The sequence below is a fragment of the Desulfurobacterium indicum genome (genome assembly GCF_001968985.1).
In the GTDB taxonomy this organism is placed as follows: domain Bacteria; phylum Aquificota; class Aquificia; order Desulfurobacteriales; family Desulfurobacteriaceae; genus Desulfurobacterium_A; species Desulfurobacterium_A indicum.
Map to the genome: position 1 here is coordinate 1 of NZ_MOEN01000014.1, position 42,179 is coordinate 42,179.

A 42,179-nucleotide genomic window follows, 5' to 3' on the forward strand; every position below is an offset into this window, starting at 1 on the left:
TGAGGCTAAGGAAGAACTTCAGGATATGTTCTCCAGGAGGTACTCCTAATGGTTTACACAAAATTATTGACACAACCTTACCGTCTTGAACATTCGCAATAGTACCATCAGAGAAAGCGCCGCTTACGGTATTATAAGAGGATGGGACAACACTACAACTACAGGTAAAGACTACACAGATGCATCTTACGGAAATACTTTCTACAACAACACATTGGGCGATCAATCACCAGCAAGATAACAATATTAACGAGGAAGGGATTATTTCCCTTTCCTCATTTTTACAGGAACGTAATCGCAAACAGGATCTTCCTGCATGTAGTCGTTGTACTTCCAGTAAGCCCTCACTCTACAACCGTTACATATTTTAAGGTACTCACAGCTTCCACATCTTCCTTTAAACTCATCAATCTTTCTCATATCCTGCATGATTTTTGATTCAAACCAAGCCTTACTAAAAGGAACATCAAAAACGTTTATGTCAGAAATTGGAAAATAACTACACGGTTTTAGCCAGCCGTGACAGTCTATCAACGCTATTGACTGACCAGCGACACAACCCTTCCCCCCACCGGTTCCAAAAACGAGATTTCTTCTTTTTAAGTCAAGACCGTCTCTTTTTGCATTCTGTCTAAAAATTCGGTAGTAGTGAGGTGCACAGGTAGGCCTAACCAAAATTGTGTTGTCACCTTTTAAAATTAAATCTTTCTCAAGCTCATAGTGCCAGTTTAACCAGTAATTTGCTTCTTCTGCATCAAGAAGCTCTGCGTTTGCATCTTCACCTCTTCCGACAGGAAGAACCAAAAACATGTACCATGCTCTTGCCCCAAGCTCTCTGGCTTTTTTATAAACATTTGGAATATCAAAAGCATTTCTCTTAGTAAAAGAGGAATTTATGAGAAACGGAATACCATGCTTCTTCAAATACTCAACAGCATTTAAAACTCCCTCAAAAGCTCCCGGTTGTTTTCTGAAGTCATCGTGAATCTCTGCAGTAGACCCGTCAAGAGAAAGAGAAACTATTTTTATGCCTGTTTTCTTCATCTCACGACAAACTTCATCATCAACAAGAACACCATTTGTAGCTATGCACATTCTAAAACCTTTCTCCGTCCCATAAGCTGCAATATCAAAAAGATCATCTCTCAAAAGAGGTTCTCCACCAGTAAGAACAATAGTAGGATTGGAAATAGTAGCTATATCATCTATCAATTTCCTGGCTTCTTCAAAGGTAAATTCACCCTGCTCCGATTCTATAGTAGAAGAAGAACGACAATGGATACAATTAAGGTTACATCTTCTCGTTACTTCCCATGCAATCCATTTAGGTAAAAACTTTTGCTCCATAATCTTCCCCGAACGAAAATTTAGTTTACAAAGAATAAGTGTAGTGTAAATCTTACTATTTAAATCCCGGCTTTCAAAGAAATGCCAACACATAAATTAGTGCTTCAAAAAGTCGTTAAATTTTTTATTTTTGTATTCCACTACTAAGCCTAAAAGCACTATATTAAAAATATACAGAATACAAAATTTTATTTTAAAGTTTAACGTTACACAAAAAAGAGGGTTTTAGCCATATGGTTATGCATAATAGCTATATAAAAAGAGACAAAAATGTTACAACAGCAAATTTTTTTTGTTAAAATAAGTGCAGAATATATTCTTATTAAACCTAAAAGGAGGAAAATATGGCACGAGGAAGAAAGCCGGGAAAGAGAACTAACAAAACTGTAAAGGTATCTCTTCCAAAAAAGACTTACTACATTCTCTACGGAATTGCTGGTAACAACGAAATGAAGCTCAACAAGCTCATTAAAACCATTATTGAAGAAAGATTGGACAATTCAACTATTTCCGATCTTTCCAAACTTCTTGAAACTGGCAAGAAAGAAAAAGAAGAAGCAAAAGAAACAGAAGAGTAATACTGTCTTTATTATGAAAGTATGTTGCAAATACACTTTTAAAGTGGGCTTTAAAGCCCACTTTCTCATGTTCAAGCATGAACTACTTAAATATGTCTTCTATACCAGCAGTTGAAAGAAAAGCCCTGGCTTTATGAATCGTTTCCCTATATTCTTTTTCCGGATCAGAATCCCAAACAATACCTGCCCCAACCTGAAGAAAAGCCCTACTTTCTTTCAAAAGCAAAGTTCTTATAACAATGTTGAAATCAAGATCACCAGAAAATGAAAAATAGCCAACAGACCCTGTATAAAGGGCCCTGCGTGTAGGTTCCAACTCTTCAATAATCTCCATTGTTCTTACCTTCGGAGCTCCGGTAATAGTTCCACCAGGAAAAAGAGCCTTAACAATCTCAATCGGATGCACATCTTTTCTCACTTCAGCTTTTATATTAGAAACTATATGCATAACATGAGAGTAAACTTCTCTTACCATAAGCTCATCAACAATAACTGTTCCATATTTCCCTATTTTTCCCATATCATTCCTTTCAAGATCCACAAGCATAATATGCTCCGCCCGCTCTTTCTCCGACAGAAAAAGTTCACGGGAAAGAAACTGATCTTCTGTCTCATCTTTTCCTCGACGCCTGGTCCCGGCGATAGGTCTTGTTTCAATAGTTAAACCCGATTTCCTAACAAGCCTCTCCGGAGAACAGGAAACAGCCTTAAAACCATCCATATCCAGATAAAAAGCAAAAGGCGATGGATTAACACTACGAAGCTTATGATAAAAAGCTACCGGAGAGCCACGCATTATAAAATTTAATCTTTGAGAAAAATTAACCTGAAAGCTATCCCCCGAAGCTATAAAATCCTTAATCTTCGTAACTGCAGAAAAAAACTGTTCTTTCGTCATATTAAAAGATAAAAATTCAAGGTCAAAGTCACAAAAGGCACCCAAAAAAGGAACCGTTCCAAAATTAAATTTTTCACCGAAAACACTTATTTCTTTTTTTAGATTATCAAAAACTATTGTGGTTTTCGGAAGAAAAAAAGAGATATCTGGCATACCTATATCATCTACAGCATATTCCGGTAATTTCTCTATATAACGAGCGGCATCATAAGAAAAATAGCCAAAAATACCAAAATGTGTATCAGCATAAAGCTCTTTTAATTTATCATAAAATTCCTTAAGAGAGGAAAAAGCATCATCAACAAGATTTTTAACAACAAATTTCTCCTGTTCACCTATGCAAATGAAAGAAAAATGCCCTTTCTTATCATCTACCATGGCTGAATCAAGAAATAGTTTAACAGGATAACCTTGCCGCTTTAATGATAAAAACAAAATGTTCGGTTCCACCCAGAATGTTAGCTTCTCCAAGGGTTAAACCTCCAATATTCTGTATAAACCTCAGAAATTTTATGATATTATTTCTTTCTATCAACTGTATAAGGTTTTGGGCGCAAATTCAGGAGGCAGAAAAATGAAATTGTCAGGTGCGGAAATACTTCTTGAAGCCCTCCAGCTTGAGGGAGTTGAATACATATTTGGTTATCCAGGAGGAGCTGTCCTTGACATTTACGACAGACTCTCCTACACACCTTTAAAACACATACTTACGAGACACGAGCAGGGAGCAGCACATGCCGCGGACGGATATGCAAGGACAACCGGTAAAATCGGTGTATGCTTTGCAACCTCCGGCCCAGGAGCAACTAATCTCGTAACAGGACTTGCCACAGCACAGATAGACTCAGTTCCTGTAGTTGCTTTCACCGGGAACGTTCCCACATTTATGATAGGAAATGATGCTTTCCAGGAAGTTGATACGGTAGGAATAACAAGACCTATAACTAAGCACAATTTCCTGGTCAAGGATGTTAATCAACTTGCAGACACTGTGAAAAAAGCCTTTTACATAGCAAAATCAGGAAGGCCTGGTGTTGTGTTGGTTGATCTTCCTAAAGACGTTATGAGAAGCGTAGCCGATTTCTTTGAACAAGAATACAAATCCCCCGTGCAGATAAGAAGCTACAAACCTGTTAAAAAAGGTCATCCAGGACAGATAAAAAGAGCTGCAAAAGCGATAGCCTCCGCAAAAAGGCCTGTTCTTTACGTCGGCGGTGGCGTAATAAAAGCAGGTGCTTCAGATCTAATAGTTAAACTTGCCGAACTATGCACAATACCTGTAACAACAACTCTTATGGGACTTGGAGCTATTCCAGGAACACATCCATACTTCCTGGGAATGCTCGGAATGCATGGAACTTACGCAGCTAATATGGCAGTAACAGAATGTGACCTACTTATAGCGGTAGGGGCAAGGTTTGATGACAGAGTTACCGGTAAAGTATCTGAATTCGCGCCTAATGCAAAAGTTATTCATATAGATGTTGATAGTGCAGAAATTGGGAAGGTAAAACCTGCTGATATTCCAATAGTTGGTGATGCAAAACTTGTCCTGGAAGAGCTTCTTCCGGAAGTTGAAAAGCAGGTTATGAAAAACAGAGAAGTCTTTCAGGAAAGAGACAGGTGGATGGATCTCATCCAGCACTGGAAAGTAAAATATCCTCTCTACTACGAACCAAGTGATGTCGTAATTAAACCTCAATTTGTCATAGAAAAGATATACGAAATCACAAAAGGCGAAGCCATAATAGCGACAGATGTTGGACAACATCAAATGTGGGCTGCACAATATTATAAATTCAAGTACCCTAAGCAACTTGTTACTTCAGGTGGACTTGGAACAATGGGGTTCGGTGTTCCAGCAGCAATAGGAGCACAGATAGGAAATCCTGATAAAACTGTTTTCTGCATTTCCGGAGACGGAAGTTTCCAGATGAACATGCAAGAAATAGTAACTGCCGCGAATTACAATGTTCCCGTCAAAATTGCAATCCTTAACAACCAGTTTTTAGGAATGGTTCGCCAGTGGCAGGGCATTTTCTACGATAGAAATTATTCTCAAGTTGACATAGCATTCCAACCTGACTTTGTAAAACTGGCAGAAAGCATGGGTGCTGTCGGACTAAGGGCAGAAAAACCTGAAGACGTAGAGAAAGTTCTAAAAGCAGCAATGGAAATAAATGATAGGCCGGTTGTAATAGATTTTGTTGTAAACAGAGAGGAAGATGTATTCCCTATGGTACCACCAGGTGCTGCAATTAACGAAATGATACTTCCCAACTACGGGAAAAAACTCAAAAAAGCTGTTAGTTAAGAGGTAACCATGCGTGGAGATGACAGAAAACACATAATAAGCGTGCTTGTTGAAAACCACCCGGGAGCTCTTGCAAGGATAGTGGAACTTTTCAGCGCAAGAGGCTATAACATAGAAAGTCTAAACGTGGGGCAAACGGAAGATCCAACAATTTCGAGATTAACAATGGTAGCCCAGGGGGACGAACACACAATAGAGCAAATAGTAAAACAATTAAGAAGACTTGTAGATGTTTTTAAAGTGAGAGATTTAACAGATAAGAAAAAGCTGGACAGAGAACTACTAATTGTCAGACTCAGTGCCGACACCTCAGAAAAGAAAAATGAATTGATGAGAATAGCAAGCGTTTTTGGGGCTCAAATAGTTGATATATCACAGGACACATATACTCTCGAACTGACAGGTGATGAAGACCAAATAGACGCATTCATAGAACTGATAAAACCGATGGGCATCAAAGAAATGGCAAGGACAGGCAGAGTAGCAATGGTAAGAGCCCTTCACGGTGAAACTTTCAGCTAAAACTTTAAAATACCTTAAACTCAGGAGGTAAACTATGGCAAAAGTATATTATGAGCAGGACGCATCACTTGCGCCGCTTGAAGGTAAAACAGTTGCTATTTTAGGTTACGGAAGTCAGGGACACGCCCATGCCCTTAACCTTAGAGATAGCGGTATAAATGTTGTAATAGGATTAAGGCCAGGGAAATCAGCTGAAAAAGCTAAAGCAGACGGTTTTGAAGTGCTCACACCTGCAGAGGCTTCAAAAAAAGCTGACGTAATCATGTTCCTTCTTCCTGATCCTGTTCAGAAAAAAGTTTATGAAGAAGCTGTTAAACCAAACCTTAAAGCCGGAATGGCACTTGCATTTGCCCATGGATTTAACATCCACTTCAACCAGATTGTTCCACCAGAAGACGTAGACGTATTCATGGTAGCACCAAAAGGACCTGGACACCTCGTAAGATGGACATATCAGGAAGGTGCCGGTGTTCCTGCTCTTGTAGCAATACATCAGGACGCGACAGGTAAAGCTATGGACGTAGCTCTTGCATACGCAAAAGGAATCGGTGCAACGAGAGCAGGCGTAATTGAAACAACATTCAAAGAAGAAACTGAAACCGATCTGTTTGGTGAGCAGGCTGTTCTCTGCGGCGGAACAGCAGCTCTTATCAAGGCTGGATTTGAAACACTTGTTGAAGCAGGTTACCAGCCGGAAGTTGCTTATTTTGAATGTCTTCACGAGCTTAAACTGATTGTTGATCTCATCTATCAGCACGGCCTTGCCGGAATGAGATACTCAATCTCCGATACAGCTGAATACGGAGACTACACAAGAGGACCGAGAGTAATAACCGAAGAAACTAAAAAAGCAATGAGAAAAATCCTTGACGAAATTCAGAAAGGCGAATTTGCAAGAGAGTTTGTCCTGGAAGCTCAGGCAAATTATCCTGTTCTTAACGCTCACAGAAAGATAGAAGCAGAACATCCAATCGAAAAGGTTGGAAAAAAACTAAGAGAAATGATGCCATTCCTTAAAACACAGAAAAAGGATCTTAAATAATCTCTGACGGGCTCTGCCCGTCTCTTTTCTACCAAACGTCAATGGACATATCTTCTGTTTGAAATAAATTACTATAACTATGAAAGACAAAATCATTGTTAAAGGTGCAAGACAACATAACCTTAAAAATATAGATGTAGAAATCCCCAAAAACCAGCTGGTTGTAATAACAGGATTATCCGGTTCCGGGAAATCCTCTCTTGCTTTTGACACCCTTTATGCAGAAGGGCAGAGGAGATACGTAGAATCCTTGTCTTCTTATGCAAGGCAATTCCTACAGTTAATGGAAAAACCTGATGTTGACCTGATCGAAGGACTTTCGCCTGCAATATCTATAGAGCAAAAAACCGTTTCCAAAAATCCCCGCTCCACTGTCGGAACAACAACAGAGATACATGATTACCTCAGACTCCTTTTTGCCAGAGCAGGCACACCTTTTTGCCCCAACTGTAATATTGAAATAAGGCCTCAAACTGTAGAAGAAGTCGTTGATAAAATTCTGAAGTTTACAGGAAAACGCATACTAATCCTTTCTCCCATAATAAGAGAACAGAAAGGAGAACATAAAAATCTCCTTGAACGGCTTGAAAAGCAGGGATTCAGAAGAGTAAGAATAGACGGTAAAATCTATACAATCGACGAAGCTTTAAATCTAAAACTTGAGAAAAAAGTAAAACATACAATTGAAGTCATAGTCGACAGGATAAAAGTAAAACCGGAAGATAAAATCAGAATCGCTGATTCTGTAGAAATAGCAATAAACCTTTCCGACGGCCTCGTATTAATCGTAGACTACGATTCAAAAGAAGAAGAAATTCTAAGCACCAAAGGGGCTTGCCCGATATGTGGATTCAGTTTTAAAGAGATTTCCCCGAGGCTATTTTCGTTCAACAGCCCTCTTGGAGCATGTCCATCTTGTGGAGGCATAGGTTTTTCTCAAAAAATAGATCCCGATCTTCTTATAGACTGGGATAAACCAATTATAAATGCATTTAACATCACAGAAAGAGCAAAGTTTGAATATATAAAAGACATGGTAGCTTCAGCATGCGATTATCTTGGTATAGCCCACGATACTCCGGCTGGAGAAATAGATAAAGAGGACCTTAATTTTATACTTTATGCCGACAGAGGAATTCTTAAAGTCTATAACACCATATCATGGAGCAGAGGAAATTATAAACCCTACTATTTTGAAGGAATCATAAGACATCTTGAAAGGCGTTACATAGAAACAGAATCAAATTCACTCAGAGACTACATAGAAGAATATATGAGAGAAGTCCCCTGTAAAACATGTAAGGGGAAAAGACTAAACAGAGAAGCTCTTTCTGTAAAAATAAAAAATCTTTCAATAGCAGATGTAGAAGAAATGAGCATAAAAGAAGCTTATGAATTTTTCAATAACCTCAAATTTACAGGAAAGAAAAAAATAATAGCTGAAAGAATCCTGAAAGAGATAAAAAATCGTCTCAAGTTTCTGCTTGACGTAGGATTAGACTATCTAACTCTTGACAGACGGACAGGAACATTATCAGGCGGTGAATCACAAAGGATAAGATTAGCAACACAAATAGGTTCAAAGTTAACAGGTGTCCTTTATGTCCTCGACGAGCCCAGTATAGGACTCCACCAGAGAGACAACGACAGGCTAATAAAAACTTTAAAAGAACTGAGAGATATAGGAAATACCGTAATTGTAGTAGAACATGATATAGATACAATAAAAAATGCCGACCACGTAATAGATATGGGACCAGGAGCCGGTATTCACGGTGGTAAAATAGTAGCAGCTGGCACTCCAGAAGAAATTGAAAAAAACGAAAACTCAATAACGGGAAAATACCTAGCCGGAAAATTAAAAATACCCGTGCCGGAAAAAAGAAGAAAACCAAACGGGAAATCTTTAAGAATAATAGGTGCAGCAGAACATAATCTTAAAAACATAACAGTCGAGTTCCCCCTGGGACTATTTATCTGCGTAACCGGAGTATCAGGTTCTGGAAAGTCAACTTTAATAAATGATATCCTTTACACTGCCCTTTCAAGAGAACTCTATAAAAGCAAAACAGTTCCTGGTAAACATAAAAAAATAGAAGGCTTAGAAGAAATAGACAAAGTGATTAACGTCGACCAATCTCCCATAGGAAGAATCCCTCGCTCAAATCCGGCAACCTATATAGGCGTTTTTGACTTCATAAGAGAACTTTTTGCTGCCACACCGGAAGCAAGAGCGAGAGGATACAAGAAAGGAAGATTCTCTTTTAACGTCCCAGGCGGAAGATGCGAAGCCTGTAAAGGTGACGGAATGATAAAAGTTGAAATGCATTTTTTACCTGACGTTTACGTTACCTGCGATATCTGTGGAGGCAAAAGATATAACAGAGAAACACTCGAAATAACATACAAAGGAAAAAATATATACGATGTTCTTGAAATGAGTGTAGAAGAAGCTCTGGAATTCTTTAAACATCATGACAAAATAGTGAGAAAATTAAAAACACTATACGACGTTGGACTTTCCTACATAAAATTGGGACAGCCTGCAACAACACTATCGGGGGGCGAAGCACAGAGAGTAAAACTTGCCAAAGAACTTTCAAAAAGGTCTACGGGAAAAACACTTTACATCCTTGACGAACCTACAACCGGACTTCACATACACGACGTTAAAAAACTTATAGAAGTCCTTCAAAAATTGGTTGACAGAGGAAATACCGTAATAGTAATAGAACACAACATGGATTTTATAAAATGTGCCGACTACATAATCGATTTAGGGCCAGAAGGGGGAGATAAAGGAGGGGAAATTGTTGCAACAGGAACACCTGAAGAAATAGCAAGAACAAACACTTATACAGGTAGATATTTGAGAGATTATCTGGTATATTAATAATACTTAATATCATCATTAAATCACAACTGGAGAAATAATGGGTAACTTTAAAGAACTCCTGGAAAACTATACTTTTTCAGAGAAAGAATTTCAGGAAGTAAAAAAACTGGAACCGCTATTTTCAAATGCTTTTGTAGAAAAACTAGGAGAAAACATAAATCAGTATGTAGCAGAACACTTCTACTCTTATTCCCAGGCAGCAAAAGCAAAAAAGATAGACAAAAAAATATTTGTAGAAACTGTAAAAAAGTTTATTTATGGATTCTTTAGCAGAGAAGAAATTTCAGGAACAATAGAATCTATAGTTTCTGTTAATAAAAACTGGGACATTGAACAGTTAGAGTTTATCGAAGCGTATTTCTATTTTATAGAAAATCTCCTTACTAACTTGTATATAAGGACAAAAAACCAGTCTGATCTTCAAAAAAGCATAAAATCACTGACCAAACTTTTATTTATTATAGCCGTATATTTTCTTAAAAATTTTTGCATAAACAGAGATATTTTTAGTAAATCGATTAACATAGACCCAATGACCGGATTCCTGTCACGCTACGCAATTCAAAAAATCTACTCAAAATGTTCTAAAAGTAAAAATTTATACGCAATCTTATTCGATATAAGAAATCTATCCAATATTAATACCTACTTTGGATATGAAGTAGGAGATAGTGTAATAGTGTACTTAGCAGCATTTATAAAAAACTTTTTCATTCAGGAATTCTGTTCATGCTATCCAAACATTTTCAGACTTCAGGGAGACCAATTTATAGTATTCTTTCGAACATCGGAAAACATAAAAACAAAAGTAAAAAATTTCCTAAGAAAATTTAAAAGTAAACCGATAAAAGTTGCTTTTAACGAAAACATTCTGCCTATTGACATTCCAGTGCTGGCAACGATAATGAAAGTAGAGAATGAAGATATTTCTTCTCTCTTATGGACAATGGAAAACGCTATGAGAACCGTTAAAAAAGTAAAAAAAGACGGCTGTTTGATAATCGGTGCAGAACATAAAAAAAGATGCAAAAGAAAGAGAGAAAACGTAGAATTGGTAATAAACGCTATAAAAAAATATAGAATCTCTTTTGCCCTTCAAAAAATGGTAAATTTGAAAACTGGGAATATTTTTGCATATGAAGTTTTAACAAGAATTCAAAACGAAGAAAACAATATAGTAAATGCAGAAGTATTTATTGACGATATAAGCGTATATTCTTTAAACGAGGACCTTGATAAAATCGTCATAGAAAAAGCCTTAAACTACAAAAAAATGCAAAACATAAAAACACCTTTTTCAATAAACGTTTCCAATGCCCTATTGGAAGGAGAGATAGAATTTCTGGAAAAAATAATTAAAAAACTCAATATACCTGCTGAAGAAATAATTATAGAACTCATGGAACGACAGAATGTTGCTCTAATATCCAATCTCCATGAAAAGCTTAGTTATCTAAAAAAACTCGGTTTTAAAATTTTCATAGACGATTTCGGAGTCGATTATTCAAATTTTCATCTAATAGAAATTCTACCGATAGATGGGATAAAAATTGACGGAAGGTTTGTAAAAAATATAGATAAAGAAATAATTGACCTGGAATTTATAAAATTCATAGTCTCTCTTACAAAACAACTAAATATATCAGTTATTGCTGAATATGTTGAAAGAGAAGAAATCAAAAATATCCTTCTCAAAATATCAGATTATCCAATAATGGGGCAAGGATACCTATTTGGAAAACCAGAAATTTTAATTTAAACAGAATACTTTCTTAACCAATTGACTAAAGCGATTAATTTAAAGTGCATTATTATTGACTTTTGGAGAAATTAATGTTAAATTTAGTTGTAAATTTGTTCAACCAATATTCGCTTTTTGAAAAGTGGGGGAAAGTTTATGAAACTTCTCAGGGAGCTTTTTCAGGTATATAACTTCAGACCAGAAGATTTTAAAGAAATTCAAGAACTTAAAAAATTTTTTAATTCTGAACAAATAGCAAAAATAGGGAAAGAATTAAAAGCAGAAGTAATCGATAAATTTCCAGAATATAAAAACCTTCTAAAAAATAGGGGTGTCAACAATGAACTTTTCGCAGAAACAATTAGTGATTTTTTTAATTCAATTTTTGAAGCAGAATCACTAACTGTAACAACCTCTACAATAATAAAAACACACAAAAACTGGAACATCAAAAGCCTTGATTTTATAGAAGTTTACTTTTCGTTTTCAGAAAAAATTCTCAGTATTCTCTATGATATATCCTCAAAACATCCAGAACTTATAAAAAATATTAGAAAATTAACAAGGCTACTTTTCATAATAGCCGTTTACTTTTTACGTTCCTCCTGTAAAACAAACGCAGAACAAACAATTACAGCAGCTGATCCTATGACAGGACTACCTTCAAGATATAATATTCAAAAAATATTTCCTGAATGTGTAAACAAAGACTCTCTATTCGCTGTTGTTTTTGACATAAGAGGATTTGCAAACATAAACACATACTTTGGCTACGAGGTAGGAGATAGTGTAATAATTTATTTCGCTACATTTTTGAAAGAAACTTTTTTAGAGGAGTTCTGTAAAGGCTATCCTAACATTTTCAGACTTCAAGGGGACCAATTTTTCGTACTCATCAAAGGTACCCAGGAAAAAGTCGAAGAAAAAGTTAAACGTTTTTTAGAAAAAATAAAAGGAAAACCTATAAAAATCCCTCTCGAGGGAGACAGACATACCCTTGACATAATACTAATATCCGTAGGAACAAATGTAAATGTGTGCCAAGACATATCAAACCTGCTGTGGATACTGGAAAATTCTCTCAGAGAGTTTAAAAAAACACAAAAAGACGGATTCTTTTTCATTGATGAAACGATTAAAGAAAGATGCCAGAGAAGAAAAGAAAACGTAGCTCTCGTAATAAAAGCAATAAAAGAAAATAGAGTAACCTTTGCTTTTCAAAAGATTATAGACTTATACTCAGGAGATATTTTTGCGTATGAGGTCCTCGCAAGAATAAAAACAAAAGACGGAAAGCTCATACCTGCAGGTGTTTTTATAGATGACATCAGCTTTTACTCCCTTGACGGAGACCTTGACAAAATAGTTATAGAAGAAGCTATAAAGTACAAGGCAAAAACAGGAATGAAAGAAAGGCTTTCAATAAACATTTCAAATGCTCTACTTGAAGGAAATGTAGATCTCCTTGAAAGAGTAACAAGAGAAAATGGAGTTCCTCCCAAAGAAATAATAATAGAACTTATGGAAAGACAAAACTTAACTCTAATTTCTCACCTTAAAGAAAAAATAGCTTACTTGAAAAAACTTGGATTCAAGATATTTATAGATGATTTTGGAGTTGATTATGCAAATTTCCATCTTATAGAAACCCTGGCAATAGACGGAATAAAAATTGATGGAAGATTTGTAAGAAACATCGATAAAAAAATCCTTGACAGAGAATTTGTTGAATTTGTATTATCCGTCGCGCGCCAGCTCAAAGTGGCCGTTGTGGCAGAATACATAGAAAACCAACAAATACTCAAAATAATAAAAGACCTGGCGAAAGATTTTAACGTTCTCGGACAAGGATACTTATTTGGCAAACCGGAAGTTAAAGAATAACTTATAAACCTGATAAATGGTAAAATTTCTGCCAGCTCTTCTGGAGGTTTTCAGGTGAAGCTTAGAATAGATGGTAAAGAGCATAAAATCAAAATAGAAAAAAGGAAATATAAAAACCTAAAAGAAATGTTGAGAATTGTTGAATTCAAATATCTATTCCCCGAAAGAGTCATAAAAAGTATAGAAGTAGAAGGAAAAGCAATCCATCCAGAATACCTGGGAAGTCTCAACGACGTAACAGATATTAATATCATTACAGACTCAACAGTAAACTTTCTCAAAAACCATATAGAACTTTCCATAATAGCTCTGGATTCTGTAAACGGTGCAATAGAAATGATAATAGAAACCTTTGAAGCATCAGAAGATCTTGCTAAACTTCACATTAATTATATTGCAGATTCCGTAATGAAAACAGTAGAAATACTGGAAAAGGGAAGTGTTTTCCTGCCTATAGTTGAAGGAACTGACGAAGCTATCCTTGAAATCGAGGAAAAAATTCTCCGTTTAAATGAAATAAAAGAAGCTGACGAAATGGTAAAATTCTTAGAAAGTGACTTTATAAAGGGTGTAGAAAGGTGGAAAACATTCTTAGTAAAAATTTTATCAACCATTAATAATTCCTCTATGGAGACTCATTAATGAATCTATCCTTTATAACTGCTCCTTTTGGTTTCGTTTTGGGAACCATTATTGGAAGTTTTTTAAATGTCTGTATATACAGACTTCCGAGAGAAGAATCTATCATTTTTCCGGGCTCTCACTGTCCCAAATGTAATTCTCCGATCAAATGGTATGACAACATCCCTATAATAAGCTATCTTCTACTTAAAGGGAAATGCCGCTACTGCGGTGAGAAAATCCCCCCAATTTATCCACTTGTTGAACTTCTATCCGGCTTACTAACGGCAGGTATATTCTTCAGGTTTGGTATTTCCTTCGATTCGTTTTATTACAGCATACTTACATGGTTTTTAATAGTAATTTCTGCAATCGATATAAAAGAACTTATGGTTCCGGTAAAACCCTGCTACATTGTCATGGTTCTTGGCATACTTTTATCGCCGTTCACCCACTCAGTCAGTCTGATTGACTCTATCTTAGGAGCCTCTCTGGGAGCAGGAATAATCCTATTTATAATAGAAAGTTACTTCATTTTTAGAAATAAAGAAGGCATGGGATACGGTGATGCAAATATCATGGCAGTAATCGGTGCATTCCTGGGATGGAAAAAAGTGTTTTTCGTCATATTCTTCGCTTCCCTGATAGGAGCAATAGTTGGTATTATATTTATAATATCAGGTAAAGATAGTGAATCACCGTTGCCTTTCGGACCATTTTTGGCAATCGGTGGTTACCTTACAATATTTTTAGGGGATTTACTTCTTAAGTTTTACCTGGGAGGGTAAATGAACGAAACATACTCTATGAACACCAACTTCCAATGCGGCACAAAAACGTTCCATGTTCAAACCGAATTCTACAAATCCTCAGGTAAAGTAGTAACCAACATATTTTTCCAGGGAAACATAGTAAAAAGAATTGAAAAACTGCCAGAAACCGAAGATATATCACAGGAAATCAAGAAACAACATGAACATATATTACAAAAGCTCCAGGAAGCTCTTGAAAAACAAAAGAAACAGACAGAAAACTGCACCAAAAGCAATCACGTCCAAAACGAAGCAAAGAGCAAAAAAGCCGCTTCTTATAGTCAAGGTGAAAGGTTTATGAAAAAACGAAGCAAACCGGGGGAAGAAGTCATCAAAAAATTAATAACCAGAAAACCAGGGAAAGAAGTTATCAATAAACTTATAGAAAAAAGGCCGGGAGAAGAAGCACTCAAAAGACTTATGGAAAAGAAACCCGGAAAAGGGCTGCTTGACAAACTTATGGAAAAAAGACCGGGAGAAGAAGCAGTCAAAAAACTCATGGAAAAGAAACCTGGAAAGGAACTGTTTGAAAAACTCAAAGAAGAAAAACCAGGTAAGGAATTTATAGAGCACTTTATAGATCTGCTAAAACATTAAGCAACTTATCGGGGGAAGAGACTATAAAATCCGGAGAAAAACGAAGAAGGTTAGAAAAGGAATTAAATCCCCAGGTTACAGCTAAGCAAGTAACACAGGCTTTTTTGGCAGCCACAATATCCCTTCCTTCATCACAAACATAAACAATATCTCCGTAATTTTCCTTTAATTTAAGCAGAATCTTATACTTTTTTTTTAGAAATGCATTCGTCTCTACAAAAAGAATCTCCCCAGATAATCCGTTCTCTTCAAGAACAGATCTTACAAACTTCCTGGAGTTGGTGGTTAATATTCCACATTTAAACCCAGAAAATGATAACTGTTTTATAACTGCTAATAAACCATTGTGAATCTTGATTTTCCTTCTCTTTTTCTCTTTTTTTAGTAAATACCTTAAAACAAACACAAGAGGCAGAAATTTATACTCTGAAACGCCATAAGATAAAGCAAATTCATCCAGAGACAGTTCTTTCACAAGTTGTCTGTCGCTATTTGATATAGATTTTACTCTAAAAACCGGAGCAACTTTATTATAAACATCAATCGCTATGTCAAAAGTATCTGCAAGCGTGCCGTCAAAATCAAAAACAATCGTCTTCATAATTTTTGACTTATAAGTTTTAAAATCTCCAGAGCAACTTGCCTTTTAGAACCTTTAACCCGCTCTTCAAAATTTTCCCCGATAATCATACATTCTGTTTCATCTTCTCCAAAAACCTTCCCTTTTACATCATTGGCGACAACCATGGTAAGCCTTTTAGACTTTAGCTTTTTACGAGCATTCTCAATTAAATTTTCAGTTTCGGCAGCAAAACCGACTATACACTTTGCCAGTCTTTTAGAAGCAACCTCAGCGAGAATATCCGGTGTCCTTTCAAGCTCTAAAACAAGTTTAGAATCGCTTTTTTTTATTTTATTCTCATTTACTCTGACCGGCCTATAATCATTTATAGCTGCTGCAGAAATATAGATATCAGCTCCCTCTATATTATCCATAACTGCTTTCCTCATATCTTCCACCGTTTCAACTTCAAAATAATTAACTCCGTAAGGTTGATTCAAGCATGTTTTTCCGGAAATCAATGTTACTAAAGCCCCTGCAGCTCTGGCAATCCTGGCTAATTCATACCCCATCTTTCCGGAAGAAGGATTAGAAATAAACCTCACGGGATCAATGTACTCTCTCGTAGGACCTGCCGTAATTACGACTTTTTTATCTTTTAAAAATTTAGGAATAAAATAATCTTCAACAGCTTCAACAATTGTTTCTATCTTAGCCAGCCTTCCTTTCCCTTTTACACCGCAGGCAAGCTCACCCTCATCAGAATCTACAATTTTATAACCTCTTTTTTTGAGAAGCTCAATATTATCAACAGTCGCAGGATTTTCATACATTTTAACGTTCATAGCAGGACAAATAATACCTTTACCTATTGCAAGAGCAGAAGCAGTAACCGGATTATCTGCTATACCGTGGGCTATCTTCGCTATCGTATTTCCGGTAGCCGGTGCAACAACAAAAAGATCAACTGAAGAAGCCAAAGACGTATGCCTTATTTCAGGATTTTCTTTTGGAACAATTTCTTTATAAACAGAATGACCTGAAAGCGTTCGAAGCACCACTTCAGAAACAAATTCAAGACCGTTCGGCGTAACCGCAGTATAAACATCAGCTCCTTTTTTCTGCAACTCCCTCAAAATCTCTATAGCTTTGTAAGCAGCTATACTTCCCGTTATTCCCAAAAGTATCTTTTTACCTTCAAGTGTTCTTTCCACGCTTAGTAACTCCTTTTATAAGTGGTTTTATATCTATCTCCTGTCCCAGGTAAAGACTAAAGCCAAAGCTTGTTGTATAACTGGTAATAACAGCTGCCGTCATAGGAATAACAACATCCGCATGACTCATTTCTGTAATCATAACAATCGCAGCAAGAGGTGTCTTCGCACCGGCAGCAAGCGCCGCTCCCATACCAGCAAGAGAAAACATCACTATTTGGTCAGGAAATAGATGCCCAAACATGTTACCGACAGCCGCTCCTATCAAAAGATTGGGCAAAACAAGTCCACCGGGAATACCAAAACCCAACGTCAAACTTGTAACAAGGATAACACCGATAACTATTAAAATATCAATCCAAACAGGCAGAGGCATCTGTGCAAGTTTTGAAACAATGCCCATGTGAGCTGGAGCAGCCAATATTTCCGTATCATGAGTGGCAAAGTAAAGAGCTATAAGTATAGGAAGAGAAACTATTGTTCCTATTACAGGTCTTTTCATAGGTTCAAAAAACTTTGAAACACATGAACCTGTATGAAACATAAACGTATAAAGATAAATTATGAATGATATTGCTAACCCCATTATCACCAGATAAGGGATACTGTCAAGCGTCCAGACAGGCTCCTGAGTAAGAGCGATAAAAGCACTTTCCCCTCTAAAAAACGTAAAAGTAAGATAACTGGTAATGGCAGCAATTATCATCGGAACAAACGGAGAATAATCAAAATCATACATATTCTCAAGCTCCATAGCAAAAATAGAGCTTCCAAGAGGGGCTTTCAACAGAGCTCCCGTAAATGCACCTCCACCTATCAAACCTAAAAGGTTTTTAAACCTCTTACTGAAACCGTAGGCTTTTCCAAGCCACTCTCCGATAGCAACCCCTATGAAAAAAGAAGGCCCTTCTCTACCTGCTATAAAACCGCCGGACAGAACAAGCGTTGAAGAAATAAATTTCAACAAAACCAGTTTAACAGGAAGAAAGTATTTTGTCTTCAAATGAACAATCGCATAACCTATACCTGGTCCACCTACAATAGGATCAATAACCAGCGTATAACCAACAACCAGAGCCGTAATTATCGGATACAGAAAAAAAAGGGCATCATGGATAGAAATTAACCTGTTAATTTCCGTGATTAAAACATCCATAAAAGCAGCTATTGAACCTGTAATTATCCCAACGGTGAAAGCATAAGGAATCCAGCGCCCCAAAAAGTGAGAAATGGACAAAAGATCAAACCTCAATTTAAGGTTCACCTTGGCACAGCCTTTCAAATACTGCCACACAAGTTTCAAAAAAGCTTTATCAAATTTCATTAAAATCTCCGTCTAAAAATCGAAAAAATTTCTCACCCTTCCAAACAGCTTTTTCGCAATCTCAAGAAGTCTTCTTATTCTTTCTTCGGTAGGAGGATGAGTAGAAAACAGAGCAGCAAGTCCATCACCTTTAAAAGGATTTACAATAAACATATGAGAAGTCGCAGGCTTTACTTCTGCTTCTACAACTCTTGGAGGAATACCTTTAGCATAAAGCTCAAGCTTTCTTAAAGCACTGGCAAGAGCTTCGGGCTTACCGGAAATTTCCGCTCCCGTTTCATCGGCAATAAATTCCCGCGACCTTGAAATAGCTAATCTGATAAGTGTAGCTGCTATCGGAGCAACAATAATCATTAAAATAAGACCGATCGTTTCAGCCATCCCGTCTCTATCATCATCTCTTCCAAACCCAAAAAAGAGAGACCACTTAGCCATATCTGCAATCATAACGATAGCACTTGCCATAGTAGCAGCAACAGCAGAAATAAGTGTATCTCTGTTTTTTATATGAGCAATCTCGTGAGAAAGGACACCTTCAACTTCGTCTTTATCAAGAATTTCAAGCAACTTTGTAGTTACACAAACAACTCCGTGTTCAGGATCTCTACCGGTTGCAAAAGCATTAGGAACATCCATAGGAACAATTGCAACCTTTGGCTTAGGAATGTCAGCACTTTTGGCAAGCCTTTCAACAATCTCATGAAGCTCCGGAGCCTCTTCAGGGGACACCTCCCTGGCTCCATACATAGAAAGAACAATTTTGTCAGAAAAGAACCAGCTGGCAAAATTCATACCCATAGCTATAAAAAAGGCAAAAATCATGCCGGCAGTACCGCCTACCAATTTTCCGAAAACAAGCAAAATAGCCGAAAGTAGTGCTAAAAAGAAAACTGTCTTTACTGTATTTACCACCTTAAACCTCTCACAATCTCCCAAGTTTTTTCAAAATATCTCTCTTTTTAATTCTATAAAATATAAGCCTTCCGTGAGGACAAACCCTTTTTTCCTTACACTCCATATACAAAGCTATCAATTTTTCGAGCTCAGATGTAGAAACAAATTCAACACCTGCTTTAACAGCATTTTTACAGGCTGACGAGGCAACACTTTCCGGTTCTTTCCCCTTCAAAACATCCTCTACATCTTCACGTGAAATAATAGCAGGCAGAGATAAAATGATAAACTTCTTCCCGTCCCTTTTTACATTTACTCCCAATCTTTCAAGTTTTTTAACCATCAGATAATCATCTAAGTAAATCGGCGGACTCAATCTTTTTTCCTCAAAAAATCCTTCCCTTAACTTCTCAAGAATCATCTCATAATTAACTCTTTCATGAAGAAGATGAATATCAAAGAAATAGTAATAATTTCCATCCTCACATATTGCAACAGTCCCATCAGTACCTATTAATTTTAACCTCCCATAATTAAAACTTGCCTCTTCCTTAACTCCCTGAACAGTTTTAAATTGAGGCAGAAAATATAGATTCTTATTAAGGAGACTCTCAAGATTTCGCAAAACATTAGATAAATCCTTAAAAACAACCTTATCTTTCAAAGGTGAAATATTAAAATCAACCTCTGAAGGCGGAAACTCAATAAAAAGGATATACTCTTCTATATGATGTTTTCTAAGCAAAACCGCAATCTCTTTAGAAACAACAGGACGTCTATTGACAAAGATTTTCTTTACCCTGCCGGAAGAACCGTCAAACTTAGTTTTATAAAACAGCGTTAAAAACTCTTTTTCTTTTAACTCAAATCCTTTCCCGGTAACTCTATATATTCTCTCCATTTTAGAAGAAACAGGATAAGTGACATTATCAATTTTAAAAACAACTCCTTCATTGGCTATTGCCAGATCTTCCACGACATTTTTCATTCTCTGTTTTTCATTCCTTGAAACACTCTTTTTTCTAACTGGAACATTAAAATATAGATCCTCAACAACAACTGTCGTGCCAGAAGAGAAAGGTATCGGTTCGTAATTTTCAACAACACCACCTTTAACAACAATAACTCCACCGATCTCTTCCAGATAATAACGGCTCTTTAAAACCAATCGGGAAAAAAGAGAAATGGCATGTAAAGCTTCACCTCTAAAACCGTAAGTCCTTAGTTTCAATAGATCTTCCGAATTCTCTATCTTACTTGTAGAAAATCTCTCAACCGCAAGAGGAAGTTCCTTAAATGGAATACCTTCCCCGTCATCAATAACTTTAAAATTGAAAGGAGAATTAATCAAAACGGTTACGGTAGAAGCATTTGCATCCAGGCTATTTTCAACAAGTTCCTTGACAACTGATGAGGGCGAAACAGCTATCTGTCCCGCCGCTATCTTTGAAATAACGTTCTCATTCAAGCGCCGTATCATGTTCTTCCGCTAACTTTTTTCTCTCCTGCTCAGCAAGGAAGTTTGCTATATCAACCCGTGTAATCATACCGAGAAGATTTTTATTCTCATAATTATCAACTACAGGAGCCCTTCCTATACCGTTACTGATAAATATATTAAGAACTTCAAGAATAGACATATCTGGCAGCACACATACGGGATTACGTGTCATGATATGTTCAACCGTAACCTTAGCTCTGTCGGAAATAGGCACTTTCATTATGTCTCTACCTGTAACCATACCTATAACTTTCCCATTAACAACAACAGGAATACCTGAAATCGTATATTCTGCCATTAACCTTTCTGCCTTTAAAACAGGATCGGTCGGGGAAATTGTTATAACGTTCTTAGTCATAATGTCAGCTACCCGGTAAGTTCTGAGCAACGCACCTTTAAGTTCATCCATGTGAGCCGGAGAGTCAATTCTACTTTTAACTTGAGCAGGAAACATTGTAATATCAGTAGTAAGAAGATAAGCAACTGAAACCGCTATAAGAGAAGGAACAAGCAGATCATAACCACCTGTTATCTCAACAACAAGAATAAGTGTCGAAAGAGGAATATTTGCAGCTGCCGCAAGAGTTGCAATCATACCAACAATCATTAAAGAAGCTATATCTATATGAGAATGGGGCAAAAAGCTCAAAAAATTAGCAACATAATAGAAAGAAGCACCTGTTAAACCGCCTATAACGATACAAGGACCGAAAATACCACCAGAGCCACCAGAACCGAGAGTCAGAGAGAGTCCCAGAATGACCATAAGAACACCGGTAATTATGTGAAGGGGAGTCAGATAAGTCGTTTTCCCCAACATTATAAGTTGGATCCATCCGTAAGCACTACCAATGGCGAGAGGATTAAGCATTCCCAAAATACCTGTGAAAAAACCACCTATGGCAGGTTTTAACGCTGGATGAAGTTCAAGATTCACGAAAAAATGATGGATATTAAAAAATGCATAAACAAGCAATCTGGCAACTAAAGCTGCAAGAACTCCCATAACAAAATACGTTATAAACAGAGGAACGGATAAACCTTTAAAAGGGTGAACAGGAACCTTAAACATATGATCAAAACCCGTGAAAACACCAACAATAATATATGATGTAACAGAAGCGATAAAACCAGGGATCAAAGCTTCAACTTCAAAATCACGTCTATAAAAAAGCTCACCAGACAAAAGAGCACCAGCAAGAGGAGCCTTAAAAACACCCGCGATACCTGCGCCAAGACCAACGGCAAGAGCTATGTTTTTAGTATGATCGTCAAGTTTGAAAAGTTTACCCACAAACGAACCGACACTACCACCGATTAAAGCACTTGGACCTTCCGTTCCTGATACTCCACCTGAACCGATTGTTATAGCAGATGTAATAAGTTTAAAAACCGCAGACTTCAATCCTAAATGAAGGCGAAAGTGAAAAGCTTTAATAGCCATTTCCGTACCTTCACCTCTCGCTTCAGGAACAAGATAGGTAATAATACCTACTATTAAACCTCCGATCGCAACAGAAAGAGGAAGAAGATAAGGCCTTTCCATAACAAAATGGTAAACCGTACTTCCACCTTCCCCAGCCGGAAGAGGAGGGATGTAACCTACAATATTTCCCAGAAACAGCTCTGTTGAAAACTCTATAGCTCTAACAAAAACCACTATGAAAAGACCAGTTATTAAACCAATAACACCTGGAATAAAAAGATCCTGAAAATTTTCCTGATAAGAGATGGTGAAACGCCTCTTTATTGCCCCTAAATGAAGCACCGCACTCCTCCTAACCCCTTATTTACTTTATCCATATTAACCCAATCAATGCGCAAGAAACTATTATATACCTAAAAAGGTGATATAGGCAAAATTTAAAAACTTGAAAAAGAAACATCGCCCCCATATTTTGATACAAAATCCCATGATTTTAAAAGAGGAGAAACGTGAGAAACATTAAATTAACTATAGAATATGACGGAACAAACTATATGGGATGGCAATTTCAAAAACACGGCAGGACAATTCAGGGAACAATAATGGAAGCTCTTGAAAGAATTCTCCACCACAACGTTAATTTAAAAGGGGCAAGCCGAACCGATGCAGGAGTGCATGCTTTTGGTCAAGTTGCAACTTTTAAAACAAATAAAAAAATTCCTCTTTATAAACTACAGCGAGCCCTAAATGGTTTATTACCCCATGATATAAAAGTAATATCCACAGAAGAAGTTACTCCATCATTCGACCCAAGAAGAGAAGCAAAAGGAAAAACATACATTTATAGAATATTTAACAGAAAAATCGCTTCACCTTTCGAATACAAACGCGCATGGTTTATTCCTGAAAGCCTAGATATAGAGATATTCAAAAAAAGCCTGACATACTTTAAAGGAACTCACGATTTCACAACTTTTTCAAAATTATCAAAAGACGAAAATAGGAACCCTGTAAGAACAATTGATTCCATCACGCTACACAAAAACAACCATATAATAAAAATCGAAATAACGGGCCGCTCATTTTTAAGACACATGATAAGAATAATTGTCGCAACGGCAGTTGAGTGTGCAAAAGGAAAACTTAAACCAGAAAATATACCAGAAATGTTCAAAGCGAAAGATAGAAGAAAAGCACCGTTTCTGGCACCTGCTGAAGGTTTATATTTGATGAAAATCTACTATAAAAACTATCCTTACTCTAATGGTGAACTACCTATGAATTCTGATGATAAAATAAATGAAGTCAAAATAGAAAAGGAGCCTTATGAGAGCTAAGATATTTATAAAGGGAACAGTCCAGGGTGTCGGATTCCGCCCATTCATTTACAGACTTGCGACATCCTTAAACCTCAAAGGTTACGTCCTAAACGACACTTCCGGTGTTACGATAGAAGTTGAAGGAAATGAAAAAAACTTAATAGAATTTTTATTAAGAATAGAAAAAGAAAAACCACCTATCTCAAAGATATACAGTCTTGAGTATAAAATTTTGGAAGACGCCGGATTCGATAATTTCGAAATAAAAAAGAGCAAAGAAAGCGGGAAAATAGAAGTTTTGATTCTTCCGGATCTTGCCACATGTGAAGACTGTATAAAAGAACTGGAAGACCCTGAAAACAGACGATACCGATACCCGTTCATAAATTGCACAAACTGCGGACCAAGATTCACCATCATCGAAAAATTACCCTATGATAGAAAAAATACCACAATGAAAATCTTCAAAATGTGTCCCGAATGCGAAAAAGAGTATAACGACCCTACAAACCGCCGTTTCCACGCACAACCAAACGCATGCCCCGTATGTGGACCCCACGTCTGGCTAACAGATAAAAAAGGAACTACAATAGCAGAAAGAGAAAAAGCACTAAAACTAACTGTCAAATTACTTAAAGAAGGAAAAATCCTTGCAATAAAAGGTCTGGGGGGATTCCATCTCATTTGCGATGCTTCAAACGAAGAAACAGTAAAAGAACTAAGAAAACGGAAAAACCGTGAAGAAAAACCTTTTGCCGTAATGTTTCCCAACATTGAATCAATAAAAAAGGAGGCTTATGTTTCACCTCTTGAAGAGAGAGCGCTTTTATCTATTGAAAGACCCATTGTTATCCTAAAAAAAAGCAAAAATTATTCCCTTGCTTCGTCTGTGGCACCATCAAACAGCACGATAGGGGCATTTCTCCCATATACACCATTACACCATCTGATTTTAAACGACTTTGAAAAACCAATAATAGCAACAAGCGCAAACATTACAGATGACCCAATTGTAAAAGACAACGAAGAAGCAATCAACAGATTGACTGACATCGCAGACTTTCTGTTGTTACACAACAGACCCATCAAAAGACGTTGCGACGATTCCGTTATCAGGATTGTTGCAGAAAAACCGTCTCCTCTGAGGCGCTCAAGAGGATTCGCCCCACTACCGGTGAAGTTACCGTTTAACTTGAAAAAACCAGTGCTTGCACTGGGACCGTTTATGAAAAACACAATAGCACTGGGAATAGACAACAAAGTTTTTATATCTCAGCACATAGGAGACCTTGAAACACCACTTGCTATAGAATTTTACGAAGAAACCGTAAAAGACTTTCTATCACTATTTAACATCAATCCCGAAATAGTTGTATGCGATAAACATCCTTTGTATTATTCAACAAAATTTGGAGAAAAAAACTTCAAAGAAAAACTTTTAAAGGTTCAACACCATTTTACCCATCTTCTATCCTGTCTTGCTGAAAATGAAGTCGATCCTGAAGAGGAAGTAATCGGATTCTCTTTTGATGGAACAGGATACGGAGACGATGGAACAATCTGGGGAGGCGAAGTTTTCAGATTAAATTTTTTCCAATACAAAAGACTGTTTCACCTCAAACAATTTAGACTTCCGGGAGGCGAAAAAGCGGTCAAGGAACCTTACAGAGTAGCCATATCATTGTGCAAAAAAGCAGGCGTAAATCCCCCTCAAAATCTAACAGATGAAAAAGCAATAACCTTCATTATGAAAATGGTAGAAAAAGGCATAAACTCCCCATTAACTTCAAGTATGGGAAGGCTATTTGACGGAGTTGCGGCGTTAATAGACATAAAGAAAAAAGTCTCCTACCATGCACAGGCAGCAATACTTTTAGAACAGGAAGCACTAAAATCGAAAACAAAAGAAAAATACAGATTCAGAATAAGAGAAGGCATCATTAATTGGATATCCGTTATTAAAGAAATTTTAAGCGATGTTGAAAAAGGTATCCCCACTCCTGTTATTGCAAGGAAATTTCACAACGGTATTGCTGAAATGATAGTAAACATAGCCGAAATGGAAAGAAATAAAACCGGCATATCAAAAGTGGCTTTTTCAGGCGGCGTATTCCAGAACGGACTTTTAATAGAAACTGTCTTACCTCTTCTGGAAGAGAAAAACTTCACGGTTTACACCCATCAGATAGTTCCAACAAATGATGGCGGCATATCACTGGGACAGGTCATAGCAGGAGGGATAAAATGAAAAGATTAGAAGGCGTTTCTTCATTTATAGTTATGGATATAGTAAGAGAGGCAGGAAAGTATGAAGACACCATACATTTTGAGGTGGGACAACCAGACCTTCAACCGCCGCCTCAAGTGTGGGAAGAAGCCGAAAAAGCAATAAAGGACGGGAAAAACAGCTACATAGAAAGTCTGGGACTACTCCAGTTAAGAAAAAAAATTTCAGAGTTCTATTACAAAAAATACGGCATTAACATTTCCCCTTCAAGAATAGCAATAACTTCAGGAACTTCCGGTGCGTTTCTCGTCGCCTATTCAATTTTACTCGATTTTGGAGAAAAAATACTCCTGACGGACCCTTCATATCCGTGTTATAAAAACTTTGCAAAGGTATTAGACATAAATCCCGTGTTCGTCCCCGTTGACAAAACTACAAACTACCGGCTTACACCAGAAAAACTAAACGAAAACAGCAATGTAAAAGCAGTCCACATACCTTCTCCTTCCAACCCCATAGGAAACATTTACGACAAAGAAACGCTAAAAAACCTCATAGAAACTGCCGAAGAAAAAAAGATATGGTTTATATCAGATGAAATTTACCACGGACTTGTTTACGATAAAAAAGAACACACAGCTCTCGAATTCTCGGATAACGCCGTAGTAATAAGCGGATTTTCCAAATATTTCTGTATGCCGGGGTTCCGACTCGGATGGATAATCCTTCCAGAAAATCTCATGAGAAAAGCAGAGATAATTCTTCAAAACTTCTTCATAAGCGCACCCACAATAAGCCAATACGCAGCACTGGGAGCTTTTGATTATCAGTATCTATCAAAAGTAACGGAAATTTTCAAAGAGAGAAGAGACTATCTATTTAATGCCCTATCATCGATATTTGAAATAGATGCAAAACCGGAAGGCGCTTTTTACATATGGGCTAACATTTCAAAATACAGCAATAACTCCTTTGAATTTGCAAAAGAATTGCTCGAAAAATTACACGTAGCCGTAACGCCAGGAGTAGATTTCGGAAAAAATGGAACCGAAAAATATATAAGGTTTGCATACACGAGAAACATAGAACATCTGTCAGAAGGCGTTGAAAGAATCAAAAATTACCTTAAATCATAAAAAACTATATCTACACCAGCAACGGCTTTGAATGACTTTCACAAGTTAAAGATGTATAATTTGCGCTGAAATCTCCCATCAGAGAGGTAAATAAGATGCTTGACCATTTCGGAAACTTTGAAAGAACCCATTACTGCGGAGAATTAAGGAAAGAAAACATAGGAGAAGATGTCTGTCTTACCGGCTGGGTGGACTCTACGAGAGACCACGGCGGTGTTGTATTTATAGATTTAAGAGATAGAACAGGAAAGGTTCAAATTGTATTCAGCCCTGAAATAGATGAAGAACTTACAGAAAGAGCTAAAAAGATAAAAGATGAATATGTTCTGGCAGTTAAAGGAAAAGTCAGGAAAAGACCCGAAGGGACGGAAAATCCTAAAATCTCCACAGGAGAAGTTGAAGTTTACGTCGAAAAACTGAAAATACTAAACCGCTCACGTCCACTTCCGTTTCCTGTCGAAGATGAAATCAAGGTAGGTGAAGACACCAGACTTAAATACAGATTTCTGGATTTAAGAAGAAAGAAAATGCAGGAAAACATAATATTCCGCCATAGACTCTACCAAACTGTAAGAAAAGTCTTTAATGAAGAAGGATTTATTGAAATAGAAACTCCTTTCCTTACGAAAAGTACGCCAGAAGGTGCAAGAGACTTTCTTGTGCCAAGCAGGATATATCCTGGAAAGTTTTATGCTCTTCCTCAGTCACCGCAACTCTTCAAACAGATCCTTATGATTTCAGGATTTGACAAATACTTTCAGATAGTTAAATGTTTCAGAGACGAAGATTTAAGGGCTGACAGACAACCGGAATTTACACAAATAGATTTTGAAATGTCTTTTGTTAGAGAAAAAGACGTAATGAAATTTGCTGAAAAGCTTATCAAAACAGTTTATAAAGAGCTTCTTGATATAGAAATAGAAACTCCACTTTCTGTCATGTCCTACGACGAAGCAATGGAAAGATTTGGAACAGACAGACCAGATACAAGGTTCGGGCTTGAACTCAAAAACATCACCGACATAGCAAAAAGCTGCAACTTCAAAGTTTTTAGAATGGTAGCCGAAAATGGTGGAATCGTTAAAGCCCTGAACTTTAAAGGTGGGGCTTCTCTTTCAAGAAAAGAGATTGACGATCTTACCAAATTTGTCGGTATTTACGGTGCGAAAGGCCTAGCATGGATTAAAGTTCAACCTGACGGACTTCAATCGCCAATTGTAAAGTTTTTCTCCGAAGGTGAAATGAACGAAATCCTCAAAAGACTGGAAGCAGAACCGGGAGATATTCTCTTCTTCGTGGCTGATTCATATGAAGTTACAAACCACGCACTCTCAAACCTGAGATTAAAACTGGGAAAAATAGCAAACCTTATAGACGAAAGCAAGATAAATCTTCTATGGATTACCGACTTCCCGATGTTCGAATGGAATGAAGAAGAAAACCGATGGGAAGCTCTTCACCATCCATTTACAAGCCCAAAAGAAGAGGACATCGAAAAGCTCGAAACCAATCCGGGAAGCGTAAAAGCAAGAGCTTACGATATGGTTCTTAACGGTGTTGAAATAGGAGGCGGAAGCATCCGTATACACAGACCGGACATCCAGGAAAAGGTGTTCAAGGTAATAGGACTCTCTAAAGAAGAAGCAACCGATAGATTTGGTTTCTTACTTGAAGCACTAAACTACGGTGCCCCTCCTCACGGAGGGATGGCATTTGGACTTGACAGGCTGTGCGCACTGATGAGAAACGAAGAATCAATAAGAGACGTAATAGCATTCCCTAAAACTCAAAGAGGTCAGTGTCTGCTTACGGGAGCACCTGATAGTGTTAGACCGCAACAGCTTGCAGAACTTAAAATTTCCGTGGAAGCAGAAGAGGAGGAGTAATCCTCCTCTTTTTCACATCCTACTATGTAATCTGTTAACTTTTCTTTGTAAGGAGTGCTTCAGAAAGTCTGGCTATCATGTCACGTTGCATTATGATTTCTGGATTCTTAAAACCATTGCAATTTATAAGATAAAAACTGGACTTCCTTTCATAAACGTAGACTTTGTAAAAAACAAAGTTCAGAATCAATTATGACAGTTGAAAGAGAAGAATTCCTTAAAGTCATGGGAGCTTTAGCGTCTGTTGGTGCAAGTTTTGAAGTTCGTTTACTTAAGAATAGGAAATATGCAAGTGTATATGGCCTAACAGGATAGTAAACGGCCTTTTAAGCCAGAAAGGAAATTCAGGATATATGTTCCAGGAGGTACTCCTAATGGTTTACACAAAATTATTGACACAACCGCTCAAAGCCTCCAAGATGTATTATAACAGATTTTTTTAACATATCGGTTAACATTATAGAAGGAAAGGCTATTGGTTCGAAGATTCTTTGCTACTGCATAATGGTGGTCTCCTTTTTGTTGCTGAAGAGTTTTAGATTCTTCGGGCTGCACCCTCAGGATGGGGTTATATTTTTAGCTCTTTTATCACGGCTTCTATAACTTTCTGAGCATTTGCTTTTTTCGTGCATGTGTGATTCATTTTCTAAGGTTCCTGAGAGTTGTTATTTATTAATTTAGGTAATGTAGTGTTGCTTTCAACAGGTGTAAGGCGCCTGAAGTATCCAGATGAATGGAAGGGATACTTCACTAAAGCTCAGGATGAGAGAGTAAGATACTCAGGGCAATGGAAAAAAGACGCTCAGGATAACGGGAGGAAGGAACAGTCAGAAATCACATCTGTATGTGAAGCCTGTTTATTTTCTTCTTCAAAAGAGGTTCCGGAAGATTTTCCATAAAATCAAGTTGTCTTATAGCTTCCGGATCTTTCAAACCGTTACAGTTGGTAAGGTAAAAGCCCGGCTTTTCTCCGTAAACGCAGGCTTCGTCAAAAACAAAACCACATATTAAAAGTCCTTTTTCTTCAAAAAGCTTTTCAAACTCAGGAACGTTTTTAATAACATCTATTTGAGCATCGATGTTAAGCTCTATGAAAGCAGTATTCAGAAGAGTTTCAGATTCATAAAGTGGTGCTATTATCTCAAAGTTTTCTTCATAAACTTTTGAAAGAACCTTAAATTCAATTTCCGCCGCAGGAAAACTCATACTTATCAGATCTTTTACAGGCACACCATTAGTTTCTATAACACCTATTAGAGGCAAATTGTAGTTTTTAACAGCGTAATATATTGATGCAAGGTTAGTTGCTGCCTGACAACCTGCATTGGCAACCACAAAAGCACAGGAAGGAAGAGAAAAAAATCTGCATGACAAAAGCCTGGAAGAGCAAACTATGCAACACTCAAAACTTCCTATCTCACATTCATGCTCTTCGATTAATATCTTTTCTATTATGTTTATAGCAGACATCAAATCTCCTTTACAGTAACTTCACCTGTTGCTGTATCAAGTATAGCAAATGTTGAATGATCTGAAAGATAGCCACACAGTTCACCGGGATTTAAAACAACAATTCCTTTAATCCTATCCACAAAAATCTCGTGGGTATGACCAAAGAATAGGAAATCAACACTCCCTGGGATAACGTCCAAAAGCACAGGTTCATGCATGACAACTGCCTTTCTTCCGTCAATTTCCATAAAAAACGGTGGTTTCTTTATTTCAGGGAACTTTTTAAGCAGTCCGGCAACTTCACCGTCATTATTTCCAAAAACAACGGTTAGAGGTGCTTCTACCTTTTTAAATACCTCCATGGTAAACGGTGAAATAATGTCACCGCAGTGCACTACAAGTCCAACATCCATACCGTTAACAAGTTCTACAAACCTTCTGCTCTTTTCAACGTTATCGTGGCTGTCAGAAACAACTGCCACTTTCATTTTTCACTCTCCTTCTTTGCCGGTTCTGGCGGTTTATTAGTGGTGTACTTACATTCAGGATATCTTGAGCAACCGTAGAAAACACGTCCTTTTTTACTTCTTCTTTCCACGATATTGCCTTCGCCACACTCAGGACATTTCCCGTAAGTTATTCTTTCGGTATATTTGCATTTAGGATAGTTAGAGCAGGCAATAAATCTTCCGTATCTGCCGCTTTTGATTACAAGTTCAGCACCACACTCGGGACATTTTCTGCCAATTTTTTCCTCTTCTTTTTTCCCGCTCTCTTTATAATCACACTCGGGATAGTTAGAACAGGCAATAAATGCACCGTACCTGCCGTATATCTTCAACAGTTCAGCACCACATTTAGGACATTTACGTCCAATCGGCTCACCTTTTAATTCTTTTAAATCTTTTTTAGCTTTATCAAGAAGATCTTTAAATTCGCCAAAGTAGAACTCTTTTAAAAGTTCCTTCCACTTTTTCTGTCCCTCTTCTATTTTATCAAGCTCTTCTTCAATGTTAGCAGTGAATTTTATATCTACAATTTTAGGGAAAAGCTTTTTCAAAAGACCGTTGATAAATTCGCCAAGTTCCGTCGGCTTTAACTTCTGTTTTTCCTTTTCTACGTAACCCCTTTGAATAATATTTGAAATTATCGTCGCGTAAGTTGAAGGCCTTCCGACGCCGTCTTCCTCAAGGGCTTTTACAAGTGTTCCTTCCGTGTATCTTGGCGGTGGTTCTGTAAAGTGCTGAACACCTTTAATATCTTTCAGCTCAACCTTTTCACCCTCATTAACGGGCGGAAGCAACCTTTCATCAACATCGATTTTATAAACCTTCATGAATCCTGGAAACTTTACGGTGCTTCCAGTGGCGCGGAAAACAAGACCGTTACCTTCAACATCCATTGCAACAGTGTTAAAGACGGCATCCTTCATCTGGGAAGCAACAAACCTGCGCCATATCAGATCGTAAAGTTTGAATTGCTCAGGCGTAAGGTAATTTTTAATACTTTCAGGCGTTCTCTCCACAGATGTGGGTCTTATTGCCTCATGGGCATCTTGGGCAGATTTTGGCGTTTTTCCTTCGTAACTCCTGGGCTTCTGCGGAAGATAATCCTTACCAAACTCCGTTTCTATAAAGCCTCTTACCTCTTTTAACGCTTCATCTGATACTCTCGTTGAATCTGTTCTCATATATGTAATCAGACCAACCCTTTCTTTGCCTATATCAATACCTTCATAAAGCTGCTGTGCTATTTGCATGGTAAGCTTCGCAGGAAATCCAAAACGCTTTGATGCTTCCTGCTGAAGAGTGCTCGTTATAAAAGGCGGATACGGCTTTCTCTTTCGCTCTTTTGTCTCAACAGAGGCAACAACAAAAGAGGCAGCCTGCTTTGCCTTTTCAACCAACTTTTTAGCAGTAGCCTCATCAGGTATTGAAAACTTTGAAAGCTTTTTCCCATCAACGGCAGAAAGTTTTGCCGAAAAATCACCCTCATCTGCGCCAAATAGAGCTTCTATTGTCCAGTACTCCTTTGGTTTAAAAGCCCTTATTTCCTCTTCCCTGTCACAGATAAGCCTTAAAGCTACCGACTGAACCCTACCGGCTGAAAGAGCTTTTTTAAATCGACGAGAAAGAAGAGGCGAAATCGTGTAACCAACAATTCTGTCAAGGATTCTCCTTGCCTGCTGAGCATCAACTTTTTTCTCGTCTATTGTATCGGCATTCTTTATTGCTTCCTGAATGGCCCTTTTGGTAATTTCATGAAATCTAACTCTATAAATGCCGTCTTTTTTTATTCTTTTCAAGATATGAGCAATGTGCCAGCTTATAGCTTCTCCTTCTCTATCAGGGTCAGTAGCAAGGTAAACCTCATCAGCCTTCTTTGCGGCCTCTTTAATCTCTTTTACTACCTTCTGCTTACCTTTTATCATCACGTACTTAGGCTTAAAATCTTTTTCAATGTCAACACCAAACTCTTTCTCCGGAAGGTCACGAATGTGCCCCATAGATGCTTTAACAATGAAATCTTTCCCAAGATACCGTTGGATTGTTTTTGCCTTTGCTGGTGACTCAACAATGAGAAGCTTCTTTTTTGCTTTTGCCATTATTTTACCTCAACTACCTTAACTAAATTTGTACTACCAGGCACTCCTGCCGGTGCACCTGCTAAAACTATAATCTTATCACCCAATTTTGCAATACCTCTATCTTTAACCGCTTGAACGGAAACATTTATCATCTTTTCAACAGAGTCAACCTGAACTGTCAAGCATGATTCAATACCCCAGATAAGCGCAAGCTTTCTGCTTGTTTTAACATCGTGAGTAACCGCAAAAACGGGAACAGATGGCCTGAATTTTGCTACCGCCAATGCTGTTGCACCAGTCCTTGTAAACGGTATGATAGCTTTTATCTGTTCATTTCGCGCAAGACTACAGGCAGCTTTGGCAAGGGAATCCTGAAGCGTGATAGGTTCAATTTCTTCATAACGCCTGTAAGGATACATTTTCTCCGCTTCCGTTATCACTTTTGACATTGTCCTTATAACTTCTACCGGATACTTACCTACAGCCGTTTCCTCTGAAAGCATAAGTGCATCAGTTCCATCAAGAACAGCATTTGCAATATCGGTAACTTCAGCCCTTGTTGGTATCGGCATATCAACCATTGACTTTAGCATTTGCGTAGCAGTTATAACCGGTTTCCCTTTTCTATTCGCTTTCCTTATAAGCATCTTCTGTATAACGGGAACTTTCTCAATAGGCATTTCTACTCCCAGATCTCCTCTTGCGACCATGATTGCATCAGCAACATCTAAAATTTCATCTATCCTTTCTACAGCTTCAGGTTTCTCAATCTTTGCTACCACCGGTATATGAGATGCATTTAACGTATCAAGCATAGCTTTAAGCTCAAGAACATCATCTGCCTTCCTTACAAAAGAGAGGGCTATTATGTCAGCACCTGCGGAAACGGCAAATTTCACATCTTTCCTATCCTTCTCAGTAAGGGCAGGAATGGACAGAGATGTATGTGGAAGGTTAACTCCTTTATGAGAAGTCAAGGGACCTCCTACAACAACTTCACATATTACCCGTTTCCCATCAATTTCCTTTACCTTTAATCTAAAGGCACCATCTGCCAGAAGTATAGCCTCACCGGGTTTAACTTCTTCGGGAAGACGCTCGTAATTAACAAAAACTTCATCTTCACCATAGTTTTTATCAGAAGTTAAAACAATTATGTTACCCCTATGAAGATAAAGAGGTTCATCCTTTATTTTTCCTATCCTTATTTTAGGACCACACAGATCAACCAGAATAGGAATAGGTTTTTTCGTATTTTCTTCAACCTTCCTAACAAGGCGAATCCTTTTCTTGTGTTCTTCGTGTGTTCCGTGAGACATATTAAGTCTAACAACATTAAGTCCCTCTTTCACCAGTCTTTCAAGAACTCTCTCATCACTAACTGCCGGTCCTAAAGTTGCAACTATTTTTGCTCTTTTCATAATCCCCCTCATAAAACGATGTTTTCTCTCAATCTCAAATTCTAATATATTTCGTTTAACCTAAAGACAACAAAACAATTAGCAAATGGTATAATTCTCACTGAGTTTCTCACTTTCCCCGGAGGAAAAAGATGAACGCCTTTACCATAATTTCAAAAAGTGGTTTTATCGGCTATGTTTTACTAATGCTGTCAATAGTTGCACTTGCCATAGTAATTGAAAAAATAATAGTGCTGAGATCATCCAAAATAGCCCCTCAGGAAGAGATCAGAACTATGGTAATGCTTCTATCTTCCGAGAAAATAGGCGACGTAATAGAATTTTGTAAAAGAAACAAATTTCTAATTTCTGAGATAATAATAGAAGCTTTCAGAAATATTGGAGAAATATCAAGGACGAACTTCCTTAATGCTTTTGAAGTAATAGCAAGAAAAAGAATAGCAGAACTTGAAAGAGGAATGACATTACTTGCAACAATAGCAACCGTTGCACCTCTTTTGGGACTTTTAGGGACTGTTCTCGGAATGGTAAAAATTTTTGGTGTTCTTGATACAGGAACAGCAGCTATGGCAAATCCCCAACAACTTTCAGCAGGTATAGCAGAAGCACTTTTGACTACCGTATTTGGCCTGATAGTCGCCGTTCCTTCTTATGTTGCTTACAACCTTCTTCAGAGAAAACTTGATAAACTGGTGTTTGACATAGAACAGGCAGGGGTAATAATTGCTAACAACTTAAAAGGCTTTAAACAGTAAGGAGGTAAGCATGGAAGAATTGAAAAAGATAATTGAACAAGCATGGGAAAATAGAGAGCTTTTAAAAGATGAGAAAACGAAAGAAGCTATCAGAGAAGTTATAGCCCTTCTTGACGAAGGAAAAATACGCGTCGCTGAAAGAGAAGACGTGGGAAAATGGAAGGTAAACGATTGGATTAAGAAAGCAATCCTTCTATTTTTCCCGATATCGGAAATGAAAACAATGGAAGTTGGACCTTTTGAATACTATGACAAAATTCCCCTTAAAAAAGATTGGGAAAAACGCGGTGTAAGGGTTGTTCCACCGGCAACGGCAAGATACGGTTCATATATAGAACCTGGTGCAATACTGATGCCATCTTACGTAAACATAGGTGCCTACGTTGGAAGCGGCACCATGGTTGATACATGGGCAACTGTAGGTTCATGTGCACAAATCGGTAAAAACGTTCACCTGTCAGGTGGCGTGGGAATCGGTGGTGTTCTTGAACCACCGGGAGCAAGACCGGTAATAATAGAAGACAACTGTTTCATAGGTTCAAGATGTATCATCGTTGAAGGTGCAGTAATAGAAGAAGAAGCTGTCCTCGGTGCTGGTGTTGTTATAACAGCTTCAACAAAAATTATTGACGTAACGGGCGATGAACCTATCGAATATAAAGGAAGAATCCCCGCAAGAAGTGTGGTTATCCCTGGAACGAGAATCAAAAAGTTTCCTGCAGGTGAATACGGACTTCCCTGTGCTCTGATTATCGGAAAAAGAAAAGAATCTACCGATAAGAAAACTTCCCTTAACGAAGTCTTAAGAGAATTCAACCTTCCTGTATAACACACTAGCTTTTGAGGGAAGGGGTATTCTCCTTCCCTTTTCATTATCTCCCATAAAGGCCAACCATTTCAGCCGTTGTAATAACATGGCCGTCTATAGCTCTCAAAAGCTCAGATCTTGTAGCTCCGGAAGGTAAACCCGTTGACTCAATATCAAGAGCAAGCAGAATAAAAAAGTACCTGTGAGGTTTTCCGGGAGGCGGGCAAGGACCGTTATAACCTATTCTTCCAAAATCGTTAAGGCCCTGTTTTATACCATATTCAAGATTCGCAGCCGGCGGAACATCTTCCGGCAAACCCTCAAAATCTCCGGGAATATCATAAATAACCCAATGCGTGAATGTCCCTGCCGGTGCATCCGGATCTTCCACTATGAGAGCAAAACTTTTGACTGTTTCTGGCGGATTCAAGAAAAACAGACATGGAGAGACATCCTCTCCGTCACAGGTGTATTTTGAAGGGATAAATTCCCCGTTACCAAATGCAGGACTGACAATTTCCATGCTTACCTCCCAACAACTTTATTTACATATTTTGTAATTAAGTGACAAAATCAACCGGTCTGCCACACTTTGGGCAAACACCGTCTGAAAACTTTACAGATACCTCATAACCTATCCTTTCAACAAGAAGAGCACCGCATTTAGGACAGAAAGTCGATTCCTTTTCTGGCTCTATTACGTTTCCCACGTAAACGTAATATAGATACTCTTTACATACATTATAAGCCATATTTAAAACATCCACCGGTGTAGGAAAAGTATTCATCAATTTATAAGCAGGAAAAAACCTTGATAGATGAAGCGGCGTTTCCTTACCAAGATTTTCTGCTATCCATCTGGCAAATTTCTCAAAGTATTCCGGTGTAAACTCATCATACAAAGGCACTATTAATTTTGTAAGTTCAAGGTGCTTTCCCGCCTTTTTTATTCTTTCACAGACTTCCCAAACATTCGGATTAGGCATAGATGAAAATTTAGCGTAATACTCTTTGGTCATACCTTTTAGATCAACATTAAAAGCATCAATCAACGGTAAAAGTTCTCTTAAAGGTTCAAGATTCACATTTCCGTTAGTTACCATTACGTTTACAAGACCTTCCTCTTTTATCATAGAGGCAGTATCCTTTACATACTCAAACCAGACTATTGGATCGTTGTAGGTGTAGGCTATACCGATTGAGTCATACCTTGAGGCGTAATCAACCGCCATTCGCGGCGGGAAAACTTCCCTATGTGTTTCCTGCCTTGAAATCTGCCAGTTCTGACATGAACGACAGTCAAGGTTGCAACCGTTAGTACCGATGGAAAATATCACCTGGCCGGGATAAAAGTGATATAAAGGTTTTTTTTCAACAGGATCATAACCAGCAGAAGCAATTTCCCCATAGATTGTTGACACAAGCCGTCCACCTACATTTTTCCTTACAAGACAAAAACCGCTCTGATTTTCCGCTATAACACACTCTCTCGGACATAAGAGACACTTGACTTTATGATTATCAAGAGGTTCCCAGTAAGAAGCTACCGCTAAAGCCATCTTTCCCCCTGATTTACAGAATTTTTCCCACTTCTTTAAATTTAAATATAACACTTTTATATCTAAAGGAGAAAATTTGAAGGTAATTGTTAAAATATAATTAACCCCACAAATTATGTTGAAGGAGGAAACGTGATACTCATAACGGGGAAAAACGGTCAGCTGGCTGGAGAGTTTATCCGAAAACTAACGGAAAAAGGGGCAGATTTTAAAGCTCTAAGTCACAAAGAACTTGATATTGGAAACCTTGATAACGTTGTAAAAACGGTAAAAGAACTTAAGCCAGAAGTTATCATCAACTGTGCGGCCTACAACTTAGTCGATAAGGCCGAAGAAGAATACGAAATTGCCTACAAAACCAACGCAATCGGCCCTGAAAACCTTGCCATAGCAGCAAAGGAAGCGGGTAGTTTTCTCATCCATTACAGTACAGACTATGTTTTTGACGGAAAAAAAGAAGACGGTCTGTACACAGAGAACGACGAACCATCACCGGTAAATGAATACGGAAAAACAAAGCTTGAAGGTGAAAAACGGGTAACGGAAATAGGAAATAACTATTTAATTTTCAGAGTAAGCTGGGTTTACGGAAAGGGGAAACAGAATTTCATATACAAATTAACCCGCTGGGCAGAAAAGATGCCTTTTCTTAAAATTGTGTGTGACGAATTTTCAGTACCTACATCTACTAAAACAATAGTTGACGTCACACTAAAGGCAGTCAAAGAAAGACTAACCGGCCTTTACCATTTGGTCAATTCAGGATACACCTCAAGATTTGAATGGGCAAGATTAACGTTTAAACTTCTCAAACTGGATAAATTCATAAGACCTGTAACCTCTGACGCATTTAAACTTCCGGCCAAAAGACCGGGATTTTCTCCCATGAGTAATGAAAGACTAAGCAAACTCCTCAACATTCAGATACCTCCATGGGAGGACGCACTTGAAAAATTCATAAAAGAGGAGGGCTTAACTTTATGAGTAGCATTATAAGCGAACCGAAATGGTACATAGTCAGCATCAAGCCGAGAAAAGAAAAGATCGTTTTTGTCCAGTTTGAAAGAGTAAACATTGAATACTTTTATCCTATCATAAAGGTCAAAAAGGGAAAACTTTTAAAAGAAGAACCACTATTTCCTGGTTACATGTTTGCAAAATTCGCAATAGCCGAGCATTTTAACAACGTCAGATACGCAAGAGGCGTAAAAGATATCGTAAGATTTGGCAGAAACATACCGTACATAGATGAAAGCTTTATAGAAAACCTAAAAGAAAAGACAAACTCAATTATAGATTTTGGAAAAGTAGATCTAAAAGAAGGTGATGTAGTAAAAATTAAGGAAGGACCTTATCAGGGATTTAATAGGTCAGGTGCTGAAACTCAAAAAAGGTGATGAAAGAGTTATTCTCTTACTGAAAGCGGCTTCAATATCTCCTAAAATAGAAATTCCAATCTCTTTTGTGGAAAAAATAAATTAAAAAAGGGGGCTTTAAAGCCCCCTTCAAAATCTCAAACTTAGCTTAGGATTAGTCAACTTTTCCTTCAAACTTGTCCTTAACATACTTAAGAACACCACCGGCCTTGATAATCTTAACCTGTCTTTCGTTCAAGCCGTGCTTTGTCGGTATTGAAATACCTTTTGTTCTGTTAATAACGGTGATGATGTTGTCTTCGCCGGGAGCAAAGTTTGAAGTATCAATCTCAAGAATGTCACCCTGATCAATCTTGTCGTAATCTTCCGGATTAACAAAAACAAGCGGAAGAATACCAAAGTTGATAAGGTTAGCCTTGTGGATCCTTGCGTAAGACTTGGCAATAACAGCTTTAATACCAAGGTACATAGGACCAATAGCAGCGTGCTCCCTTGAAGAACCCTGGCCGTAGTTTTCACCACCAACAATAAATCCGCCGCCTTTCTCCTGTGCACGCTTGGCAAACGTTTCATCAACAACACTGTAAACGTACTGAGAAATAGCAGGAATGTTTGAACGGAGCGGCAAGATTTTTGCACCACCAGGAATAATGTGGTCAGTTGTTATGTTATCACCAACTTTAAGGAGAACTTCACCTTCAAGCTTGTCACCAAGAGGCTCTTTATAACCTACATAGTTGATTGTTGGACCCTTCCATACTTCTACTTCATCCGGATCAGCAGCAGGTGCAAATATCATTGAATCATCAATATCAAACTTCTCAGGGAGGAATACCTTGATCTCTTCAAGGCCAAGGTCTCTTGGATCTGTCATCTCACCAGTCATAGCTATTGCAGCAGCCGTTTCCGGGGAAGCTAGATAAACCTGAGCATCCTTCGTTCCAGAACGGCCAAGGAAGTTTCTGTTAAACGTTCTTACAGAAACACCTCCAGATGGTGGTGAGAAACCCATACCAATACATGGACCACACGCACACTCAAGGAATCTAAATCCTGCTCTTAAAAGTACATCGTACATACCTTCTTTATCAATCATTCTGAGAACCTGCTTTGAACCAGGAGAAATGGCGGCAGATACCATTGGATGAACTCTATTTCCAGACTGCTCAAACATCTTTGCAACAGTCATAAGGTCTCTGTAAGAAGAGTTCGTACATGAACCGATAGCTACCTGATGAACCTTTAACCCTTCAAGCTCCTTTACCTTTTTAACCTGGTCAGGCATGTGTGGACATGCAATAAGAGGTTCAAGCTCAGAAAGATCAATATCTATAACTTCGTCATACTCAGCGTCAGGATCAGCTTCGAGTCTTCTCCACTGAGCCTCTCTTCCCTGAGCCTTCATAAATGCATAAGTCTGCTCATCACTTGGGAAGATAGAAGTTGTAGCACCAAGCTCAGCACCCATGTTTGTAATAGTGGCTCTTTCAGGAACACTAAGATATTTAACACCTTCTCCACCGTATTCAAATACCTTACCCACACCACCTTTAACCGTAAGTCTTCTAAGAAGCTCTAAAATAACGTCTTTCGCAGAAACAAAAGGTCTGAGTTTTCCGTATAGGTTAACCCTTACAACCTTTGGCATGTTAAGGTAGAAAGGTTCTCCAGCCATCGCAAGTGCAACGTCCATACCACCGGCACCAATAGCAAGAGATCCAATACCACCAGCTGTTGGTGTGTGAGAGTCAGAACCTAAAAGCGTTTTTCCAGGAACGGCAAATCTCTCAAGATGAACCTGGTGACAGATACCGTTTCCAGCTTTTGAGAAGTAGATACCGTACTTAGCAGCCACTGTTTGAAGGAAAAGATGGTCATTAGCGTTTTCTGGACCACCAGCCTGAAGTGTGTTGTGGTCAACGTAAGAAACTGAAAGCTCCGTCTGAACCTTTGGAAGTCCCATGCCTTCAAAATGAAGGTACGCCATAGTTCCAGTTGCATCCTGTGTTAAAGTCTGGTCAATTCTGATGGCGATTGGCTTTCCCGCCACCATCTCACCTTCTACAAGGTGAGTTTTGATTATCTTCTGCACGATGTTCAGTCCCATCGCTCCTCTCCTTGTCTGGTATATTTTTAGAAAAGTGTTTCTATCTCAAACATCACGTCAATTATGTAAAAATTTTGTAAAAAAATCAAGGGAAAATCTATAACATAAAAAAAGGGCACCCTGAGGTGCCCTTTTTCACAACTATAGAATTTACAAGAGACACTTAACTTATTACAACATGTACTGGAATCCTGTAAATTTCAGAACCTTCAATTTTAACAACCAGATAGAAATCGATACTTGAAGGTAAAGAAGTTCCTGCTGGCGCAGTGAACGTAACCGTGAAATTAACCTTATCAGTTGATGTAAGATCAATGCCCGTTAAAACAGACGGTGAAATTGAAGCAATAATTCCATAGGTATCACCAACCGGAACAAGCTCAACTGTTGCATCTCCAACTGTTGCATTAGCAAGAGACTCAAGAGCTTCTACTATTTCAGAACTATTACTACTCATAGTATAGACTATACCGTGAGTTGCATTTGCTATCTCTCCAGTAGCAGGCTCTGTTTGATAGATGTCATTAACTGTAACATTTCCATCCCAGTCGTAATCGTAACCTGCGAAAAGGAAACTAATACTTACACCAGTCTCATTAGCAGCTTCTAATACATCTGTAACATTAGCTGGATAAGGATATGGTGTTCCATCATATCCTGTATCAGCAGGCCTGTGAAAAGCTGCATCTGTAGATACTACAAGAAGGTGAATTCTTCCATCTCCCCATCCTGGAATAGTAGCATTTATAGTAGCATTTTCACAAGTTCCATTACAGGTAACACCTTCACCTGTAATCGCTTGATACATGGCTTCCAGCTGAGATTCAGGATAATCACTTCCGCTGTAAATAGTCAAATTATCCACTTTTTCTGCAAAAACCGTAAAGTTAGACGTCAAAGGCAACTCAAGGTAGTGTACGATATTTTGTGTAAGCTTGAGAAATGGGATAACCTCCTGGGGAACACCCCACAAATACCAACCCCAGGAGGCAAAAATGGAACTACAGAAGATTTTACCAGACCTAGTTAAGGAAGTGGTAAAGCAAACCTTAGAGTCAATCATGACGGCTGAAAGAGAAGTGTTTCTTAAAGAACATGGAGGAACAAAGAACGGCTTTTACGTTAGAAACTTAGATACTGTTATCGGTAAGCTTGAAAATCTGAGAATTCCAAGAGATAGAGAGGGAAAATTCAGAACAAAGTTGATAGAACCTTATAGAAGAAGAGATATCAATCTTGAAGACTTAATACTTGGGATGTTTGCCTCTGGTATGAGTGCAAGAGCAGTAGCCCAGGCTCTTGAAAGCGTGTTTGAACTTAAATACTCACCCTCAACCATAAGCAAAATATCGCAGGTAACCTTAGAGGAAATA

At 37.9% G+C, this 42,179-nt stretch carries 35 protein-coding genes; 19 read left to right on the forward strand and 16 right to left on the reverse strand.

Annotated features, from left to right (window positions below):
- Positions 1-261 precede the first annotated feature (261 nt).
- Positions 262-1,347 (reverse strand): radical SAM/SPASM domain-containing protein, encoded by a 1,086-nt coding sequence (locus BLW93_RS04710; RefSeq protein WP_076712949.1) that lies wholly within the window; start codon positions 1,345-1,347, stop codon positions 262-264.
- Between the two features lie 344 nt (positions 1,348-1,691).
- Here BLW93_RS04710 and BLW93_RS04715 point away from each other — a divergent pair, with 344 nt between their 5' ends.
- Positions 1,692-1,925 (forward strand): hypothetical protein, encoded by a 234-nt coding sequence (locus tag BLW93_RS04715; RefSeq protein ID WP_076712950.1) that lies wholly within the window; start codon positions 1,692-1,694, stop codon positions 1,923-1,925.
- Positions 1,926-2,007: 82 nt separating this feature from the next.
- Here the strand turns inward: BLW93_RS04715 and BLW93_RS04720 are convergent, their stop codons facing one another.
- Entirely contained in the window at positions 2,008-3,273 is a 1,266-nt protein-coding gene (locus tag BLW93_RS04720) for an anthranilate synthase component I family protein (RefSeq protein WP_425429712.1), read from the reverse strand.
- Positions 3,274-3,397: 124 nt separating this feature from the next.
- Here BLW93_RS04720 and ilvB point away from each other — a divergent pair, with 124 nt between their 5' ends.
- The 9 genes from ilvB to BLW93_RS04765 all read left to right on the forward strand — a co-directional run bounded on the left by ilvB (position 3,398) and on the right by BLW93_RS04765 (position 15,252).
- Positions 3,398-5,137 (forward strand): biosynthetic-type acetolactate synthase large subunit, encoded by a 1,740-nt coding sequence (gene ilvB, locus BLW93_RS04725; protein ID WP_076712952.1) that lies wholly within the window; start codon positions 3,398-3,400, stop codon positions 5,135-5,137.
- Positions 5,138-5,146: 9 nt separating this feature from the next.
- Positions 5,147-5,659, forward strand: coding sequence for an acetolactate synthase small subunit (gene ilvN / locus BLW93_RS04730; RefSeq protein WP_076712953.1), 513 nt, complete (start codon positions 5,147-5,149; stop codon positions 5,657-5,659).
- 34 nt (positions 5,660-5,693) lie between these two features.
- On the forward strand, positions 5,694-6,701 hold the full coding sequence (gene ilvC / locus BLW93_RS04735) for a ketol-acid reductoisomerase (RefSeq protein WP_076712954.1): 1,008 nt from the start codon (positions 5,694-5,696) through the stop codon (positions 6,699-6,701).
- A 79-nt stretch (positions 6,702-6,780) separates the two neighbouring features.
- Positions 6,781-9,594, forward strand: coding sequence for an excinuclease ABC subunit UvrA (uvrA, locus tag BLW93_RS04740; RefSeq protein WP_076712955.1), 2,814 nt, complete (start codon positions 6,781-6,783; stop codon positions 9,592-9,594).
- Positions 9,595-9,634: 40 nt separating this feature from the next.
- On the forward strand, positions 9,635-11,356 hold the full coding sequence (locus BLW93_RS04745; RefSeq protein WP_076712956.1) for an EAL domain-containing protein: 1,722 nt from the start codon (positions 9,635-9,637) through the stop codon (positions 11,354-11,356).
- A gap of 138 nt (positions 11,357-11,494) precedes the next feature.
- Positions 11,495-13,222, forward strand: coding sequence for an EAL domain-containing protein (locus BLW93_RS04750; protein WP_076712957.1), 1,728 nt, complete (start codon positions 11,495-11,497; stop codon positions 13,220-13,222).
- Positions 13,223-13,276: 54 nt separating this feature from the next.
- Positions 13,277-13,864, forward strand: coding sequence for a hypothetical protein (locus tag BLW93_RS04755; RefSeq protein ID WP_076712958.1), 588 nt, complete (start codon positions 13,277-13,279; stop codon positions 13,862-13,864).
- Positions 13,864-14,631 (forward strand): prepilin peptidase, encoded by a 768-nt coding sequence (locus tag BLW93_RS04760; RefSeq protein WP_076712959.1) that lies wholly within the window; start codon positions 13,864-13,866, stop codon positions 14,629-14,631. The genes BLW93_RS04755 and BLW93_RS04760 overlap by 1 nt, the downstream gene beginning before the upstream one ends.
- A complete protein-coding gene (locus BLW93_RS04765; RefSeq protein ID WP_076712960.1) occupies positions 14,632-15,252 on the forward strand; it encodes a hypothetical protein in 621 nt (206 codons plus the stop codon).
- Here BLW93_RS04765 and BLW93_RS04770 read toward each other — a convergent pair.
- Genes BLW93_RS04770 through BLW93_RS04795 form a run of 6 tightly spaced genes read right to left on the reverse strand, consistent with a single transcriptional unit; the run spans position 15,230 to position 22,515 of the window.
- Positions 15,230-15,853 (reverse strand): HAD hydrolase-like protein, encoded by a 624-nt coding sequence (locus tag BLW93_RS04770; protein WP_076712961.1) that lies wholly within the window; start codon positions 15,851-15,853, stop codon positions 15,230-15,232. The genes BLW93_RS04765 and BLW93_RS04770 overlap by 23 nt on opposite strands.
- On the reverse strand, positions 15,850-17,028 hold the full coding sequence (coaBC, locus tag BLW93_RS04775; protein WP_076712962.1) for a bifunctional phosphopantothenoylcysteine decarboxylase/phosphopantothenate--cysteine ligase CoaBC: 1,179 nt from the start codon (positions 17,026-17,028) through the stop codon (positions 15,850-15,852). Before coaBC ends, BLW93_RS04770 begins: the two co-directional genes overlap by 4 nt.
- Positions 17,012-18,352 (reverse strand): chloride channel protein, encoded by a 1,341-nt coding sequence (locus tag BLW93_RS04780; RefSeq protein ID WP_076712963.1) that lies wholly within the window; start codon positions 18,350-18,352, stop codon positions 17,012-17,014. The genes coaBC and BLW93_RS04780 overlap by 17 nt, the downstream gene beginning before the upstream one ends.
- A gap of 12 nt (positions 18,353-18,364) precedes the next feature.
- Positions 18,365-19,264, reverse strand: a complete 900-nt coding sequence (gene htpX / locus BLW93_RS04785; protein ID WP_076712964.1) for a zinc metalloprotease HtpX — start codon at positions 19,262-19,264, stop codon at positions 18,365-18,367.
- A 10-nt stretch (positions 19,265-19,274) separates the two neighbouring features.
- A complete protein-coding gene (mutL, locus tag BLW93_RS04790; RefSeq protein ID WP_078058138.1) occupies positions 19,275-20,726 on the reverse strand; it encodes a DNA mismatch repair endonuclease MutL in 1,452 nt (483 codons plus the stop codon).
- Positions 20,707-22,515, reverse strand: coding sequence for a chloride channel protein (locus BLW93_RS04795; RefSeq protein WP_245791995.1), 1,809 nt, complete (start codon positions 22,513-22,515; stop codon positions 20,707-20,709). Before BLW93_RS04795 ends, mutL begins: the two co-directional genes overlap by 20 nt.
- A 167-nt stretch (positions 22,516-22,682) precedes the next feature.
- Here BLW93_RS04795 and truA point away from each other — a divergent pair, with 167 nt between their 5' ends.
- The 4 genes from truA to aspS all read left to right on the forward strand — a co-directional run bounded on the left by truA (position 22,683) and on the right by aspS (position 28,741).
- Complete coding sequence (gene truA / locus BLW93_RS04800) at positions 22,683-23,510, forward strand: tRNA pseudouridine(38-40) synthase TruA (RefSeq protein WP_076712966.1); 828 nt, start codon at positions 22,683-22,685, stop codon at positions 23,508-23,510.
- Positions 23,500-25,740, forward strand: coding sequence for a carbamoyltransferase HypF (gene hypF / locus BLW93_RS04805; protein WP_076712967.1), 2,241 nt, complete (start codon positions 23,500-23,502; stop codon positions 25,738-25,740). The genes truA and hypF overlap by 11 nt, the downstream gene beginning before the upstream one ends.
- Positions 25,737-26,855, forward strand: a complete 1,119-nt coding sequence (locus tag BLW93_RS04810; protein ID WP_076712968.1) for a pyridoxal phosphate-dependent aminotransferase — start codon at positions 25,737-25,739, stop codon at positions 26,853-26,855. Before hypF ends, BLW93_RS04810 begins: the two co-directional genes overlap by 4 nt.
- Positions 26,856-26,950: 95 nt before the next feature.
- Positions 26,951-28,741, forward strand: coding sequence for an aspartate--tRNA ligase (gene aspS / locus BLW93_RS04815; RefSeq protein ID WP_076712969.1), 1,791 nt, complete (start codon positions 26,951-26,953; stop codon positions 28,739-28,741).
- Between the two features lie 834 nt (positions 28,742-29,575).
- Here the strand turns inward: aspS and BLW93_RS04820 are convergent.
- Genes BLW93_RS04820 through pyk form a run of 4 tightly spaced genes read right to left on the reverse strand, consistent with a single transcriptional unit; the run spans position 29,576 to position 34,201 of the window.
- Complete coding sequence (locus tag BLW93_RS04820) at positions 29,576-30,211, reverse strand: hypothetical protein (RefSeq protein WP_076712970.1); 636 nt, start codon at positions 30,209-30,211, stop codon at positions 29,576-29,578.
- A complete protein-coding gene (locus BLW93_RS04825) occupies positions 30,211-30,681 on the reverse strand; it encodes a metallophosphoesterase (RefSeq protein WP_076712971.1) in 471 nt (156 codons plus the stop codon). The genes BLW93_RS04820 and BLW93_RS04825 overlap by 1 nt, the downstream gene beginning before the upstream one ends.
- A complete protein-coding gene (topA, locus tag BLW93_RS04830; protein ID WP_076712972.1) occupies positions 30,678-32,798 on the reverse strand; it encodes a type I DNA topoisomerase in 2,121 nt (706 codons plus the stop codon). The genes BLW93_RS04825 and topA overlap by 4 nt, the downstream gene beginning before the upstream one ends.
- Positions 32,798-34,201, reverse strand: a complete 1,404-nt coding sequence (pyk, locus tag BLW93_RS04835) for a pyruvate kinase (RefSeq protein WP_076712973.1) — start codon at positions 34,199-34,201, stop codon at positions 32,798-32,800. The genes topA and pyk overlap by 1 nt, the downstream gene beginning before the upstream one ends.
- Positions 34,202-34,332: 131 nt before the next feature.
- On the opposite strand from pyk, the gene BLW93_RS04840 reads away from it, so the two are divergent.
- Together BLW93_RS04840 and BLW93_RS04845 are read left to right on the forward strand one after the other, a co-directional pair.
- Positions 34,333-34,956: a MotA/TolQ/ExbB proton channel family protein gene (locus tag BLW93_RS04840; RefSeq protein WP_076712974.1), complete on the forward strand. Its 624-nt coding sequence runs from the start codon at positions 34,333-34,335 to the stop codon at positions 34,954-34,956.
- 10 nt (positions 34,957-34,966) lie between these two features.
- A complete protein-coding gene (locus tag BLW93_RS04845) occupies positions 34,967-35,785 on the forward strand; it encodes a 2,3,4,5-tetrahydropyridine-2,6-dicarboxylate N-succinyltransferase (RefSeq protein ID WP_076712975.1) in 819 nt (272 codons plus the stop codon).
- A gap of 43 nt (positions 35,786-35,828) precedes the next feature.
- Here the strand turns inward: BLW93_RS04845 and BLW93_RS04850 are convergent, their stop codons facing one another.
- Both BLW93_RS04850 and amrS read right to left on the reverse strand, forming a co-directional pair.
- Positions 35,829-36,287 (reverse strand): YbhB/YbcL family Raf kinase inhibitor-like protein, encoded by a 459-nt coding sequence (locus BLW93_RS04850; RefSeq protein ID WP_076712976.1) that lies wholly within the window; start codon positions 36,285-36,287, stop codon positions 35,829-35,831.
- A gap of 37 nt (positions 36,288-36,324) precedes the next feature.
- Positions 36,325-37,323: an AmmeMemoRadiSam system radical SAM enzyme gene (gene amrS, locus BLW93_RS04855; RefSeq protein WP_076712977.1), complete on the reverse strand. Its 999-nt coding sequence runs from the start codon at positions 37,321-37,323 to the stop codon at positions 36,325-36,327.
- 132 nt (positions 37,324-37,455) lie between these two features.
- Here amrS and rfbD point away from each other — a divergent pair, with 132 nt between their 5' ends.
- Both rfbD and BLW93_RS04865 read left to right on the forward strand, forming a co-directional pair.
- Positions 37,456-38,307, forward strand: a complete 852-nt coding sequence (gene rfbD, locus BLW93_RS04860; protein WP_076712978.1) for a dTDP-4-dehydrorhamnose reductase — start codon at positions 37,456-37,458, stop codon at positions 38,305-38,307.
- Complete coding sequence (locus BLW93_RS04865; protein WP_076712979.1) at positions 38,304-38,720, forward strand: transcription termination/antitermination NusG family protein; 417 nt, start codon at positions 38,304-38,306, stop codon at positions 38,718-38,720. The genes rfbD and BLW93_RS04865 overlap by 4 nt, the downstream gene beginning before the upstream one ends.
- Positions 38,721-38,853: 133 nt before the next feature.
- Here BLW93_RS04865 and BLW93_RS04870 read toward each other — a convergent pair whose 3' ends face one another.
- Together BLW93_RS04870 and BLW93_RS04875 are read right to left on the reverse strand one after the other, a co-directional pair.
- Positions 38,854-40,806, reverse strand: coding sequence for an aconitate hydratase (locus BLW93_RS04870; RefSeq protein WP_076712980.1), 1,953 nt, complete (start codon positions 40,804-40,806; stop codon positions 38,854-38,856).
- A gap of 163 nt (positions 40,807-40,969) precedes the next feature.
- Positions 40,970-41,704 (reverse strand): vWA domain-containing protein, encoded by a 735-nt coding sequence (locus tag BLW93_RS04875; RefSeq protein ID WP_158025379.1) that lies wholly within the window; start codon positions 41,702-41,704, stop codon positions 40,970-40,972.
- A gap of 37 nt (positions 41,705-41,741) precedes the next feature.
- On the opposite strand from BLW93_RS04875, the gene BLW93_RS04880 reads away from it, so the two are divergent.
- On the forward strand, positions 41,742-42,179 hold a 438-nt coding region (locus tag BLW93_RS04880; protein ID WP_245791970.1), incomplete at its 3' end, for a transposase.

Bases quoted from the DNA above. Each gene is read 5' to 3' on its own strand.
- BLW93_RS04710 (WP_076712949.1), bottom strand. From the start codon at position 1,347: ATGGAGCAAAAGTTTTTACCTAAATGGATTGCATGGGAAGTAACGAGA.
- BLW93_RS04715 (WP_076712950.1), top strand. From the start codon at position 1,692: ATGGCACGAGGAAGAAAGCCGGGAAAGAGAACTAACAAAACTGTAAAG.
- ilvB (WP_076712952.1), top strand. From the start codon at position 3,398: ATGAAATTGTCAGGTGCGGAAATACTTCTTGAAGCCCTCCAGCTTGAG.
- ilvN (WP_076712953.1), top strand. From the start codon at position 5,147: ATGCGTGGAGATGACAGAAAACACATAATAAGCGTGCTTGTTGAAAAC.
- ilvC (WP_076712954.1), top strand. From the start codon at position 5,694: ATGGCAAAAGTATATTATGAGCAGGACGCATCACTTGCGCCGCTTGAA.
- uvrA (WP_076712955.1), top strand. From the start codon at position 6,781: ATGAAAGACAAAATCATTGTTAAAGGTGCAAGACAACATAACCTTAAA.
- BLW93_RS04745 (WP_076712956.1), top strand. From the start codon at position 9,635: ATGGGTAACTTTAAAGAACTCCTGGAAAACTATACTTTTTCAGAGAAA.
- BLW93_RS04750 (WP_076712957.1), top strand. From the start codon at position 11,495: ATGAAACTTCTCAGGGAGCTTTTTCAGGTATATAACTTCAGACCAGAA.
- BLW93_RS04760 (WP_076712959.1), top strand. From the start codon at position 13,864: ATGAATCTATCCTTTATAACTGCTCCTTTTGGTTTCGTTTTGGGAACC.
- BLW93_RS04765 (WP_076712960.1), top strand. From the start codon at position 14,632: ATGAACGAAACATACTCTATGAACACCAACTTCCAATGCGGCACAAAA.
- BLW93_RS04770 (WP_076712961.1), bottom strand. From the start codon at position 15,853: ATGAAGACGATTGTTTTTGATTTTGACGGCACGCTTGCAGATACTTTT.
- BLW93_RS04780 (WP_076712963.1), bottom strand. From the start codon at position 18,352: ATGAAATTTGATAAAGCTTTTTTGAAACTTGTGTGGCAGTATTTGAAA.
- mutL (WP_078058138.1), bottom strand. From the start codon at position 20,726: ATGATACGGCGCTTGAATGAGAACGTTATTTCAAAGATAGCGGCGGGA.
- hypF (WP_076712967.1), top strand. From the start codon at position 23,500: ATGAGAGCTAAGATATTTATAAAGGGAACAGTCCAGGGTGTCGGATTC.
- BLW93_RS04810 (WP_076712968.1), top strand. From the start codon at position 25,737: ATGAAAAGATTAGAAGGCGTTTCTTCATTTATAGTTATGGATATAGTA.
- aspS (WP_076712969.1), top strand. From the start codon at position 26,951: ATGCTTGACCATTTCGGAAACTTTGAAAGAACCCATTACTGCGGAGAA.
- BLW93_RS04820 (WP_076712970.1), bottom strand. From the start codon at position 30,211: ATGTCTGCTATAAACATAATAGAAAAGATATTAATCGAAGAGCATGAA.
- BLW93_RS04825 (WP_076712971.1), bottom strand. From the start codon at position 30,681: ATGAAAGTGGCAGTTGTTTCTGACAGCCACGATAACGTTGAAAAGAGC.
- topA (WP_076712972.1), bottom strand. From the start codon at position 32,798: ATGGCAAAAGCAAAAAAGAAGCTTCTCATTGTTGAGTCACCAGCAAAG.
- pyk (WP_076712973.1), bottom strand. From the start codon at position 34,201: ATGAAAAGAGCAAAAATAGTTGCAACTTTAGGACCGGCAGTTAGTGAT.
- BLW93_RS04840 (WP_076712974.1), top strand. From the start codon at position 34,333: ATGAACGCCTTTACCATAATTTCAAAAAGTGGTTTTATCGGCTATGTT.
- BLW93_RS04845 (WP_076712975.1), top strand. From the start codon at position 34,967: ATGGAAGAATTGAAAAAGATAATTGAACAAGCATGGGAAAATAGAGAG.
- BLW93_RS04850 (WP_076712976.1), bottom strand. From the start codon at position 36,287: ATGGAAATTGTCAGTCCTGCATTTGGTAACGGGGAATTTATCCCTTCA.
- amrS (WP_076712977.1), bottom strand. From the start codon at position 37,323: ATGGCTTTAGCGGTAGCTTCTTACTGGGAACCTCTTGATAATCATAAA.
- BLW93_RS04865 (WP_076712979.1), top strand. From the start codon at position 38,304: ATGAGTAGCATTATAAGCGAACCGAAATGGTACATAGTCAGCATCAAG.
- BLW93_RS04870 (WP_076712980.1), bottom strand. From the start codon at position 40,806: ATGGGACTGAACATCGTGCAGAAGATAATCAAAACTCACCTTGTAGAA.